Source organism: Streptomyces sp. TRM68367, from assembly GCF_014495685.1.
Lineage (GTDB): Bacteria > Actinomycetota > Actinomycetes > Streptomycetales > Streptomycetaceae > Streptomyces.
Map to the genome: position 1 here is coordinate 1 of NZ_JACTVI010000069.1, position 44,621 is coordinate 44,621.

General features: G+C 69.5%; 52 protein-coding genes and 3 pseudogenes. 6 read left to right on the top strand and 49 right to left on the bottom strand.

Annotated elements, in window-relative coordinates:
* The 6 genes and pseudogenes from H8R17_RS49455 to H8R17_RS31955 all read right to left on the bottom strand — a co-directional run.
* A pseudogene (locus H8R17_RS49455) lies at positions 1 to 201 on the bottom strand (hypothetical protein); the annotation flags it as partial.
* Between the two features lie 27 nt (positions 202 to 228).
* The gene (locus H8R17_RS31935) at positions 229 to 801 is read right to left on the bottom strand and encodes an IS3 family transposase (RefSeq protein ID WP_187826705.1); all 573 of its coding nucleotides are present in this window, start codon (positions 799 to 801) and stop codon (positions 229 to 231) included.
* Complete coding sequence (locus H8R17_RS31940) at positions 747 to 1,151, bottom strand: IS3 family transposase (protein WP_187826706.1); 405 nt, start codon at positions 1,149 to 1,151, stop codon at positions 747 to 749. The genes H8R17_RS31935 and H8R17_RS31940 overlap by 55 nt, the downstream gene beginning before the upstream one ends.
* The gene (locus H8R17_RS31945) at positions 1,148 to 1,456 is read right to left on the bottom strand and encodes a transposase (protein ID WP_187826707.1); all 309 of its coding nucleotides are present in this window, start codon (positions 1,454 to 1,456) and stop codon (positions 1,148 to 1,150) included. Before H8R17_RS31945 ends, H8R17_RS31940 begins: the two co-directional genes overlap by 4 nt.
* Before the next feature lie 65 nt (positions 1,457 to 1,521).
* A pseudogene (locus tag H8R17_RS31950) lies at positions 1,522 to 1,908 on the bottom strand (transposase); the annotation flags it as partial.
* A 140-nt stretch (positions 1,909 to 2,048) separates the two neighbouring features.
* Positions 2,049 to 2,453, bottom strand: coding sequence for a VOC family protein (locus H8R17_RS31955; protein WP_187826708.1), 405 nt, complete (start codon positions 2,451 to 2,453; stop codon positions 2,049 to 2,051).
* 222 nt (positions 2,454 to 2,675) lie between these two features.
* Between H8R17_RS31955 and H8R17_RS31960 the strand changes: the two genes are divergently transcribed.
* From H8R17_RS31960 to H8R17_RS31975, 4 genes and pseudogenes are all read left to right on the top strand, one after another.
* A complete protein-coding gene (locus tag H8R17_RS31960; protein ID WP_187826709.1) occupies positions 2,676 to 3,068 on the top strand; it encodes a DUF4440 domain-containing protein in 393 nt (130 codons plus the stop codon).
* Between the two features lie 473 nt (positions 3,069 to 3,541).
* Positions 3,542 to 3,703: a hypothetical protein gene (locus tag H8R17_RS45900; protein WP_223125730.1), complete on the top strand. Its 162-nt coding sequence runs from the start codon at positions 3,542 to 3,544 to the stop codon at positions 3,701 to 3,703.
* Positions 3,704 to 4,362: 659 nt separating this feature from the next.
* Positions 4,363 to 4,638: a hypothetical protein gene (locus H8R17_RS31970; protein WP_262505655.1), complete on the top strand. Its 276-nt coding sequence runs from the start codon at positions 4,363 to 4,365 to the stop codon at positions 4,636 to 4,638.
* Positions 4,639 to 4,866: 228 nt separating this feature from the next.
* A pseudogene (locus H8R17_RS31975) lies at positions 4,867 to 6,294 on the top strand (IS1182 family transposase); the annotation flags it as partial.
* 214 nt (positions 6,295 to 6,508) lie between these two features.
* Here the strand turns inward: H8R17_RS31975 and H8R17_RS31980 are convergent.
* Positions 6,509 to 7,525: an NAD-dependent epimerase/dehydratase family protein gene (locus H8R17_RS31980; protein WP_187826710.1), complete on the bottom strand. Its 1,017-nt coding sequence runs from the start codon at positions 7,523 to 7,525 to the stop codon at positions 6,509 to 6,511.
* 97 nt (positions 7,526 to 7,622) lie between these two features.
* On the opposite strand from H8R17_RS31980, the gene H8R17_RS31985 reads away from it, so the two are divergent.
* The gene (locus H8R17_RS31985; protein ID WP_187826711.1) at positions 7,623 to 7,796 is read left to right on the top strand and encodes a hypothetical protein; all 174 of its coding nucleotides are present in this window, start codon (positions 7,623 to 7,625) and stop codon (positions 7,794 to 7,796) included.
* A gap of 165 nt (positions 7,797 to 7,961) precedes the next feature.
* On the opposite strand, the gene H8R17_RS31990 is transcribed toward H8R17_RS31985, so the two are convergent.
* From H8R17_RS31990 to H8R17_RS32185, 40 genes are all read right to left on the bottom strand, one after another.
* Positions 7,962 to 8,306, bottom strand: a complete 345-nt coding sequence (locus H8R17_RS31990; RefSeq protein ID WP_187826712.1) for a hypothetical protein — start codon at positions 8,304 to 8,306, stop codon at positions 7,962 to 7,964.
* Positions 8,307 to 8,396: 90 nt separating this feature from the next.
* Complete coding sequence (locus H8R17_RS31995; protein WP_187826713.1) at positions 8,397 to 8,684, bottom strand: hypothetical protein; 288 nt, start codon at positions 8,682 to 8,684, stop codon at positions 8,397 to 8,399.
* On the bottom strand, positions 8,681 to 8,911 hold the full coding sequence (locus H8R17_RS32000) for a holin (protein WP_187826714.1): 231 nt from the start codon (positions 8,909 to 8,911) through the stop codon (positions 8,681 to 8,683). Before H8R17_RS32000 ends, H8R17_RS31995 begins: the two co-directional genes overlap by 4 nt.
* A gap of 17 nt (positions 8,912 to 8,928) precedes the next feature.
* Positions 8,929 to 9,219: a hypothetical protein gene (locus tag H8R17_RS32005; RefSeq protein ID WP_187826715.1), complete on the bottom strand. Its 291-nt coding sequence runs from the start codon at positions 9,217 to 9,219 to the stop codon at positions 8,929 to 8,931.
* A 2-nt stretch (positions 9,220 to 9,221) separates the two neighbouring features.
* Positions 9,222 to 10,184, bottom strand: coding sequence for an N-acetylmuramoyl-L-alanine amidase (locus H8R17_RS32010; protein WP_187826716.1), 963 nt, complete (start codon positions 10,182 to 10,184; stop codon positions 9,222 to 9,224).
* Positions 10,185 to 10,187: 3 nt separating this feature from the next.
* A complete protein-coding gene (locus H8R17_RS32015; RefSeq protein ID WP_187826717.1) occupies positions 10,188 to 10,994 on the bottom strand; it encodes a hypothetical protein in 807 nt (268 codons plus the stop codon).
* Positions 10,995 to 11,017: 23 nt separating this feature from the next.
* Positions 11,018 to 11,299: a hypothetical protein gene (locus H8R17_RS32020; protein WP_187826718.1), complete on the bottom strand. Its 282-nt coding sequence runs from the start codon at positions 11,297 to 11,299 to the stop codon at positions 11,018 to 11,020.
* 12 nt (positions 11,300 to 11,311) lie between these two features.
* The gene (locus tag H8R17_RS32025) at positions 11,312 to 12,004 is read right to left on the bottom strand and encodes a hypothetical protein (RefSeq protein WP_187826719.1); all 693 of its coding nucleotides are present in this window, start codon (positions 12,002 to 12,004) and stop codon (positions 11,312 to 11,314) included.
* 162 nt (positions 12,005 to 12,166) lie between these two features.
* Complete coding sequence (locus tag H8R17_RS32030) at positions 12,167 to 12,484, bottom strand: hypothetical protein (protein ID WP_187826720.1); 318 nt, start codon at positions 12,482 to 12,484, stop codon at positions 12,167 to 12,169.
* A gap of 10 nt (positions 12,485 to 12,494) precedes the next feature.
* Positions 12,495 to 13,118, bottom strand: coding sequence for a hypothetical protein (locus tag H8R17_RS32035; RefSeq protein WP_187826721.1), 624 nt, complete (start codon positions 13,116 to 13,118; stop codon positions 12,495 to 12,497).
* Positions 13,119 to 13,243: 125 nt separating this feature from the next.
* Positions 13,244 to 13,579 (bottom strand): hypothetical protein, encoded by a 336-nt coding sequence (locus H8R17_RS32040; RefSeq protein ID WP_187826722.1) that lies wholly within the window; start codon positions 13,577 to 13,579, stop codon positions 13,244 to 13,246.
* A gap of 9 nt (positions 13,580 to 13,588) precedes the next feature.
* On the bottom strand, positions 13,589 to 14,320 hold the full coding sequence (locus H8R17_RS32045) for a hypothetical protein (protein ID WP_187826723.1): 732 nt from the start codon (positions 14,318 to 14,320) through the stop codon (positions 13,589 to 13,591).
* A 177-nt stretch (positions 14,321 to 14,497) separates the two neighbouring features.
* Complete coding sequence (locus H8R17_RS32050) at positions 14,498 to 15,223, bottom strand: hypothetical protein (protein ID WP_187826724.1); 726 nt, start codon at positions 15,221 to 15,223, stop codon at positions 14,498 to 14,500.
* Positions 15,224 to 15,281: 58 nt separating this feature from the next.
* On the bottom strand, positions 15,282 to 15,752 hold the full coding sequence (locus tag H8R17_RS45905) for a hypothetical protein (protein WP_223125731.1): 471 nt from the start codon (positions 15,750 to 15,752) through the stop codon (positions 15,282 to 15,284).
* Entirely contained in the window at positions 15,752 to 16,741 is a 990-nt protein-coding gene (locus H8R17_RS32060; RefSeq protein WP_316959586.1) for a hypothetical protein, read from the bottom strand. The genes H8R17_RS45905 and H8R17_RS32060 overlap by 1 nt, the downstream gene beginning before the upstream one ends.
* 108 nt (positions 16,742 to 16,849) lie before the next feature.
* A complete protein-coding gene (locus tag H8R17_RS32065) occupies positions 16,850 to 18,190 on the bottom strand; it encodes a hypothetical protein (protein ID WP_187826726.1) in 1,341 nt (446 codons plus the stop codon).
* 75 nt (positions 18,191 to 18,265) lie between these two features.
* The gene (locus H8R17_RS32070) at positions 18,266 to 21,211 is read right to left on the bottom strand and encodes a hypothetical protein (protein ID WP_187826727.1); all 2,946 of its coding nucleotides are present in this window, start codon (positions 21,209 to 21,211) and stop codon (positions 18,266 to 18,268) included.
* A 317-nt stretch (positions 21,212 to 21,528) separates the two neighbouring features.
* A complete protein-coding gene (locus tag H8R17_RS32075; protein ID WP_187826728.1) occupies positions 21,529 to 22,068 on the bottom strand; it encodes a hypothetical protein in 540 nt (179 codons plus the stop codon).
* Positions 22,069 to 22,189: 121 nt separating this feature from the next.
* Positions 22,190 to 22,861: a hypothetical protein gene (locus tag H8R17_RS32080; RefSeq protein ID WP_187826729.1), complete on the bottom strand. Its 672-nt coding sequence runs from the start codon at positions 22,859 to 22,861 to the stop codon at positions 22,190 to 22,192.
* A gap of 86 nt (positions 22,862 to 22,947) precedes the next feature.
* Positions 22,948 to 23,325, bottom strand: a complete 378-nt coding sequence (locus tag H8R17_RS32085; protein WP_187826730.1) for a hypothetical protein — start codon at positions 23,323 to 23,325, stop codon at positions 22,948 to 22,950.
* Positions 23,322 to 23,921: a hypothetical protein gene (locus tag H8R17_RS32090; RefSeq protein WP_187826731.1), complete on the bottom strand. Its 600-nt coding sequence runs from the start codon at positions 23,919 to 23,921 to the stop codon at positions 23,322 to 23,324. Before H8R17_RS32090 ends, H8R17_RS32085 begins: the two co-directional genes overlap by 4 nt.
* A gap of 15 nt (positions 23,922 to 23,936) precedes the next feature.
* On the bottom strand, positions 23,937 to 24,746 hold the full coding sequence (locus H8R17_RS32095; RefSeq protein ID WP_187826732.1) for a hypothetical protein: 810 nt from the start codon (positions 24,744 to 24,746) through the stop codon (positions 23,937 to 23,939).
* On the bottom strand, positions 24,746 to 25,450 hold the full coding sequence (locus H8R17_RS32100; RefSeq protein WP_187826733.1) for a hypothetical protein: 705 nt from the start codon (positions 25,448 to 25,450) through the stop codon (positions 24,746 to 24,748). The genes H8R17_RS32095 and H8R17_RS32100 overlap by 1 nt, the downstream gene beginning before the upstream one ends.
* Positions 25,450 to 26,148 (bottom strand): hypothetical protein, encoded by a 699-nt coding sequence (locus H8R17_RS32105; protein WP_187826734.1) that lies wholly within the window; start codon positions 26,146 to 26,148, stop codon positions 25,450 to 25,452. Before H8R17_RS32105 ends, H8R17_RS32100 begins: the two co-directional genes overlap by 1 nt.
* Before the next feature lie 76 nt (positions 26,149 to 26,224).
* The gene (locus tag H8R17_RS32110; protein ID WP_187826735.1) at positions 26,225 to 28,222 is read right to left on the bottom strand and encodes a glycosyltransferase family 4 protein; all 1,998 of its coding nucleotides are present in this window, start codon (positions 28,220 to 28,222) and stop codon (positions 26,225 to 26,227) included.
* 54 nt (positions 28,223 to 28,276) lie between these two features.
* Complete coding sequence (locus H8R17_RS32115; RefSeq protein WP_187826736.1) at positions 28,277 to 29,212, bottom strand: hypothetical protein; 936 nt, start codon at positions 29,210 to 29,212, stop codon at positions 28,277 to 28,279.
* A 68-nt stretch (positions 29,213 to 29,280) separates the two neighbouring features.
* Positions 29,281 to 29,754, bottom strand: coding sequence for a hypothetical protein (locus H8R17_RS32120; protein ID WP_187826737.1), 474 nt, complete (start codon positions 29,752 to 29,754; stop codon positions 29,281 to 29,283).
* A gap of 75 nt (positions 29,755 to 29,829) precedes the next feature.
* Positions 29,830 to 30,480, bottom strand: a complete 651-nt coding sequence (locus tag H8R17_RS32125) for a hypothetical protein (RefSeq protein WP_187826738.1) — start codon at positions 30,478 to 30,480, stop codon at positions 29,830 to 29,832.
* Positions 30,481 to 30,522: 42 nt separating this feature from the next.
* Positions 30,523 to 31,071: a hypothetical protein gene (locus H8R17_RS32130; protein ID WP_187826739.1), complete on the bottom strand. Its 549-nt coding sequence runs from the start codon at positions 31,069 to 31,071 to the stop codon at positions 30,523 to 30,525.
* A complete protein-coding gene (locus tag H8R17_RS32135; protein WP_187826740.1) occupies positions 31,068 to 32,336 on the bottom strand; it encodes a hypothetical protein in 1,269 nt (422 codons plus the stop codon). The genes H8R17_RS32130 and H8R17_RS32135 overlap by 4 nt, the downstream gene beginning before the upstream one ends.
* Positions 32,337 to 32,339: 3 nt before the next feature.
* On the bottom strand, positions 32,340 to 32,846 hold the full coding sequence (locus H8R17_RS32140; RefSeq protein WP_223125738.1) for a hypothetical protein: 507 nt from the start codon (positions 32,844 to 32,846) through the stop codon (positions 32,340 to 32,342).
* Positions 32,847 to 32,848: 2 nt separating this feature from the next.
* A complete protein-coding gene (locus H8R17_RS32145) occupies positions 32,849 to 33,676 on the bottom strand; it encodes a cupin (RefSeq protein WP_187826742.1) in 828 nt (275 codons plus the stop codon).
* Positions 33,677 to 33,746: 70 nt separating this feature from the next.
* Positions 33,747 to 35,387, bottom strand: a complete 1,641-nt coding sequence (locus H8R17_RS32150) for a major capsid protein (RefSeq protein WP_187826743.1) — start codon at positions 35,385 to 35,387, stop codon at positions 33,747 to 33,749.
* Positions 35,388 to 35,501: 114 nt separating this feature from the next.
* On the bottom strand, positions 35,502 to 35,660 hold the full coding sequence (locus tag H8R17_RS32155) for a hypothetical protein (protein WP_187826744.1): 159 nt from the start codon (positions 35,658 to 35,660) through the stop codon (positions 35,502 to 35,504).
* A gap of 96 nt (positions 35,661 to 35,756) precedes the next feature.
* The gene (locus tag H8R17_RS32160; protein WP_187826745.1) at positions 35,757 to 35,909 is read right to left on the bottom strand and encodes a hypothetical protein; all 153 of its coding nucleotides are present in this window, start codon (positions 35,907 to 35,909) and stop codon (positions 35,757 to 35,759) included.
* Between the two features lie 3 nt (positions 35,910 to 35,912).
* On the bottom strand, positions 35,913 to 39,434 hold the full coding sequence (locus H8R17_RS47590) for a phage minor head protein (RefSeq protein WP_316959587.1): 3,522 nt from the start codon (positions 39,432 to 39,434) through the stop codon (positions 35,913 to 35,915).
* The gene (locus H8R17_RS32170) at positions 39,424 to 39,906 is read right to left on the bottom strand and encodes a hypothetical protein (protein WP_187826746.1); all 483 of its coding nucleotides are present in this window, start codon (positions 39,904 to 39,906) and stop codon (positions 39,424 to 39,426) included. Before H8R17_RS32170 ends, H8R17_RS47590 begins: the two co-directional genes overlap by 11 nt.
* Positions 39,903 to 40,103, bottom strand: coding sequence for a hypothetical protein (locus H8R17_RS32175; RefSeq protein WP_187826747.1), 201 nt, complete (start codon positions 40,101 to 40,103; stop codon positions 39,903 to 39,905). Before H8R17_RS32175 ends, H8R17_RS32170 begins: the two co-directional genes overlap by 4 nt.
* Positions 40,100 to 41,824, bottom strand: coding sequence for a hypothetical protein (locus tag H8R17_RS32180; protein ID WP_187826748.1), 1,725 nt, complete (start codon positions 41,822 to 41,824; stop codon positions 40,100 to 40,102). The genes H8R17_RS32175 and H8R17_RS32180 overlap by 4 nt, the downstream gene beginning before the upstream one ends.
* 3 nt (positions 41,825 to 41,827) lie before the next feature.
* Positions 41,828 to 42,160 carry a DUF1360 domain-containing protein gene (locus H8R17_RS32185; RefSeq protein WP_187826749.1) on the bottom strand — a complete coding sequence of 111 codons (333 nt, stop codon included), beginning with the start codon at positions 42,158 to 42,160 and terminating at the stop codon, positions 41,828 to 41,830.
* A gap of 189 nt (positions 42,161 to 42,349) precedes the next feature.
* On the opposite strand from H8R17_RS32185, the gene H8R17_RS32190 reads away from it, so the two are divergent.
* Complete coding sequence (locus H8R17_RS32190; protein ID WP_187826750.1) at positions 42,350 to 42,613, top strand: hypothetical protein; 264 nt, start codon at positions 42,350 to 42,352, stop codon at positions 42,611 to 42,613.
* A 73-nt stretch (positions 42,614 to 42,686) separates the two neighbouring features.
* On the opposite strand, the gene H8R17_RS32195 is transcribed toward H8R17_RS32190, so the two are convergent.
* Positions 42,687 to 43,271: a hypothetical protein gene (locus H8R17_RS32195; RefSeq protein ID WP_187826753.1), complete on the bottom strand. Its 585-nt coding sequence runs from the start codon at positions 43,269 to 43,271 to the stop codon at positions 42,687 to 42,689.
* A gap of 128 nt (positions 43,272 to 43,399) precedes the next feature.
* Positions 43,400 to 44,362 carry a hypothetical protein gene (locus H8R17_RS32200; RefSeq protein ID WP_187826751.1) on the bottom strand — a complete coding sequence of 321 codons (963 nt, stop codon included), beginning with the start codon at positions 44,360 to 44,362 and terminating at the stop codon, positions 43,400 to 43,402.
* Positions 44,363 to 44,621 lie beyond the last annotated feature (259 nt).

Here is a 44,621-nt window from a genome sequence, read left to right on the forward strand (position 1 = left end):
CAAGAATCCGACGCCTCCCTGATCCTCGGAACCGAACAACGAATCGCTCTTGACCTTCACTGGGCAGGAGCCGTGCGACAGCCTCGCCATCTTCGCGTGGAGGTTCCGAAACCCCCGGCGGACTCGGGCTGGGGTGAGCTTGTTCGGCTCGGTCTTCCTCTCCCACGGTCTGCGCAGGTCAGCGGCGAGTGGACGGGTGAGGTTCCCCCGCTGCGCGGGAGGGGCTGACTAGCTGGTCAGGGCGGGTTGACGTGGTTTCAGGTTCACTGGTTCGGCCGCTGCCTGGTCGGCGTAGTGCTTTTCCTCGAACTCGATGGGGCTGAGGTAGCCGAGCCGCTTCTGGATGCGGCGGGGGTTGTAGAAGCCGTCGATGTACTCGAAGAGCGCGAGATTCGCCTCGGCCCTGGTCGTGAAGACGCGGCCACGGATGCACTCGGTCTTGATCAGCATCCACAGGTTCTCCGCCAGGGCATTGTCGAAGGAGTCGCCGACCGAGCCCATGGACGCCTGAACTCCTGCTCTGAGCAGGCGTGTTGTGAGCTTGATGGACGTGTATTGCGTGCCGTGGTCGGCATGGTGGACGAGTTCGCCGGGGGCGACCTCGCGGCTGGCCAGCGCGTACTCGAGGGAGGTGAGGACCAGGTCGGCGTCCGCGCGGGCGGAGGTCTCCCAGGCCACGACTCTGCGGGAGAAGGCATCACGGATCGCCGACAGCCACAGTGGCCCCTCCAGGGTGGGGATCATGGTCAGGTCGGTGACCCACAGCCGGTTCGGCGCGGGTGCCGTGAAGTCGCGTTGCACCAGGTCAGGGGCGAGGTCGGCGTCCGGATCGCGGCGGGTGAAGCCCTTGCTCCTGCGGGGTGGCTGATCCCGGCCAGGCCGGCCTGGCGCATGAGCCGCTCGACCCGCTTGCGGCCGACGTGGACGCCCTCGCGCTTCAGGACGGCATGGACCCTGGGCGATCCGTAGATCCCGCCGGAGTCCTGGTGGATCTGCCGGATCTGCCCGGTCAGCTCGGTGTCCTGGCGGCGCCGTTCACAGGGTTGCTCCTCGGACCGGCGCCAGCGGTAGTAGGTGGAGGAAGGGATGTGCAGTTCCCGGAGTACGGGCTCGACCCCCAGGTGCGGGTGCTCGTCGAGGAGCGCTCTCACCTGGGCCGGGTCGGGTCGAGCTGCGCGGCGAAAAAAGCCGAGGCCGTCCGCAGGACCTCATTGGCACGGCGCAGTTCGCGCACCTCCCGCCGCAGCTGGACGAGCTCTTCCTTCTCCTCGGTGGTGAGCAGGTCGTCCCGCTCGCCGGCGTCCGCCTCGGCCTGCCGGATCCAGCCCCGCAGGGCCTCGTGATGCACGCCGAGTTCCTCGGCCATGCGACGGATCACGGGCTTCGGCTCGGCGGTCCGGTACATCCGCACCGCACGCTCACGCAACTCCAGCGGGTATTTCCTCGGGGCAGGCATCGTCAGGGCTCCTCTCATGAAACCCATCTGACCTGCTGTCACCTCTCCTCGCATCTCGGGGGAACCTCATCGCCCCGGCCATAGGTGTGGCAGAACGAGCGCTCCGGGCAGGTCGCGGCGTCCGGACGCAGCCACGGCGAGACGTCGACCGCCAGGACCAAGCGGCCGTCGGCCGCCTTCGGCAGCGACAGCCCCGCAATCGCCCGCCTGAGCCGGGCGACGTCCACACGGCCCCTGTTCAAGCCTCCGTACAAAGCGCCGTGGCCACGGCGGTGTTCCGGCGCGAGTGCCAGGTCCACCAGCGTCTTGACCGGGCCGTCCGTGCAAAGCAGCGCATCCACCAGCTCGAACAAGGCATCCCCGCGCCCGTTCAGGCACTCGTAGAACTCCGCCCGGAAGCGTGACAGCGTCGCGAACGCCTCCCGCTTCTCCGGCTGTTGCAACACACTCATCTCCACGGCCCCGGTCTGGTCAGGTGCATCCTTGGTCGGAGCACAGGATCAAACCGGGGCCGTCGCTGGCTCCGGCGGATGCCCATGTGAGCGACCAAGTTCGAGTTACATTTCGACCTGGCGCGCCGACAGCAGCAAGCTCAAGAGGCGCTGCGATCGCCGAGGTAGTTCGCGTACCCGTCGTCGTCGACCTCGAAAGGCCCTGGCGGAATGACGCAGAACTCGTTCCCCTCGGGATCGGCCATGACCAGGAAACCTCCAGCCGCATACTGGTCGAGCAGCCGACCGCCCAATTTCTCCACTCGCACCTGCTCGGAAGCAGGGTCCGGCGAGGCAACATCGAAATGGACACGGTTCTTGCCGACCTTAGCTTCGGCGACCTTCTGGAAGCCGACCCCCGGACCATCGCCACGCGCGAGCCAGACATACGGGCCTGTCCTGGCCGCGATCGGTCTTCCCAGGAGCTCGGCCCAGAACGATGCCAACCGTTCCGGGTCAACGCAGTCGATGATGAGGTCCTTGATCTCCATCTGAGTGCCTGCCATGGATCGATCTTCGCAGGACGCGGGACTCACCCCGGCCGGAGTCAGCAAGCCCAGACACCGTCGGCTGACAGGCACAGACGTTAAACGACAAGCTAAATGCTTGTTGCTGAACTGACGGCGGTTGAACGCCTGGCAGCGGTTGGGTGCCCGCTGGCGTGTACAGCCGCGTGGGTCTCCCGCAAACTCAGATGCCTGGCGGCTCTGGTGTGTTAGTTGTTGAGGATGGAACCTGATCTCGTTACCGACGAGCGACTGCACGGTGTTCTCGACGAGCTCGTTCGTAGGGAACCGCTCTTCCACAGGCCAGAGTTCGGAACGACACGCGCCGATTTCGAAGCCATGACGGTGCCCGATTTCTGGGAGACGGGTGCGTCGGGGCGGCGCTACAGCCGCGCGTACGTGCTGGACGTCCTTGAGGAGCGCTACAAGGAACCACCGGTCGAGGAGTGGGAGACAGCCGATTTCCATTGCCGGGAGTTGGCCGCTGACCTGTATCTCCTGACGTACACCCTGGATTTCAAGGGCCGGAAAACACGGTGGGCGACGATCTGGCAGCACTACACCGGCGACTGGAAGATCGTCTACCACCAGGGCACCGTCGTTCAGGATTCGTGAACAGTGAGCGCGTGACACGGGTACGAGCGGCTTGGCCAGGCCGACGACGCTGACGATTGTGGTGGCGGTACAGCAGCGATATACAGCAACCACAGCGACCGCCCCCGTCCGGCAGCGTCCTTGTAGAGGCGTAGCACGACCGTTATGCCCCTCACCGACCGATCCACATAGAGCTACGGATCAGAAGGTGCGGCCATGGTGTGCGCACCACAAGCGCACCAGATCGAGCGGGGAACCGCGGGGAACCACGGTGAAGGCGGCCCATCCTCGCGAGGCCTCACCGTGACCGTTCGCGCAGGTCAGCGTCCAAAGGAACCACAAATGATCGCAGCTTCTGGCGGCTGAACGAAAGCGCCGTCGTCGCCGCCGAGGAGGCCAACGCCTGCGGTGCGCGGGTCTTCGCCATCACCGATGCCGCCAGCCCCGCCCTGGCAGCCGCCGCCGAACAGGTCTTGCTCGTACCCGCTGAGGGCGTGGCGTTCTTTCCGTCACTGACCGCGGCCACATCCCTGGCACTGGCAGTCGTCACCGAACTGGCGGGCATCGACCCGGTCAGGACGAAGGCCGCCATTGAGCGTGCCGAGGCCCAGTGGCTCCGCTTCGGCCTGCTCCACCGCCAGCCGCGCACCCGCTGAGGACGGTGCTGCGGGCACGTAGCTCTGGGCGGTGTGGTGGGCCGCGGACACACGGCCGCGAGCCCACCGTCCACGGACGGCAAGACCGTACCCAGCGCCAGCAACACCGTCCGGCTGTGGAAGCTCTCTTGAGGGGGCACCAGGGCTGCGTAGCCCCAACACTCGGTCGGTAGTAGGGCTCAGCGCCTTCGCGGGCGCGTTCCAGGACCTGGTAGGCCGTTGCCTGGCTACCGAAGAGGATCTCGGTGAAACCAGCGACGCTGTGCTCGCCGACGCTGCTTTCCTGACGAAGTGGGCCTGCTGGCGGACCACCATACCTGCCTTTCAGCTCCCTTACGGCCTGGCCACCGCCATCCCCTCGCGCGTCCTCAAGCGCAGGAGCCCCCCTCGACTTCGGTGAAGCGGCAGCGCGCACGGAGCTCGATCACCGACCGGGCGACGTCCTCGGATACCGATGGACGAACGTGCCTGACGAACCCGTGAGTACCATGCAGGCGAGCAGCAAACGGTCCACTGGCTTTATCGGTGAGTCCTGACACCGGGTGTCGATCGGCGGCGACGCCGCTCGGTGTCGGTGGAGAGTGATATCGCCGAGCCTACGAGTCGGAGCCCAGCTGACTGGGATCCCCCTGCAGATCACCAAACTGTCGCGGGTCGAGATGACGGACCCCGGAGATGACCAGCCACGGCACTGGACACTCCTGGAATTTTCCGCCGAGGAGTCCGCTGCCCAGCGGCTCGCGGATCAGCTCTCTTCCTGCCTCGCCTCATCGGGAGGTTGGTACACGGACTTCCACACCGCTGACGAAACGTTCGTGATCTTTGCCAACAAGGTCTTCCGCTACCCCCGCGGGCAAGCCGAAGGCCGCAGCGAGGCTCAGCAATATGGACGCTCTGTCGGCGTCCCCGAGCCGCAACTGGACTGGCAGGTCTGACCTCGGGCTCCGCGAGAGCGGAGCCCGACCTCAGCTTGACTCTGTCGGGGATCTTGGCGTTTCCCGGTGCCTGAGCGTGATCAACGGGCATGCTCGGGGCTGTTCCGAAGGCCGATGTAGTTGTTGGGGTGTCCGTTGTCCCTCCGTCCCCGTTCCGGTGAGCAAGTCCCTTCTCTGACCGCGCAGATCGCGCGAGCGAGCAACCCGGACGGCACGGCGGCGATATGGGTGCGGGACCGGTTGGACGGGCTGTGGCACGACGAGGACTTCGCCGACTGGTACCCGCGCGACGGCCGTCCCGGTCTTTCGCCCGCCCAGCTGGCCACCGTCTGCGTGCTGCAATTCCTGCTTGGTCTGTCGGACCGGCAAGCAGCAGAATCGGTCCGCTGCCGTATCGATTTCAAATACGCCCTGGCCATGGAGCTGGACGATCCCGGCTTCCACCACAGTGTGCTGGCCGACTTCCGCGAGCGCGTCGCCCAGGACGACCGTGCCGACCGTCTCCTCGACCTGGCGCTCGCCCGTCTGAAGGAGGCCGGACTCGTACGCGAGCGCACCACGCAGAGCACCGATTCCACCCATGTCCTGGCCGCGGTGCGCGACCTGACCCGGATGGAACTGGTCACCGAGGCGGTCCGCGCCGCGCTGGAAGAAACGGCCCGTACGGCCGGGCACCTGCTGGTCGGCTTGGTGGATGAGGAGTGGGGGCGCCGCTACGGCCGTCCGGTCCGCCTGGGCAAGAACCCCGCCTGGCCCAAGACCAGGATCCTCGCCGCCGGCGACGACGCCTGCCGACTGCTGGAGCGCCTCCACCAGCACGGACCGGGCTACCGTCCTGGCCCGCAGGCCGAGGCCCTGCGGCAGATCGTCATGCAGAACTACTACCGCGACGCGGCAGGCCGCCTGCGCTGGCGCACCGCCGACGACGGCGGCCTGCCGCCCTCGTCCTCGGCGATCGTCTTCCCCTACGACACCACAGCGCGCTACGTCCGCCACGGGCACATCATCCGCTGGAAGGGGTTCGCCGCGCATGTCACCGAGACGTGTGCCTCCGACAGCGTCAACGTGATCACGGACGTGGCCACCACCACGGCCGCCACCAACGACGCCCAGGCCCTGCCCGGCATCCACACCCGCCTGGCGCGCCGCGGGCTGCTGCCCGCCGAGCACCTGGTCGACGGCGGCTACACGTCCCTGGTCCACCTGGAGCGGGCCGAGCGCGAACACCAGGTCACCGTCAGCGGGCCGTTGCCGGGCAACCCCACCCGCCAGCACCGCAGGAACGAGGGCTTCGACCGGGACGACTTCCACATCGACTTCGACCGCCGGCAGGTCACGTGTCCCCGGGGCCAGGTCAGCCAGGGCTGGCACGGCCCCTACCCGACATCCTCGCCCACTGCCGCCCCGCTGATCGTGGCGCGGTTCACCAAGGGCCAGTGCCAGCCGTGTCCGGACCGCCCTCGGTGCACCAACTCCCGCGAAAGCGCCCGGAACGTGGGCTTTCCCCCGCGAGAACTCAGCGATCTGCAAGTCCGCGTCCGCGCCGAGCAGCAGAAACCCGACTGGAAGGCCCGCTACGCGGTCCGCTCCGGAGTGGAAGGCACCATCAACGAGTTCGCCCACGGACACGGCATGCGCCACTGCCGCTTCCGAGGACACCCGAAAGCCCACCTGCAACATGTGCTCACGGCGATCGCAGTGAACATCGAGCGCCTCAGCGGCCTGTCACCGACGGAGGAAACCCCTCACCACGGCCACCGACCGCCTTCCAAACCTTCCTGGACGAGCACGAGATCCCTCGGTCGAAATCCTGGCGCACCCTGGGTAGTTGACCTGGCTACCCCAAGATCCCCGACAGACTCAAGCTGCGTCACGACAGGGAGGCCAGGATCTTGGCCTCCTTCTCCGGGGCGATCCCGTGCTCTGCCCACCTCGGGTGGTCCACGGGTCGCTCATCCCGGGCGAGCCATGCCCACGTGTCCCGGACCGTCTCAGCGATCGGCCGGCACCGCAGACCCGCCGCGACCGCCCGCCCGGAGTCCACCGACCACACCCCAGCGTGCGTGCGCCACAGCGGCAGCTCCGTCCACTGCGTGACGCCCTGCTCGATCAGGAGCTCCGGCGCCACCCACACCGGACGGCCGGTGCTGTCCGTCACCTCCAAGCATGCGGCGAGGAAGTCCGCGAAGGTGATCCCCTCCGGATGGGTGAGGTTGTAGCCGCCGCTCGTGGAGGCCGCGGCCTGGTCCACCGCGAACGCGGCAACGTCCCGCACGTCCACCGGCTGGATGCGCTGCTTGGCCGGGGCCGGGGCCACGATGCGCGCGCCCCGCTGGACACGGTGCAGCCACCAGGGCAGGCGGCCGACGTACTCCCCCGGCCCGAGGATCACGCCCGGCCGCAGGAACACCGCGGCCTCCCCGAAAGCCTCCGTCACCGCACGTTCGCCGCCAGCCTTCTGGAAGCCGTACGTCGTGGGGCTGCCGTCCTCGCCCGTATACCCATACGTCTCATCCGCGTCCGGCGGGCACTGAAGCAGCGGGGAAGCATCCGTCAACGACTGGTGCGGCCAACCCTCGTACACGGACACCGTGGAGATGTGGACCCACCGCTGCGCCACGGGCCGGAGCGCAGTGGTGGACAGCAGGACGTCACGGGGCGGGAAGTCGGAGCTGGACGTGTCGATCACCGCATCCCACGGGCCATGCCCGGCGAGGCGGTCCAGGTCCTCCGGGACCGTACGGTCACCGTGAACCGGCTGGACTCCTGCAACGTCCCGACTGGAGCGCCCACGGTTGAAGGTGGTGACCTCCCACCCCCTCGCAAGGGCCTGCTCTGCAATGGACTTGCCCAGGAACCAGGTTCCGCCGATCACCAAAATGCGCATGGTTCCGATCCTGCCGTCCCGACGGCATCAGGGGGAAGTGCACCCCCTGCCAGCGGCCCCACGGCCCGATGTCAGTGCCGCGCCGTACGGTGTTCCTATGTCCCCTCTTCCTCGGCCTGACGGCCAGGTGACGCCTGCCCTCAGCGACATCAACGACCTGATCCGCAGCCTCATGGACCAGCCCACCAGCGAGGAGCGCACCGCGGCCTACGCCGAACTCCTCACCCAGTGGGCGAACGTCAGCCAGGACGACGTGGAGCCTGCCGCGTAATGGGTTGCGCCCCCTGCTCGGCTCATCGAGCGAGGGGGCGCACCAAGGCCCTACCGGCCGCAGCAGCCAGAAGCGAACGGATAGGAATACCGCCACCGTACGGCGCGGCACTGACAACGATCAGCGGCCGGGGTGCGCCTGCTCGAAGTGCTCGGCGATCGCACCCTACACACGCGCCCGGAACGCCTCGGCCCGCGCCTCCGCTCGCGCGACGAGCGCCGCCTCCCACAGCTCCGGATCGAGCGGCACGACGAGCGGCTCCGCCGCCTCATCGCGCCCAGGATTCTCGTCGTGGTGCCAGCCGCAGCCGAGCGGACACGAGAAGCGCACCATGCCGGCGAGCGGATGCCCTGGCATGTACGGGAAGTCAGGCATGGGGATCGTCGTAGGCTCGGGCAACCGCGCCGCAGCATCGGCCCGGCGCGCCGCCTCCAGCTCCGCGAGCTGCTCGCGCGGCGAGCGCTTCGGCAGCCGGGCGAGCCACTCGTCGAGGTCGTCTACGTCGTCCATGCGGCCCAGCATGACACCCCGGACACAGCACAGCGCCCACCTGGTGCCGGTGCCCAGGTGGGCGCTGCAAGGGAGGTCACCGGGGTCGCCTCACTTGAGGACGAACGCCAGGATGCCGGAGATGGCACCCACCACGCCGGTCAGCGCACCGATGGCCGGGATGGGCCACCGGTTGCGCTTGAGTTCCTCCACCTCGTTGCGCATCCTCTCCAACTCACCCTCGAAGTCGGCGCGCAGCTGCCGGACGTCTTGATCGGTGCGGTTCGTCCGCTCGACGAGGACCGCGAGGGAACCCTTGATGTCGGCGAGGCCCGTACGGATCTCCCCTCGTAGTTCGGAGAGCTCAACCGCAAGCGCGGTCTGCTCCGGAGCGCTCACCCCTTCCTGCCCTTGACGTCCTCCGTTAGCCCGGGGCCGTCGGCGTTGCCGACCGCGAGCGCGATGAGCACGGTCATGACCGCGGAACCCGCCGCAAGCGACAGCCCGTCGGCCCACGGCGCGTCCACGATGCCAACCTTGTCCAGCCCCAACGACGCGACCAGCACGCCCGCGGCAGTGCGGACGGCTCGCTCGCCGGTGGCCTTCCAAAAAGCACGGGTGAACATCGGGGTACCCCCTCCTTCTAGACCTTCCGGACCCTCAGCCGGTCCCAGGACGTGCGGCCCGGAGGCCACTTGGACGGCAGCCCGGTGACGCCGAGCTGCCGCAGGTATTCCTCATACGACTCCACGTGTGCCGGCGTGAGCACCGGCCCCGGGGTCTCCTCCTGGAACTGGCCGCAGCCCACCGCCACGAGGCGCTCCCCCATGGCGGTGAACACCCGCGACCGCTTCCCGATGGCCGGCCGCGTGCCGTTCATGAAGAACGAGGCGCCCGGGTACGGCTGCCGCCCGGGCATCCCGCTGGAGGCCACGGTCAGCCTTCCTTCCACACCAGCGCAGTCAGCACAGCACTGGTGACCGTGACCGGCTGATCGGACTGGTTCAGCAGCCGCACACGTATACCCCGCCCCTTGGCCAGCCGCTTCGTCAGCGGCACGACACCGAAGGATCCGCCGGCCGTGCCCGTGATCTCGTCGATCGGGTGGTCCTGCTTGTGCTCGTCACCCTCGTACTCCGACATGCGGACCTGGACGACCTCGCCGACCGGCAGGCCCTCAATCGTCAGGCTGATGCTGCCGGTGAAACGCGCCGCCCCGCGCACGAACACGCTGCCGCCCGTGGCGTGGTCGCTCGCAGTGTCGGCCCACTCCTGCGTGTACTCGATCGAGTCCCACGCGCCGGGCTTGAGCGTGTACGGCTTAGCGAGGCCGAGGTTCACGTAATCGGGCATGTCGTCCTCCTGTGTCTTGCCGGTGGCCCGGGCGACGATCCCCGGGAACACGCGCTCCCTGAACTGCTTCACGCGGGCATCGCCCGGGCAGCTGTGCGCGCTCGGGTTCCACTGGCTGAACTGGCGGTGATAGCCGAACCCGGAGTCATCCCAGGTGCAGCAGATACGCAGCGGGATGCCGTGCTCCTGGTGCAGCCACACCCCGAGCCGGATGAGCGTCTCCACCTGCTCATCCGTCCACGGGTCGCTCGCTTGCAGGTTGGATGCCGACTCCAGCGACACGGCCCCGCTGCCGTCCGAGCGGAGGTTCGCCGCCGCGTTCGCATCCGCCCGCGTCTGCGTCCCGATGTACTGGGCGAGGGAGCCGTCATACCCAAGGCCGAAGTGCGATTCGAGGTTGGTGGAGTCGTGCCAGTACTCATACGTCCGCTCAGGCGTCCACGGCGCGACGATGCTATGCACGATGAACTGCGTCGGCCGGATCGCGGGCTGATCGTCGCTCTCCGGCTGGAGCTCCATCTTCTTCGCGAAAGGGCACCAGGCCATGGGTCACACTCCCTTCGCAGCGAGAAGTTCCCGGATGTCCGCGGCCAGCTCGGCCGACGACACCGGGCCCGACACCGGAGCCGGGTCCGGCGTGGGAGTGCCGACGAGGGCGGGCACGGTCACGTCTCCCTGCTGGTTCAGCAGCCATGCCATGTCAGCCTCCGTGATGTAGCCGGAGCCGCCGTCACCCCACGCTGCCCCCCAGGAGTTGTCCAGCCGGAACTGGCCACCGTCCCACCCGGCGACGATGAGTTCGTGGCCGCCCGCCACCGGGGAGGACGGATCGACGGTGACCGTCCCGTCGGCCGAGGGCTGGAACATGCTGTTCAGCCACAGCACGCCGAGCATGACGGGCCCGTCCTGAAGGGCGGACTTGAGCGCGCCCACGCCGAAACCGTGCGTGTAGCCCGTGGCGAGCCCGAGCTGCTGGAGCGCCTTCGCGGCGGCCAGACTGGAGCTGCCGGTGTCGTCCGGCGGATACGTGCCCGGGATGCTGTCCAGGGTCGTGGCGAGCCCGTACAGGGCCATCGCGAGACCCTCATTCACCTCGCGCACCCCCTGGGTGGTCTGCACGCTGGTGAGGCCCTGCCGTACCGCGCTGTCCGTGCCGAGCAGCCCGGCAGCCGCCTGCCCGGTGCAACTGCCCGTGTCGCCCTGATCGAAGACAGGCACGCGCCGCGTCCACTGCACGGGCTGGATCGCCGACGACGGCAGCACGCCGTGCGCGAACCGCAGCGACCGTGCATCGTGCTCTACGTGCCGCCCGAGACGGTACGGCCCTGCCCCTTCCGGGATGTGAGTTACCTGCATGCTCAACTCCGTCTCAGTTCTCGTCACACGGGTGAATAGCCGGACAGGCGCCGCGCCGTCGCGTCCGGGATGCCGGCCGCGAGGAGCGCCTGGTAGTCGTCCTGGCTCTCCGCGGCCTCCTGGGCCTGGATGTCGGCCCTGTGCTGGGCCTGGGCCTGCTCAATGGCGGCCCGCTTCGCGTTGTACTCCTCCTCGGTCAGCAGCGTGGCGTCCGCCGGGTGCTGCGGGTCAGCGTCGGTGGTGACGAGTTCCTGCACCGTGCCGTCGGGGAACTCGTAGTAGAACGTCTGCTGTGTTCCTGCCATCGATCCCGCTCCTTAGGCCTCAGCGATGCTGTTGAGGAACACGCGCAGGGTGGCCTGAATGCGGGTGATCTCCGCCCCGCCAGACCCCCGGCCTGCCTGAATGTTCATGGTGATAGTCCGCGTCTCGCCCGGAGCAAGCCGCACCTCGTTGATCTTGTTTTCCTGCACGTGCGTGCCGAAGATCGTCGAGCTGCCTGTGTTGCCCAGGTACGACAGGTCGTCGTTGTCCAGGCCAGTAGCGCCGCCGCTGTCCGGCGGAAGGGTCAGGTCCAGGTCAACCTCCCTGAACAGCAGCCCGAGCGCAGGACGACACGGGTCCGGATTGGTGACCGTGATACTGAGGGTGTCGATCGTCGTCTGATCGCTCGCCGGCACGGCGATCGGAGTTGCCAACGTGCCGTTCTTCGACGCGTTGAAATAGCTCTGCATCAGGGGAGGTTCGCCCTTGAGTTCGCCCGTGGCCGGGTCGCAGTAGACGCCTGTCGCGTTCGTGTCGATCGGGCACGCGTACGGCCACGCCGCGGTCTTCGCGGTCAGGGGCTCTGCCTGGGTACCAGCACCGGTGATACCGCAACCGGCGGTCACAGACGCCAAGCCTGCGGGCACGTACAGACCGCCGGAATCGATCGTGAGCGCGTTGCCGGGCGTCGGGGACACGTCCGCGCCGACCACGTACGGACTGGACGTGCTGCCGTTGCCGTCCACCGTGGTGCCAGAACCTGCAATGACCGTGCACTTGCACCCACGTGCACCACTGCAACAGGCCAAGGGGACCACTCCTGTCGGAGAGCTACGCCCGGCCCAGAACCAGCGGCAATCTCAGTTTATGGGCCCCGCCCATCAGGCACGGGGCACCAGTCGGCGACGCTACCCCGCGGTTTGGGTGTACCCGGTCAGCCGCTGCGCGGTGGCGGCCGGGATCCCCGCGCCGATCAGCGCGTCATAGTCGGCTCTCGCCTCATGCTGCCGCGCTGCTTCGGCGTCGACGACGCGCTGCCCGTTCGCCGCGTTGATCTCGTCCAGCCGCGCCTGATACTCGTCCTGCGTGACGATGCGGCCCGGCGACGGCAGTGCTTGTGAGCCGGGCTGTCCCTGCTCCCACGACGTGGCGTACACGCCGCCGTTGTCGAGGAGCGCGTACAGGGTCTCCATCGGCGTGGTGCTGGGCTCGGCCGGGAAGGTCATCGAGGTTCTCCTAGCGCGTGAAGAAGAAGGCACGCAGGATCCCCTGCACGCTCGTGATGTTCGTGGTGCCCTCGGAACGCCCGGCGGTGGCGTCGAAACACACGTCGACGCTGGCGCCAGGGGCTACGAAGCCTTGCCCGAGCACCTTCGTGTTCTGGTCGTGCCAGCCCTGATACGTCTGGTTCGACAGGTTGCGGACGCGGGTCATGTTGTCGCCGGTCTGCCCGGTCTCGATGGCACTGTTAGGGCCGAGATCCACGGTGATGTCGACCTCGCGGGACACGATCAACGTTGCCGGACGACAAGGGTCCGGGTTGACGAACGTGGCACAGAACGTCGCGATGGTCTCGTTGATGCCCGTCGGCCCTGGAAGTGGTGGGCTGAACGTCTGGCTGAAGAACTGCGACGACGAAGATGAGTACGGCTTCGGCTCACCCCGCAGTTGCCCGGTGGCCGGGTCGCAGTAGACCCCCGTGGAGCTGGCGGCGATGTCGCACGCGTACGGCCACGCGCCCACCGCGACGGTGAGCGGCGCCTCATCGGAGCCATCACCGGTCAGCCCGCACCCCGTTGTGGGCAAGGCGCCGGTGGCGCTGATGACGACAGGGTTGGACGTGCTGCCGCTGCCGTCCACCGTGACACCGGGACCCGCGACAATCGTGCACTTGCACCCGCGGGCGCCATTGCAGCAGGCCAAGGGGACCACTCCCAACCGGAAGAGCTCTCGCCCGGCCCACAACCAGCAGCTACAGCAGGAGTCTAGCTTTCGCCTACGTCAAGCATGCTGGCGTCCGGCCCGGTGTAACCGGACAGGCGGCGAGCCGTCTCCTCCGCAAGACCGAGCAGGCTGAGGGCGAGGAAGTCCGCGCGTGAGCGCCCCAGCTCGGCGGCCTCCACCTCGGCGATCCGCGCGGCCTGCACCTCTTCCAGGGCCTTCACCCGCTCCTGATACCGCTCCTCGGACACGAAGCTGCCCGGCCGGCTGAGTTCGGGCACGGCACCAGCCGTCACCTCGATCCGGCCGACAGAGCCGTCTTCGTAGATGACGTGATGGACGGCCCCCGTGTCCTCGGTCGGCTCGAATCCTTCAAGCATGGTTATCCCTCACAGACTGATCATCAGGGCACGGATGATGCCGATGATCCGGTAGTAGTAGGCGCCGCCCGAGCCCCTGCCGACCGTCGCGCCGAAGCTGACCGTCATCGACGCCCCCGGGGCGAGCGTGCCACCCGCCAACACCTTCGTCGCCTGCGAGTGGGCGCCGTTGATCTGCGAGGTGCCGCTGTTGCGGGTGTAGTACATCTCGTCACCGTCGAAGCCCGTAGCTGCTCCGGCTCCCGTCGGCAGAACGAGGAACGTGTCTACCTCGCGCTCGACGACGACGAACGCAGGACGGCACGTGTCGGGGTTGGTGATCGACGTGGAGAACGTATCGGCGATCTGGATTGCCCCGGACGGGACTTCCACATCGTTGTACGTGCGTGTCTCCGCGTACCGGGTCATCGACACCTGCCCGCGTGGCTCCGACCGCAGGACTCCGTTGCTGTCGCAGACGACGACGCCGCCGAAGTCGTCCACGCTGCACTCGTAGGGCCACGTGCCGGTGGCGGCCGTGAGCGGTGCACTGCCGGAACCGTCACCGGTCAGGCCGCAGCCGGTGGAGACTGTGGCCGCGCCGGTCGGCACGAAAAGCCCGCCGTCAGGGCCGAACGCGATGTTGTTCCCGGCCTGGTCAGACAGGTCCGCCGAGACGACGCCGGTCGACGAGTCGTACGCGATGCCGTCCCCGGCGGAGATGCACGGCCGGACGTCCTCACAGCCGATCACAGCGGACACGACGTACGGATTCAGCGTGCTGCCAGCGCCCGCCACCTCGGCGTTCTCGCCAGCGATGACGACGCAGTTACAGCCGTCTCCGCCACACTGACACCTGGCCAAGATGCCCACCCCTTCGAGGCGATCCCGGCCCGGCCCACAACCAGCAGCTCACGGCCAGTCTAGAACCCGCACCGGTCAGCCGTAGAGCTCCAGGAACACCGCGCCGTGCATGCCGGGCGTGCCCTGCACGCTCGCCCCGTCGCGCGCGAACCCGCCTGCCGCGCCGCCGCCGTAGCCGCGGCCTGCACCGCCGCCGCCGTTAGATGACCGCGGGAACCCACCGTGCCCCATGTGCGACTCGCCGCCCTCGCCGGACTGGCCCTGAAAGCCGGTCAGCCGAAACGCTCCTCCTCCGTGTCCGCCGCCCATGGCGATCTGGCCCTCACCCGCGAGCGGGCCGGGGGTCCCGGAGAAGCAGACGAAACCGTTACCGGAGTCCATCACGGCCGCGCCGCCCGACCCTCCGTTCGCGGTCACGAGGCCGCCGAACGAGGAGTTACCGCCGTCCCCTCCGTCGGAGTTCGAGCCGCCCGCCGTGCCTCTTTCACCGACGATGATCGTCTCGACCGTGCCGAGCGCGGACGCCTCGATCAACGACTCCGAATAACCGCCGCCGGCACCGCCGGGCTGCGTCACGGTCTCACTCCTCCCAGCCGAGGCGCCTGCCGCTCCGCCGCCAGCACCCTGCACCTTCACACGCACACGCGCCAGCCAGGCAAAGTCAGACTTGCGGAACTGGTAGTTCCCAGGTTCGTTGAACACGAGGACCTGCCGCAGCCCCATCGTGCCCGGCTTCAGGCACAGCTCCCCGGTGGTCTCATCCACGGTGAAGTAGGTGTCACACACGCAGGCACGCGCCATGGGGACTCTCCCAAGCGTTCAAACGGTGCCCGGCCCACAACCAGCGGCTACCAGCAGATTATCCGGCCGCCTCTCCGGTCGCGGTCACGTGTACCTGCACCCCAGCCCCCGCGGGGGCCGTCGGCAGCAGGCCGAGCCCGAGGAGCGGCTGAGTCCGCCACACCCGCACAGTGGCGTGCTCGGCCGTGACCTCCTCCAGCGTCGCCATCACCATCCGGTCGTCACCCGGTGAAGGGTCCACGGGGAGCGCGCTGAGAACCGGGAGCCCTGTGAATGGCTGCGCGTACGTCCAGGTCGCGCGGCCGTCGGCGGCCGTGGAAATGACTGCGGCGGCGGGCGCCGCACCGGGCGGCCCCTGCTCGCCGGGCGGCCCTTGCAGGCCACGCTCGCCCCGGGGCCCCTGCTCGCCCTGCGGCCCCTTCCGGCCCGGCGTCCGGGACAGCGTCCGCGTCTTACGGTTCAGGTCGCGCAGGACGCCGCCCATGGGGTTGTCCAGCGTGCGTCGCGCCGCCGATCCTCGTACCGCCATCAGTCCTCCAGATCGCTGCTCAGCGGCGCGAGCGTGACCTGCACGCTCTCACCATCACCATCCTCGGACACCTTCAACCCGGCGATCTTCAACCGCTGCGTGATCGGCCGGCACGTCACCGCGGTGGCGACGTCTATGCACCAGCCGGGCACCAGCTTGGCCACGTTCACCGCGGCCTCCGGCGACAACGTCACCCGGTCGGAACTGAGGAACACCGGCACCGGATAGTTCGCCGCACGCCGAGACCGGGCCGCCGCCTCCGCCGACGCGCTCGTCGTCACGGACGTCTCCTCCACACTGCGCTCCAGCAGCCCGTAATACGGGTCCACGCCGCCTGACACGCCCTTGATGCCGCTGTCCTCATCCCCATGCACGATGTACCGCGTCGCAAGCGCGGAGCCGTCCTCCGCGACGATCAGCCCCTCCGGCAGGTCGGCGTCCGTGAGCGTGCCGACGTTCGCGCTCCAGTCCTCCGGCATGAGGACGATGGTGGAGCCCACGGCCGTGTAGTCCAGACCGGTATCCGCCAGGTCCCGCAGGTGATCGCCGGTCTGCCCGATGTCCTCGGTGTACTGCCGTCCGCCCTCCACGCCAGAGCGCCCCAGGATCTGCACCGTATGACCCGGATCATCCGGCGCGAAACCATCCTGGATCAGCCAGTTCGCAATGTCGGTGAGGTCCGAGCCGCCGAACACGATGGAGCGGTGAGGCACACGCCTGTCCAGCCACGCCAGCACATCGGAGGCGAACAACTCCACCTGGCCGAACGACCACTCCGCCTGAATAATCGGCCCCTCCCACACGGTCACGCCGTCCCGGGCGATAACCAGCTTGTGGCGCCAGGTGCGGACGTTGCCGAGCTGGGCGCAGCAGTCCGCGTCCGGGTTGATCACGACGTGCGCCGTCGATACCTCGTCCAGAACTCGCGTCCATTCCACGGACGTCAACACGTTCACCGGCGTCACAACCGCCCCGTCGCGGTCGACCACGAAGGCCGTATGAGTGCCGCACCCTGCTGAAGACAACGGGCCCCCTGGGAGAGAACCAGGGCCCGGCCCAAAACCAGCGGCGTGAACTCAGGCTAGCTGCCCGCCGGGTCAGTAGCCTCGCCCGGTGACGCTGACCGTCAGCCGCGCATCATCGGCCGGCGGCATCATCGCGTCGGTCTCCACGCAAAAGCAGATGCTCGCGCAGTCAATCGTGGGCCACGTGGGAGGGGCGCCGTCCACTCCCCACACGCTCGTGCTGGTCTCGCACGAGCCGCCGCACTCCACGGTGGCGCGGCCGATCTGCCCGTCCAGGACGAGCGTCCCCCCGGCGGGAACGAACCCGACCTCGAACACTCCGAGCGGATCACACCGCTTCCGGTCGGCGATCTCCGCGCACGACAGGTCCCCGTCTTGCTCCGCGCGCTCATAGAAGGAGACCGTCAGCCGCCGCAGGTCCTCACTCCCCGCGAACACCGAGATGACCGGCACGTCCGTGCCCCACGCCGGACGGTCGGACAGGTCCAGCTCGTAGCACTCCCGGTTCGTGGCCAATGCCTCACAGAAGCAAGAGGACGGCGACGCCGGTTGCGGAGGTGAGGGCGGGGTGCACGCCGGGTCCGCGCACGCCGCGGTGGCGTCCGGGCAGCCCGCGAGCCTGCACCCGCCGTCCGCGCAATCCCCGGGGGCGCCGTCCCCGGTGTGCAGGCACCATGTGATGCACTCGCTTTCATCGTCGGTGGGCAGGTTGACGTCCAGCAGCGGCACCTCGTCCGTCCACGCCCATGGGGTGGCAGCGACCAGAACGAACTCCACGGTGATGATGTCGGCCCCGATGGAGCACTGCCCGGAGTTACACGACCCGTCACCGTTGCGGGCCGTCACCGTCGGCCCCTCCACCAGGGCCACCCGCCGATACGTGCGGCGGTGCCGCCGGTTGAACTCCTCCAGCGTCTCTTCCTCCCCCGGGCAGCAGTTGAACATGGTCACGCAGTCCCCGCCGCAGGCGCTCCCCGTGCAGCCCTGCAACGCCTCCCCCAGGAAGTGAAGCCCGTACTCCACCGCGCAGCACGTCGCGCCGAGGAGGAGCCCGGTCACGGTGATGGTGCGTGGCTGCACCCGGGCCGGGCCGAGCGCGCCACCACCGACGACGGCGTTCGTCACCGTCCGCTTCACCGGGTAGTCGTCAATCCCCTCGAACGACAGCGGCAAGAACCCCGCGAAGTCGGCGCTCTCGGGCACGTCCGGGTCGTACCAAGGCGCAGGGCTGTCCGGGTCATCCGGGGTCGTGTACTGCCGACCGTCCGGGTCGATGACATCCGCGGTGAGCGTCTCGCACCCGCAGATGGCCGACCCGGAGTCAAGTGGTGAGCCGACGGTCTCAAGGTAGGCACGCAGGCGGGCAGTGTTGATGACCTCGACACCGCCTACCGACAGGAAGTCGGTCAGCACGGGGCGCACTCCCAGTTCGGAGAGTGCCCGGCCCACAACCAGCGGCGCCCATCAGCTTACGGCCGCCCCATCAGTTCACATGCTGTACGTCAGCGCCATGCGGTGCATGACCCGCGCGGCAGTCGCCTCCGCGTCGCCCACCTGAGAGATGTTGAACACCGGCGCGATGTTGACCATGCCGTCCCCGCCCGACGAGGGGGCGCCGTCCGCGCCGAGCATCTCCGTGAGCCCGGACTGCGCGGCAAGCTGCTTCGCGCGCCGAGGCTTGCTCAGCGGGATGATGACCTCCGGCCCGGCCTCGCCCACAAGGGCGTGCGTCGGCCCAAGCACGATGCCACCTTCCGCAAACGGGAGGTACTTGCGGACGGCGGACGGCAGCCCGGACTTGATCGAAGACATGATGCGTGACCCGATATTGCCCAGGGCGCCAACGATGCGGCCGGGCAGGCCGCTGAACAGGCTCACGATGCCGGAGATGAGGCTGGACACGGCACTGCGTGCGGCACCCCCCGCGCTGCGGAACACCCCGGCGATGCGGCCAGCGAGCCCGGATATCGCGCCGAGGACGCGGCCAGGCAGTCCTCGGAAGAACCCCACGACGCGGCTGATGAGGCCGGACACAGCACCAGTGACGGAGCTGTTGACGCGGTTGAACACGCCGAGAACCAGCCCGACGAGAGAGCTGATCGCCCCGAGGGCACGGCCGGGCAGGCTGCGGAAAAACCCGACGACGGCGTTGATCATCCCGGACACGGCTCCTCGTACTGAGGATCCCAGGGAGGAGAAGAACGACACGACGGATGGCACGAACGAGGACACCGCGCTGATGACCGAGGTGAGGATGCTGATGATCCTGGACAGGACGCTGACGACGGCCTGAATGATCGGCACGACGACGTTGATGGCCACCCACGAGGCGACGGCCGCCCCGAACTGCAAGACAGGCGCCAGGAGCTGCACCATCTGTACCACCAGCGGGGCGATGGCCTGGACGAGCCCCACGATGGGCGGGATGAGCGGCATGATCGCCTGGAGGATGGCGTTGAACGCGCCCACCAGAGGCGGCAGGATCGGCAGCAGCGCGCTCGTGAAGGCCGTGATGAGCGGTGTTACGGCGGCCACCACCTGCACGACGACGCCAGCGAGCTGGGCCAGGACGGGCGCCAGGAGCGCGAAGACCTGCGCGACGGCCTGACCGATACCGGCCGCGAGCGGCGTGAGCGCGGTCACGAGGGTCGTGAACGCAGAGGCCAGGGGCGGCAGAATCGGCATCAGGGCACTGGAGAGCGCCGCGATGATGGGGGCGAAGGCTGCGGCCAGTGTGGACAGGACGGGGGCAAGGGCCGTCGCAAGGACGTTCACGAGTTGACCGGCGAGCGGCAGCAGGGGAACCAGGGCCGACACGACAGCCGAGATCGCAGACCCGAGCGGGCCCAGGGACGGGCCGATCGCCGTGAACGCCTGAGAAAGCCCGGTCGCTACCTGCTGGACGGCCGGCAGGATCGCCGCAATGGCAGGGCCGAGCGCGTTGATGACGCCGACGATCGCCGGACCGAGCGCCGTGAAGATCGGGGCAAGGGCGGGAGCGATCTGCCCAACCTGCGCGACGAGCGCGGACAGGATCGGCCCGAGCTGCGCGGCCACCGTGGCGAGCGTCCCGAAGATGTTGCCGATTGCCTGCTGACCGGCAGCGCTCTGAACGAAGTCCCGCATCGCTGCGGTGATCGTCTGGAGGTTGTTGAGCAACCCCCCGCCAGCGCCGGACGCCGCGGAGAAGACGCCGGACAGGATCTGCCCCACGTTGGAGGCAATCGCGCCGAGCTGCTGGAAGACGCCGACCGCACCCCGCACCGCCTCCACCGCCCGGCCAGACGCGGCCAGCTCCGACAGGTACGTGCCGAACTGGGCGCCGGTCTGGGCGATGGCCGCGCCCACCTGCGCCCCGAACGCCTGAGACACCGCCGCGGCGACGTCGAGGAACCCCTTCGCCAGGGGGGCCACAACAGCCTGCAAGCCGGACGCGGCCTGCGTGGTGCCCTGGATGATGGCGCGCAGCGGCGCCACGGCCTGCTGTGAGGCAGCGAACTTCAGGCCCTCGTCCGCGGCCCTGCCGAACTCCGTGGCGAGCCCCGCGAGCTGCGTACGCAGGGGCAGCAGGTTGGTGATCGCCGCCTTGACGTCACCCGCGAACTGGGCGAAGAACGCCTGTTGTATGGACTGCTGGACCCGGTTCAGCTCCGGCGCCAGATCCCGGACAGCGGTGACGGCCTGCTGCGCGGCCGGGGCCAGCTTCTCCAGCGCCTTCTGAAACGCTGCCGCGTTCCCGGACAGTGCCGCCGACAGAGCGTCGGAGACACCGAGCACGGCAAGCCGCAGCGTGCCCATGGCCACCTGAGCCCCGGCAATCGCGGCCGGGAACGCCGCGATGATGCCGGCCGCCGGGGCGAGAGCCGCCGTGAACGCGGCGATGCCTGACGCTGCCCCCGCCGCAGCGATACCGATAGCGCCGAGGCCGAGCAGGCTGCTCAGCGATGAGCTGATACGGCCGGCGACCCCGCCGAGCCCGGCGAGGGAGCGGCCGAGCCGGTCCGTGTCGACGTCAGTGTTGACCGTGACATCGGGCGGCCGGTGCGCACGTATCCGCGCGTCCAAGCCGTCCAGGTCGGGGACGACCCGAACCGTGATCTCTTCACCGGCGAGCGCCGCGCGGAGCCGCTCAACGAACCCCGTCAGGTCCGGGGCCACCGGAATGTTGATCGAGTCGAGCGAGCGGAGCCCGGTAAGGAGCTGCGCGTCGAAGCGGCTCAGGTCCGGGGCAACCCGGACGGTGACCGCGGCAGCGTTGAGGCCTCGCTGAATGTTGCGCCGGATCTGGTCCCCGGCGTTGCGCGTCGCGCGGTCAAGGGCCCGCTGGATCCGTATGCCGAGGTCGCGCGCATCGGCCACCACCCCGCTGTCGTCCAGCGTGATGGTTATCCGGGCGCTGCCGTAATCCTCATCGTCGCCTGCTGGCGTGGACACCGGGCAACCTCCGCTTGCGCGATTGGTTGCCCGGCCCAGAACCAGCGGCTACAGCAGCACCTACAGCCCTGCCGTGATCTCCAGATTATCCGCCTACCTGCGGCCCTGTAGGCGTGCGTCCTCGGCCGCGGCCTGCGACATGAGAGCCCGGGCCTGGCTCGCATCCACGCCGGCCGCACCGCGCGGCCGTCCTCCCCCGGCCGGCCGCCGACGCATCCCCTTGGGCGGGGCGTACAACTGGGCACGGTTGCGCGCCCGGGCCGCGTCGTCCTCGGCCGCCATGTCCATAGCGGCCTCAGCGGCGTTCAGGAGCCGTCTCAGCGGCCACGTGTGGGGGTCGATGCCCTGGAGGGCGAGACTCCCGTCCCACGCTTCCCAGCCTGCCGCGACGGAGTCGAGGATGCGACAGACGACGTAGTAGGGCGGCTACCACCACCGAACAGCTCGACCACCCATTCCAGGAGTTCCACGATCACGCGGGTAGGCAGGCGGAACGCATCCACCACCCGGGCGCCCTGGTGCTGGGCCGCGTACTCCTCGGCGTCGTCCAGGTCGCGGAACGTCTCCAGCGTCTTACCGTCCTTGACGACGTTCAGACGCAGGATGAGCTCCGCGGAGTCCTCCAGCATCTGCCGGGCCAGGAACAGGCGCAGCGCACGGACGGTTCGGCGCACGTCTGCCGGGTCGGCGTCGACGAGGTTGTCCATGTCGACACCCTTCGCCTTCTGCGCTTCCCGCAGCTCGACATAGGCGTCCATGAACTCGTCCCCGAAGACCTCGGGTTGGAACTCCAGCTTGGTCCCGCCGATGTCGGCAACGTGCGGCTCAGTGTTGAGCGCGAATGTGCGAGTGGCCACGGATCTGCCCTTGTCTCCCGCTCCTCGCCCGGCCCAAAACCAGCGGCGTACCGCGAAGCGTAGTCGCCCCACGGTTGCCGCCTTTTCACACCACAGGCATCCCCCGCAGTCGTGCCGGGATTCAGTCGAGACCGAGGCTGCTCAGGGCCGTGGTCCAGTCGGTGACGATGGCATGCTGAGCGGCGGCGAGGGTGACCTTGCCGGAGCAGACCGCGGTGTGCAGCTTCGTCTCCACCGGGTCCTTCCGGTTGTTGACCCCAGCACCGGACTTGTGGCCGGGGTCGGCGGGTTCGACCCAGAGATTGCGGGGGTCGTTGGGGTCGCCCCCGAGCTGGAGGCTAATGAGGTGGTCGTATTCGGCGTCGCCCATGCGGCCCCTGTAGCCATACGAGAGGGCGTTCAGCCTCTTCTCCTTGCCGGTGACGTACGTGGACGGGCGGATGCCGGAGGTGTAGCCGCCCTTGCGGCAGATCGTGGACTTCACGTTCGCCTGGGTGACGGCCGGGGAGATCGCGCCGGGCGTGCACGCCGGATCCTCCAGCGGCTCACCTTTCTCGTACCGGTAGTGACAGCTGCCCGCCGGGGGCTGCTGCTGCACGGTGTATTTGGTCTGTGGGCCCGCACCGACCGGGATCGCCCGCCCGGACGACCCACTTGCCCCTGTATTCGATGAACTTGGGGCTGGCGTCTGGCCCACCGCTCCGGCTGAGCCAGTGCCCAGCTTGGGCGTGCAGCCCGCCAGGAACAGCGCGGCGAGCAGCGCCGAGGACGCGGTGCGGACAACGGATCTCATGTCGTGGACCCCTTACAGGTGGGCAGTTGCTGAGCAGATGCTGCCCCATCGCGTTGCTGCCCCACCGCGCGGGGTTCGGCGCGAAGTTACCGACCCAACCGCAACGCTCTGGCCATGAAGTTGTTGGGGCGGGTCCCGGGATGCCGTACGAACGCGGAGAACACGACCCGGCCGTCAACCTCGAAGCGCAGCGCCCTCGCGCGGCGCGGGCGGATGATGTGGGGCCTGGTGCCGTCGAGTACGAAACGGACCGCGGGGTGGTCGCACACGATGACGCCCTTTAGGCCGCGCGGCCCGTCCTGGACCTTCCAGGTGATGTACTCACCCATGGAGCCGGGCGCCTCCCGCTCAGCGATCCGGGCCACGCGCTCCGTCCGCTCCCGGAGCTTGCGCTCCACTCGGCCGCCCCGTCGGCGCAGCAACCGGGCGATGCGCCCGGGCTCGATACGAACCTCAACGCTCACGCCGCACTCCCCTCGAACACGGGGCACGGGTCACAGCCCGGCAGCGCCACGGTGACGCGCTGCTCGATACCGACACAGCCGCCCTGCGGGCCCACGACCCGCGAGGCACCGAGTACGAACTTCCGGCCGCGGCGCCCACCGCCGGTGCGGGGCACGCAGCACAGCAGCGCGTTGTACACGGTGAAGGCGTCCACGTGGAGGACCCGCGCGGCGGCCTCCTGCTCCTCACAGGAGGGCGGGCAGCCTTCCTCGGTGGGACCCGGCGCGCACCGCAGCAGCGTGACCACCAGCTCCACCGCCGTCACCGGCAGCGGCGCGCACTCCCGCAAGTCCCGCACCGTACGGTCCTCCGACGGGAACGTGCTGGTGGTCGACGGGTAGATGCGCGCCACGGACACCGACAACTGGCCCCCGGCCTCACCCGTGCACGGGTCCTCACACCCATCCCAGGCAACGGCGCCCGGCACGACGCAGGTCCGGCAGTCCGGGCACGGCGGCTGCCCCTCCACCTTCGTCGCGGTCTCCTCCAGCGCGGCACACACGCAGCCGAGGACAGCGTCCGCGAGGTCATGGATAGCGAGCGGCTGCAACGCCATACGTCCCCCCCTCCCTTACGGCCAGACCTGGAAGCGCGGGCGCTTGAAGTCCGGTGAGTAGACACGGCTCGGGCTCGTCTGCCGGTAGGGGTTGACGGACACGAGCCAGGCGTCGACCAGCGGCAGCCCGGTACGCATCTCGGAGTAGAGGAGCGTCGGGTCAGCGAACTCCAGCTCCACGCCCTGCCGCTGCACCCGGGTGAGGTTCTTGTTGCTGCTCGCCTTGCAGCCGCAGCCGCCACCGCACCCCTTGAGGTAGTGGCACACCAGCTCAGAGAACGCGGCGATGGCCGCCTCGTCGAGCGGCATCCCTATTCGGTACGTAACGCAGAACGTGCCCGGCTCCCCGCACGGTGCGGCCATGTCCTGGCAGTCCGGCCAACAGCCGCCGTCGGTACGGACGAGCAGCCCACCGGCGTCCACCCGGTACGCGTCTGCCGGCAGCGTCTGCCCGTCGAGCTCCACGGCCATGATGTCGTGCACCGGGCCTTCCAGGCGCACCTCGCACAACTCCCCGCAGGAGCAATCGGACTTGCAGCCGCACACCGACGCGTTGCGCCATGCCCCGTCCGTGCCTATGTACGGAATCCACCCACCGGTGCTCGCCCCGGCCTGAAAGGAGACCGGCGAGGACTCCAGACAGGAGCGGCGGCACGGGCGCACGGTGTACGGGCAGGACGGCCCCCACCGGCGACCGGACAGGTTGAACAGGATGGTGGTGGCGACGCTCCGCCACCGGTCTATCTCCGCCTGGTCGGCATCGTCGGCGGACGAGCAGCACGACGGTTCGAACGGCCACGGCCCGCACGGTCCCGGGTGAAGCATCAGCGCCTCCCGCGCTTCTCGTACGGACTGGGGTCGGGGAACGCGGCGCGGATGTGCCGGCCGACGGCCCCGTTGTGGAAGGAGTCGGGCATGGTCGACAGGAACGGGGAGGCGGCGTCGAACTGGGGGCCACGGCGGGCGATCTTGACGTCCCGCATCTGGATGCCGGTGACGCCATTGAGGACCCCGTACACGGTCCGCTTGTGGACGTCGTGACCCTGCCCGACCTCCAGGGCGCGCAGCATGCCCGCCTTGTGGACTGGCAGCGGCACGTGCAGCTCGAACGACGCCGGGTCCTCATACCCAAGGCCGACGAGGAAGGCGTGCGTCTCCCGCATCGCTGCCACATATGCGCTGGAGCGTGCCCCGTACTGGCCGAACACCTCCCGTACCGGGCCGCGGTGGAACACCGGGAACGGCGACGGCTGCGGGCTCATGATGAAGAAGTCATCGTTCGCCCACAGGAACGGGTCGGAGATCGCCGGGTGCTCGCACGCGGCCCGCATCGCCGTGGTGGTGTTGACGTACGCGGGGGTAGTCCGCTGGTCGGTAGGGATATGGCGGGTGTCGGCCCACCATGGCCGGTATCCGACGATCCACACCTGCCGGTGCGGGATGTGGGCCGCCCACGAGCGCAGCGCGTACCGCAGCTGCTCGTTGTTGGCCCCCTCCCGCACCGGAACGACGATGTCCGGCAGCTCCATTACGAGGCGAGGGACATGGAGTCGCAGGTCACCGGCACGTAGTCACAGGACGGCTCTGGCGGCGCCACGGTCGTGATGAACGTACGGCGGTGGCAGGACGCGTCCAGCGGGGTGAGCATCGGCCCCGGCGTGCCGGCCGCGTCGATCGGCTGCACGTCGTACGGGCCCACACCCCAGGATCCGCCCGCGCGGGTGGAGCCGGTGATCTGGAGGGTGACCGCCTCGGACCCGATCTCCAAGTCGCCGATGATTCCGTTGGTGACCCACGGCATCACCCAGTACAGCCACTGTCCTTGGGCGCCCTCGGCGCACTCCTCGCCCAGCACCTCCGCCCAGAGCTCAAGGGCAAAGCCCGTGTTGCACTGGATGGAGCAGGTGTCGAAGCCGATCGGCTGGCCGTCGTAGCCGAGGTACACCGGGTTGCCGGTGAGGATCTCGATCATCTCCGGGGACACGGAGAACACGTTGAGTTCCAGGTCCAGCCCGTTGAACGTGGGGCAGCCCCTCTTGAACCCGCAGATCTTGCCGTTGGCGGCCTTGTACTGGATGTCGTCGCCGTCGTCGGAGTTGACGTTCATGGCGAGGCTGCTGAAGCACTCGAACACGTAGCCGTTGTCGTCGCCGCAGACGGGGTTACCGCACTGGTCGACGCGCGTGATCCGCATCACGTCGGCGTTTGCGATCAGGGGACAGGACATGGGCCGTAGCTCCCTTTGTTGCAAAGGAGCCAGGCCCTAAACCATCGGCGTTATCGAACAGGATAGCTGCGGTGGATCACGCGGCCGATGCTTCAACCACCCGTGACAGCAGCGCCTGCACGGCTTCCACCCACTGCTTGGTCTCCGCGCTCATCTGGTCCGTGAGGAACGCGCTCCGGGACAGCGAGGAGGCGACAGCCGCGGCCCGGCGCTCCCCGTCCGGGTACAGCTCCCTGATCGCCTCCACCCACGAGCGGACGTCGGCCCGGTCGATGAACGTGCCCGCGTCCCCGAGGGCCTCCCGCAGGCCCGGGGTGGGGTGGGCGATGACGGGGATACCGGAGGCGAGGGCCTCCACCGCGGCCATGCCGTAGCTCTCGTACACGCTGGGCATCATCAGCACCCGCGTGTGTGCCCACACGTCGGTGCGCATGTCGGAGGTCTGGGGGATGATCCGCATGTTCCGCAGCACCGGCCGCAGGATCTGTTTGCCGTGGCCGCCGGTGACGCCGAGGAAGGGAAGGGTGCGGAGATTGGCCGCCGCGCCCCTCCACGTGTCCACGCCCTTGTGCCTGTTGAGGTTGACCAGCGTGACCCGGTCCCCCGTCGTCGGGGCGCGGTGTTCCTCCGGGATCACCGGCGGGTGGACCACAAGGTGCGGGATGTGCTCCACCTCGAGGTAGCGGGGGGCCAGGGAGCGGCGTACCCACTCCGTGTTGTAGACCACCAGGTCCGGCCACAACGCGAGGGGGCGTGCCGCGATGTCGAAGTCGGAGTGCACGACGAGCACGGATTTCGTCCTGAGCTCCTTGGACAGGGCGACGGAGCTCTCGGCGAAGTCGTGGTGTGACAGGAGGATGCGCGGCCTCATGGCCCGGATCGCCGCACCTGCGGCGCCGGGGTCCAGCGCGGCGTAGGGGACGCCGTCCACGTCCCACAGCGGGGGCGCCTCGGGCATTGCGGAGCACACCACCAGCACGTCAAGGCCCGCGTCGCGCAGGGCCCGCATCATCGTGTGGAGCATCGTCTCCGACCCAGCACGCCGGTACGGCACACCGAAGTGGATCCAGGCCACAACGTCCGGTGACCGCTCATGCAGGGCGCCCACAGCAGCGGCCGGGGCCGGAGCGAGCGGTTCAACGGCGCCTGGCCGTACCAGGCTGGCGCACGCGGCCTCGAACTCCCGCAGGATGCCTGCACAGTCCAGGCCCGCAGCGTGCTCCCGGGCCTTGGCCGAGGCCTCGGCGTAGACGCCCGGGTCCGTCAGGCGGCGCAGCTCCTCAACCCACCGGTCGATGTCCTCACGCGGAATGTACGTAGCGGCATCCCCGAGCGCCTCGCGCAGGCCCGGCAGCGGGGAGGCCAGGACGGGGATGCCGGACAGCATGGCCTCAACACCGGCCCGCCCGTAGGACTCAACCGTGGACGGCATCAGCAGCACACGGCTACGGGCGTACACCTGGCGCGGGTCGGTGCGGTCGATCAGCTCCACGTTCCGCGGCATCCTCGCCGGGACGCGGCCCACGGTCTTCACCACCAGGAACCGCGTGTCGGGCATGCGGGCGGCCACTTGGGCGAGCACGTCCGCTCCCTTGGCGACCGTGGCCCCGTTCAGGGTGACCATGTCCCCCGGCGTCGTGCCGTACCGGCTCGGGTCGATGGGTGGCGGCAGGACGATGGCCGGACCCGCGAACTGCGGGTAGTGGTCCCGGCATGCCTGTGACGGGAACCAGGCCAGAGCCGGGCTGCCGAGGTCCCGGTTCCCGGACATGCCGTGCACCATCAGCAGGTGCGGCACCCTCCAGAGGTGGCGCACGATCAGCGTGGCCCGCCGGTCCCCATGGTGGGTGATGACGAGGTGCGGCCGGCCTGCGTGGATGGCGTTGCGCCAGTTGCCCAGCGGCCACACCTGCACCCCGTCCTCCATGCGCGGCCTGCCGGACTGGCGGCCCGTGGTGACCACCTGCACCGTGTGCCCGGCCTTGACGAGGCCCCGCAGGTACTCGCGGGTGGTGATGACCGCACCCGTGGGAGGCACCTGCCCGTACGTCGGCAGGACGGCCAGGATGCGCATACGGTGGTCTCCGTTCTGGTGGTGCCGTGTTCTCCCTCGGGGCGGTGAGGGGCGTCAGTCGGTGTCCGCGTAGAGGTGCTCGGTCCAATGGACGATGAAGTCCGCGTCAGCAGCGACGCCGCTGAAGATGAGGGAGCCGTCGAGCTGCAAGTCGTACGTGTCGCCGTCCACGCCCCATGTGAGGGTGACTCCGGCCGGAACGGTTACGTCATCGCTCCATGCCGTCGGGCCCGAGGTGCTCGTCGCGCCGGCACCGACAGCGCGGACACGTACCTCGCCGGCGAGCACGGTCAGCGTGACCGACTGCACGTCCAACTGGTCGTCGAAGTCGGGGCTGGCCTGGGTGCCGGTGTAGCGCTTGATACGGGGCCTTACGCGGTTGTGCGGCACGGCCTGGGCAACCGGGGTGATGTCCGAAGCGCAGGGGATGAGCCGAGCCGGATCGGGCGCCGGGACGACGGCACCGGACGCGTCGGTCCACCGTTCCGAGACCGAGCCGTCGCAGTCGATCGTCACAATGCGCCGGTAATACTCGTCCGGCACGACGGTCTGAGCGGGCTCGAAGGTCAGCGTCTCGCCCGTGCCGACGTCGACAGCGGTCAGGGTCCCGTACTCGATCCCGGACGCCGGAAGCGCGCGGGAACGCACGTAGTAGGCGCACGTCTCGTTCGAGGTGACGATCCAGTTCCCGGCGAACGGGTCGGCGGTGTTGAGGGTGGCCGCGAGGTCGGACAGGAACGGCACAGCGCAGTTGTCCCAGCCGTCGGCCACGGGCGCCGGGAGCACATTCAAGCCGTTGATCAGCCAGGACGTGACGCGTACGTTCGGCCTCTCGCAGATGCCGGTGACCGTTCCGTTGATCGAGGACGTACCGCACGGGGTGCCCGCAGAGTTGTCGTACGAGGCATATCGGTAGCCGGGGATCTTGAAGCATTCGACGGCGATGTCCGTCGGGCAGTCGGCGCTGACCGTGCCGGCGGTTCCGCTCATAAGGTTCTCCGTCTCATGACGTGTTGGTGGGCTGCTTCCGCGACGGGGATGCTCTGGCCGCTCGGCTGCTACTGGTCGAGCGAGGAGATCCAGAACGCGACGGGCATGGCGGCCTGGAGGGCCAGCGGGCCGTTGGAGGTCTGAGCGACCCGGATAGCGAACAGGTCGCCGGGCTGCGCCTCGTACTCGGTGGCCACGGTCTGCTCGACGCCCAGGCCACCGTCGACGCCCATCTCCGTCTGAGAGACGATCACGGTGGTCGTCGCCCCGCGGATGTGAACGATCTGCAAGCCCCGCCAGCCCGCGCCACCCGCAGTCGGCTGCCCTGCCCAGCGGATTGCGGCGCCGATGCTGTAGACACCGGCCTTCCGGATCGTGAACCGGCCGGGCAGGGCCGGGTCCCAGAACTGGCCGTTGTCGTACTGCGCCTCTTGGAAAGGCACACCGGAGCCCGGCCAGCCGGTGAACTGGATCGGGTAGTCCGTTGTGCGCCGTACGCGGGCTCGTCGCGTGACTGGCCTGATTCCTGCCGTGGTCCCCACGGGGCAACCTCCCTTGTTGCAGACGGGGCCTGTGCCGGCCTCCCACCAGAGCGGCGGGAGGCCGACGGGCGGCGCTTACGCGTGCGTGGTCCACAGGACTTGCCACGTGGCCGCGGCCGGGTCGCCGTCGATGGTGAGCGTGCCGGTGAGCTCTGAATCGACCGTGTCCCCGTCGACGCCCCACGTGAGCGAGGTGCCGGCCGGGACAGTGAGGGGGCCCTCGGCGGTCGTCACGGTGACGGAGCCGCTGTAGACGAGCAGGGTCACGGACTGCGTCCCGGCGTTGGCCGCCAGGTCCCAATCCGTGTTCTGCGTGCCGTGCGGGACCACGGCCTTCTGTGGGGCGGTGACCGGGCACAGGCCGACCGTGCCCGTCGGGGCGTAGGCGGTGACGCCGTCGAGGGCGGTGTCCGCGGTGGTGACCGTGCCGGCCTCGTCGATAGCCAGGCGCCGCAGGAACGGGGTCACGGTGCCGTCTGCGGCGACGTCGCACAGCTCGATCACCTCGTAGTCGGTCACCTCGGCGGGGCACACGCCGACGGTGCCGGTCGGGGTGTACGCCGTGGTGCCGTCGAGCGTGGTGTCCGTGACGGTCGTGTTGCCCGTGCTGTCGACGGACACGCGGCGCATGAATGGCGTCGCGGTCCCGTCGGCCGCGGTGTCGCACAGGATCTCGTACTCGCGATCCGGCGCGCTGCTGGAGATGGATCCACCGGTTCCAGACATGGGGCTCCTCACAAGGGGCGTTGAAAGGGGGCGGGCGGGGGGTCAGGGGCGTTCGGTCCAGGAGACGGCGACGGTGTCCCCGTCCGTGGTCGTCACAGAGAGCGGCCCGGTGAGCTCGTCCGAGCCCGCGGCCACGTCTGGGAGAGCGGACCAGGTCACGGACTCCCCGCCGTACACGCGGGAAGTGCCCGAGGCGGTGGTCACCGAGGGGCCCGCGGTGCCGGCGGCGATGACGGTCACGGTGACCGACTCCACGGTCCCCGTGGCCGCCGCGAACACGTCGAACGTCGTGGGGTCGGTGAGGACCTGGCGGTGGGTGGACGCCGTCTGCGTCGTGACGGGCGGCGTGGTCGTGTCGCCGGTGCAGACCGTCACCGTGCCCGTCGGCGTGTAGGCGGTGGCGCCGTCGAGGGCGAGGTCTGCCGTGCTGGACAGCGTGCCGTCCTGCGCGTGGACGAAGCGGCGCAGGAACGCGGTGCTCGTGCCGTCGGCGGCGACGTCGCACAGCGTGACGTACTCGACGTCCGTGATCGGGTCGGTGGTGGTCCCGGTGCCGTTGCTGACGAGGATCGGCCCGCAGCATCCACTCATAGCGTGACTCCCGTTGTGTAGGCGACCGTCGTGGTGCCGGTGTTCGCGGTGATGGTGAGCGGCCCCATGAGCCGCGCGTCCTCGTCCTTGTCGATCGCCCACGTGACGGACTCGCCCTGGAAGAGGGTTGACGCGCCGTCGACCGTGCTAATGGTCCCGGTGCCGGTGTGGGCGGTCGCCGTCACCGACCTGAGCGTCGGGTGCGCGGCGGCATCCCACGTCTCGCCAGCGGCGAGCTGCACGCGGCGGGCCTGCACGGCGGTCGCGGGCTCGGCGCCGAGGTCGCCGGCGTCGCAGTCGACCGGGGCAACCGGCGTGTACGTGGCGGACAGGTCCGCGGTGTAGGTGCCGAGGCTGGTGACGGCGCCGGTGCAGTCGACGCCGAGGAGCTCCACATAGTCGACGTCACCCACGCCGTCGCCGTCGGTGTCGTCACACCGGCAGGCATGGAGCACCGACTGCGCCGAGCAGGGCTCAGCAGGACCGCACACGCCGACCGTGCCGGACGGGGTGTACGGCTGCCCGTCGAGGGTGTAGTCCGTGTGGCCGGTGATCTGGCCGCTCGTGTCGCGCTGGTAGTCCCGGACGAACTCCGTCACGGTGCCATCGGTGGCGGTGTCGCACAGGATCGTGACGTCCTGCTCCGGCAGCGTGGTCCCGGTGCCGGAGCCGCCGCATGCGCCGACCGTCCCCGTCACGGTGTGCGGAGTGAGACCGTCCAGCTCCAGGTCTTCCACGATGTGCTGGCCCGCGCCGATCGTGATTCTCCGGAGGAACGCCCCGGAGGCGTCGCACAGCATGTACGTCTGCGTCTCGACGCACCCGTACTCGCAGTCCACGGGCGACACGGGCCCGTACGGCTGCGAGGGATCGCCCTGATAGGTGAGGACGAGTTCGGTGGAGCCGTCGGCGCGCACGCACCACAGCTCGTTGTACGTCTGGTCTGCTGTGCCGTCCCCGTCGGTGTCGTCGCAGCGCTGCACACAGATCGTGTCCACACAGCCGGTGTCACACGGGCCCGCATCGGCCGGGGCCGGGCCGGGCGTGAACGTGCCGGTGGCCGGGTCGATCCAGCCGACGACTTCCGGATCGGGTGCCGTCTCGCCGCACTCCACGCAGCCGGACCGTACGACGAGGAGGACCGTGGTCCCGTCCTGGCGGCACAGCGGCGTGGAGGCGATCGACGGAGCGCAGCACGTGGTGACGTTGACCTCGACCGGCTCACCGCCTGGGCCGGGCGCGCAAGGAACAGGCTCGATCGCCATCGCTCATCCCTCCCGGTGTGCCATGCGGTGGTGCATGTCCCGGCCGCGTCGGGTGTCGAAGTCGCGGGAGCACACGTCACACGGCCAGGGGCCAGCGCCGAACGGCTCGGCGTCCAACGGCGGCGCGCTGCTGTCCCCTCCGGCAGCAGCGTCCGGGACCGGCTGCGCGGCGGCGTCCTCGGCGGCCTGGACGGTCGCCGGGTCGGTGGCCGCCGCATGCTCCGGCTCGGGCAGCGGGACCGCGTCCGGCCCGTACGCGGAGTCCGGCACGGGCGGCAGCGGCTCCCCGGGCACGGCCGTCAGCCACGGAGCGGCCTCGTCCTCCGTCGGCGACACGTACCGGTGGCCGTCCACGAGGGAGCCGATCAGCAGCTCTTCGGGGATATGGACGAACAGGTGCGGGGGCACCGCGAACTCGGTGATCGAGCACGTGCGCACCTTGGGGGTCTGGGCGACCGCCCACCGGGCGAAGTCCACGCGCAGTGCCCGGGTGGGCTGAACCTTGATCATGTTCACGGGCACAGCACCACCCGGATCGCTGCCGCTTCACAGCAAGCGACCTCGACCACGAACGAGCGTTCGGCGAGCACGAACCGGTCGTTGGTCTGGATGCGGAAGCTCTCGGCGTCCGTGTCCGGGATGACCGCTGGGGCCTCGCGACGGACCCGGATCGGGCCGGTGATGAACAGCCAGGCCTCGCCGGCCGGGGCCTGCGTGCAGTCCGGAGGGCCCACGTTCACCGAGTAGCCGCTGCCCATGACCACGCAGTTGCCCATGAGGGTGCGCGGGATGCCGCCCTCCATGTGCACGACGTTGCAGCAGCCGAGCAGCGCGGCGGCTCCGGCCGGCACGTGCAGGACGCCCTGCCCGCCGTACGTCTCAGTGAGCCAGCCCTCCAGGGCGGCCACGCCCTGCGCGATGGACACAGCCCCGGCGGTGGGGGTGAGGTCCGCGGCCATGGTGCACAGCACGTCCCGCGCGAACCACTCCTCAAGGGCGCGCTGCTCCCCCATGCGCAGGGTTTCGCGGGCGTGCTGGACTGCCTCCTCGTACGGCCATCCGACGGTGGAGCAGGTGGCCCCGGCGTAGATGGTGATGGGCGAGGCGGTACACACCCCGGGCCGCTCGAAGGTCTTCGTGGCCGGGCCCGGGGTGGTGCTGTCCTCCGGGCACCACTCCCAGTCATGGGCGGCAGCGCACGAGAGCGGCATCCACTCCGTGCCGAGGAGATCGTGCACGTCCTCCACGTCGATGATGTCGACGCAGCCGCCGAGGATGCCGTGCGGCAGCGGTGTGCCGGGGATGGCATCAACGCGCTTACGGAGTCCGGCTGCTGGCATCTGCCTCACCTCCTCTCATCCGGGCAGCCCCGGCCGGGCAGAGGGCCGGGGCTGCTGTCGGTGAAGGGGGTCAGCTGCTGCCAGCGGCGCAGACGAGTTCCAGCTGAGCGCCGGTGGCACCGTCCGGGCAGACCGGCACGGTGACGAGGCGGGTGTCCACCGACCTGTCGACGAGGGCGACGCACTCCTCCGCGAAGAGCGCGGTGTAGTCGTTGGTCTGGAACTTCGTGCTGTCGTGCACGACGCCCAGGTTGACCTCCTCGCCGCGGCCGATCTGGATGCTGCCGGAGGGGTACATGAGGAACTGGACGGTGGCGGGCCACTCGGTGGCCGCGGTGGCGCCGCCGATGTCGGCCGGGACAGCCGGGGTCAGGCCGCGGGCGAACTGCACGCGCACGCCCAGGGTGCTGAACACGTCCTGGATGCAGGTCGGGGACAGGTCGCAGATGTTGACGCCGTTCTGCCGGGCCAGGTCGCCGAGGAAGAGGTTGCGGCTCCACCAGGGGAACACGACCTCCAGCGCGATGCTCTCGCACAGGCTGTGACGCTCGATCATGTCCGCGGCCTGGAGCGCGACGGCGTTGTAGATGGCGGACAGGGCACCGAAGGTCGGGGCGAGGATGACCGGCGTGGCGGTGTTGAGGGCCGCCTGGAACAGCTGCTGCTTGATGCGGATCTCGTGCGCGACCATCGCGTTGCGCAGGTACCAGGCCACCAGCTCCGGGAAGTGCCGCTGAGTCAGGATTCCCGCCTCCAAGCAGACACCGACGGCGTCACAGCGCACCTCGACCGGGTCCGGGCAGGGGATCGTGTAACACGGTTTGGTGGCGCCGGATATGTCATCGCTCTCCGTGTGCAACCACGTCAGCGACGACACGTCCAGGGACAACGGCTTGTAGTAGCGCAGGCCACCGCGCGAGAGCTGGATTTCCGGGGCGTCCCACAGCATCTCCGGGCAGGCCACGCCGGTGATGTCGTACAACGTCTCGCTGGGCGCGCACCAGCCGCCGGAGGCGACGAGGTCACCCTGCGGGAGCCGCGCCTGGTCCTGCGCGGCGATGGCAACCGTGGTGCCCTCCGGCGCGCTGCTGGAGTCGGTGACGACCAGGTTGGAGGAGAACGGGTGCCGGTAGGAGATGACCTGGCCCGTGCCGCCGCCCGCGGTCTTGAGGGCGTTGGCGCGGCTGATGATGCCGGTCACGACCTGCCCGAAGTCCAGCGGGGCGCCCGGGGTGTAGCCGGGAACGTCCACGGCCGCGGTGATGGTGGTGCCCGGGGCCGGCGGCTCGGGGAGCACGCGCGGCTGCTGGGCGCGCACGGAGGCGAGGTTGAGGGCCGGGCGGCGCACCAGGGAGGAGGACGCGGTCACGACCGGCTCCGGCTCCGGGGCGGGCTCCGGCTCGGTCGGGGTCTCCTCGGCGACGGGCTCCGGCTCGGCCGGGACGGCGTTCGGGTCGTCGCCACGAACCTGCGCGGCGAGCTGCTCGATCTCCGCAGCGGCTGCCTTGGCGGCGGTGACGCGGTCATTCTGCTCCGTGCGCATGGCCTCCACACCGGAGGCGAGGGCGCGGAGTTCGTCGATGTCCTTCTGCGTGACGAGGCTGGACGTTGCCTTGGCGTCGAAGGCCTGGACGGCACCCTCAAGGGCCGCAGCAAGCTGCTCGTCGTCCAGGGAGGTGAGGTCGTCGGGGAGCTCGAACGGCTCGGGCATCTGTAGGACTCCTGATGCTTCGCAGGAGTCAGGCCCTAAACCATCGACTGCCAGGCATATTAGCCGAAGAGGCGGCCAGCTCTGTGTGTCAAGCCGACCGCCTATGCGGTGTTCTCACGCCTCGGTGGGCGCGGCTTCGGTCGGGGCGGCTTCGGTCGGGGCGGCGCCGCGGGGAAGCACGACGCTGCCGGGGTAGCTACGGGAAACGCTGTCCGCGAGGGGCTTATTGCTGCTGGTGAAAGCGACGCGGCCGTTTCCGTCGTTGAGGATCACCTGATATGTGGTCCTGGATGGGCGGGCGGCGGAGCCTGCGCCCGGGGACCGTTTGCGGTTGCCGCCGCAGCCACATCCCATGATGAGCCCTCCCTTTTACTTCTTGGCGGCTTCGCGGACGGTGCGGCCGTCGCCGCGTGCGGCCATGGCGTCCGCGGTGGTCTTGTACGGGGTGGGCCCGAACACCCGCTTCCCGGAGGCGTCGATGACCTCGTACTGCGTCTTGTTCTTGTTACAGGCGCACGGCATGGGTCAGTTCCTTTCTGGCTGCGGGGCAGCACTGGCGGCGAGCTCGGCGCGGACGGGTGCGAGCCGGGCTGTGAGTTCCGCGAGTTCGGCGCGGGCGGCTGCGGCTCGCTCCTGTTCGCGGGTCCTGAGGGCGTCGGAGAACTGGTCGAGGAACGCGGGCTCCAGCAGCGCGGCGGTGACCTCCCCGACGGCGCTCACGGCTGGGGCCTCGTCGCTGGTGCGGGTGTGCTCGGGTTCGGGTTCGTCGGCCGGTGCCGGGTGCTCTGCTACGGCGGGGCTGTTCTCGTGGATGGCGGCTGCGGCGGCGGTCAGTGCGAGGTTGGACCGGTCGACGACGGCGGCAGCGGTGAGCGGGGAGGAGTGGCCGGGCACCGGCACGGAAAGCACGGCCTTGAGCTGCCAGCGGCCGTCATTGCCCTGCGTCATGTGATAGCTCGGCTGGCAGGCCTGGAACACGGTTCGGTCCCACTGGGACAGCCAAGGGGCGGCGGCGCCGGAGAACCACATGCCTCCCTCGTTCATGCCGACGGTGACGACTGCCCCCACGGTGCGGGAGTCGTCGAACTGGCAGACGGCGGTCTCGCACTCGAAGCCGTCGCGGTGGTGCCCCACGTTCATCGTCATCGCACCCGCGCGAACCTCCGACCCGTCGTCCAGGAGGAACTGCGTGCGCAGGAAGTGACTCAGGTCCAGGCCGCGCGCGGCGAGCTTCTCGATGGTGACCTTCTTGCCGTGCACGGCGTGCGGCACGCCGCGTTGTGCCACCCACCCGTACGCGCGGCCGTCAACGATGTGGACACCGCCACTCCCCGGGGGCAGCTCCTCGGGGGTGGGCTCGGCGAACCATGCGGCCGGCATCGGCTTCTCGGTCTGCATCACCTGCCACGCGGAGGCGAGGATCTCGGCGGCCCGCTGGTCGTACAGGGCGTCAGCGTCTGCGTCCGCTGCTGCGGTGGCTTCCCCCTCCGGGATCGTGGAGGGCCCGACGTAGAGTCCGCGGGTGAGGCGCACCACGTGCCCGTCGTCCAGGGCGCGCGCCAGATGGCTGCGCACGGCGTCCACGCTGAGAGCGAGCGCGTTCGCGACGTGCGGGGCACTGACCGGCGTGGGGGAGCTGCACACGTAGGTGATGACCCGCTGGTGGTCATCCCCGGAGGCGGCCACGATGGGCGCGGCGGCGGCCTGCTGCTCCTCGGGCGGGTCGAGCACGATGCGGGCCTTGTCGTAGGCGGGCATCGCTACGAGGGTCGCGCCCCGCACGCGGGCGCGGGTGATGCGCACCAGGAAGTCACCGGCGTGCTCTTCATGGAAGACGACACCGGCCTCCGGGTCGTCGGTGTCCCCGGCGGCGGCGGTGAGTTCCTCGGGGAACACGCGGCGCGCGGTCGCCGCGGATATGCGTCCGCCGGGGCTGGTGAACAGCAGGGTGGAGCGGGCGCTGTGGGCCATCTCGATGCCGGAGGCCGTCCACTCCGCGCGGCTGCGGCCGGTGATCATCCATGAGCCGTCGTCCAGGCGCATGACGGAGGCGGACGCGAACGATGCCGCGAGCGCTATCGGCTCCTCATCGCCCTCGCCGGGTGTGGTGGTCGTGTCCACGAGCTGCACGCTCACGTCGTCCAGGTCCACGGACACCCCGAGCGGGGCATTCTGGTCCAGGAGCAGCGCGGCGTCGTATCCGGCGGGCTGCGTCAGGTAGAGGACGCCGTTGCCGGTGAGTCGGTCCCCGTCCCGGCCAAGGGTCTGGAAGGAGCCAGCGAGTTCGGCGCCGTTGTGGCCCTCGCCCATGGCTTCCGCGTACTGGAGGGGCCAGGGCCCGGCACCGTCCCAGTACAGGGCGCCGGAGGCGAAGACCCGGTTGTCGCCGGTCTCCTCGTTTTCGAACGCGAGCGCGGCACCGTCGGGGGTGGACCAGGTGCGCACCGGGGGCGGTGGCATCTCAGCCTCGGCAGGGGTAGCCATGGCGGCCTCCAAGTCTGGGCGTAGGGGTATGTCGGTGTGCTCGCCTGCGAAGGCCAGCCGTATGCGGTCGAAGGTGATCGGGCCCAGCCGGTCGAGCATGACCTTCAGGGGCCACCGGTCGCCCGTATACGCCCCGGTCACGTGCGCTGCCCAGGGGGAATGCTGGGCGGGCACTTCGGGGCGTTCGTGGGTGGACTCCAGCGCGTCATAGACGAGGTTATGCACGGTGGCCAGGCCGGGCCCGTCCTGGTCGCGGTCGTCGCCGACGGCCCACACCCATACGCCGTCCTCGCCGGGGTTCCAGTGGTTCACGCCGAACGCGCGGGCGGCCACCGGGGCGCCGAGGCCTTCCGCGCGGGCACGGATCAGGCCGGCGAGTTCGTTGCGCTGGTCGTCGGTCCAGTCGGCGCCCTCCCCCAGGTAGCACAGGGTCAGGTGCAGTTCCTCCGGTGGCTCGCCGTCCTCGAACGCGAGCCGCTCCACGTCTTCCTCGGAGGGCATGAGCGCGACCATGGCGCCCGTGTGTACCTCGGCGGCGGCCGTTACCTCGTCCATGACGTCCTTCCGGAGGATCGGGAGCGGGCTGGTGTCGAACGCGACGTGGAACCGCTCGGGGTCCTTCACGCCTGCTGCCTCCAGCGCGGGGCGCAGCACGCCGTTCGTCATGAGGACTGCGACCTTGTCGGCGGCCTTGATCAGCTGCCGTAGCGTGTCATCGTCCCGTGGATTCGAAAGTTCGCGCCCGACGGGCGCCTGAGTTTCGAAGGACGCGGTGCGCTCCGCGGTCGCCAGTACCAGCACGCACCGGCAGTTGCACGTGAGCTCCGGCGGCGCGGTCGGGTCTCCTGGGGCCTGCATGTCCACCCCGCCGACCTGGAACGCGTCACCAAGGAGGCGTACCTGTCCGTCGGCGTCACGGTGCGGGTCGCGTACCCGGCTGTCGCCCTGCGGGCTGTTGTGGATACGCCACTGCTTGACGAGCGGCCGGTCCGGGCCGGTCATCGCCTGAGCCGCCGCGAGCGTCGCGGAGTTCCAGGCGCGCGAGGACTCCGTCCGGGCAATGAGTTCCTCACGGGACGCGCCGAGCTGTACCCCCTCACGGTCGAACGCGGCACGCAGCCGGGCACGGAGCTGTTCCACGTCCTCGCCCGCGTTGAGGCCCTCGGCGAGTTCGCGGGTGGCGACCGTGGCCAGGCGTTCCCCTACGGCGTTCAGGAGGTGTTCGGTGCTGGTGACGTAGTCCCCGAGCTGCGCCGGAAGGGTGTCGTCGTCGTACCGGCCGGGCAGGTCGTCCCAGCCGTCCGGCAGGGTGTCCCCAACCTGCGTGGCGGCCGTCTCCGCGGCGGTCTCCGCGACGCCGAGGAGGCGCCGCATGAGCCGGGGAACACGCCGCGTCCACATGGAGGCGATACGGGAGACGCTGAACCGGGCCGCGACAAGCTCTGTGGCCGCGTCCAGGGCGGTGGCGTACTCCTCGGCGACCTCGGCCAGGATGGCGCGGACCTCGCGCGCTACGTCCTCCTCTGCGGCCTCCAGGGCGGCCTCCAGCTCGTCATCGTTCACGGCTGGTCTCCTGCTCGTTGGATAGGCGCAGCGTCAGTTCGGGCCACGGACTCGCTTCGGCCCGCAGGAGCGTGACGGACGCCACCGCCCAGTCGGACAGCGTGGTTTGGGTCCCCCGCGTGTTCATGGCGCCTTGGACGATGTCGGGTACGCCGACGAGCCGTCCGGCCGCGATGAGTTCGGCTGCGCTCGGTTCGGGAAACGGGACCTTGATCGGGTCTGCGGGCTCATCGGCCCACTGGATCTGCTGCTGGTCCAGGCGCCCGGTCCAGTGGACGTGCTGCCCCCGTAGCCGCAGGGAGGTGACACGGCCGACGCGCTGCCCGTGCAGCAAGACCGGGGAGTCGGCGAGCAGTGGCAGAGGGCTTGGAGTGCCGAAGACGATCCGCTTGCTCCTCATCGGAGTGTGCAGGACGGCAAGGATGCCCTCGATGGTGTGGCCCGCCGGGCTACTCAGCTCATCCTCATTCACGGCCGGCTCCCCCCTCGGTCGTCGGGGTCCTCGCAGATCGGGCACATGGCGTACGTGTGACTGCGGGTGACGCCCTGCGGCGTGAGGATGTGCAGGGTCGCGCAGACCAGGCTCATGGCCTTGCAACGCGGACAGAACTCCTCGCGGGCATCGCCCATGACCGGCGTGACGACCGGCTGTACGCGCGCTTCGCTCATGCGGCCATCGCCATACAGGAGTCGCGCAGCACGCGGGCGGTGTCCTCGTACGTGTGGGGGTGGCGGGCGGCGATGAGAGCGCGGGCGTAGTCATCCAGGAGCGCGGTGAGGCACTCCGGGTCCAGCCCGTACCGGGCGGCAATCTCCGGGACGCGGGCCCATGCGCCGTCCAAAAGGTGCCAGCTATCGACCTGGCTTTCGTCTACGGGGAAGACGGTGTGCAACTCGGCCGGCACGATCTCCCGGGCACGGGCCCGTTCGCTGCGCGGGCAGGCGGGCTTGTTCCGCAGGCGCTCCCCGGCGGCCTGGAGTGCGGCCCAGATCACGCCGTCCACGGCGGCTAGCACGCCGGGGCTCGGGATGGCGGCGGCGGCGAGGGTGTCCGGGATGCTGGTGGTCTCGCTTACGGGCAGGTTGGTCACGTTGCTCGGTGCCTCCTCGTCGTCGCCGCTCTGGCGGTCGCGTTCGCGGGTTTCGCTGGGGGTGGGCGCGTCCGCCTCGTCGAATCCGGTCTCCCGGCGCGCGGCGGCGGCGGAGATCAGGCCCTCCTTGAACGCCTCCAGGGCGGTGGCCGCGCGGTTGGCCTGGGCACGGAGCTGGCTGGTGTCGTACCAGACCAGCCACTCCCCGGCGTCCTCCACGTTCTGGTCTTCCAGCAGGGGGCGCAGCCACTGCGTGGTGAGGGCGTGCGCGATGAGGGCCAGGCGTGGCTCTACGCCGAGGCGAACTGCCTCGGCGGAGATAGCCCAGGCCGACCAATGGTTCGCGTCCGAGAGACCGAGCAAGATTTCTGCGGGGATTTCCAGGCCGTTGGCGAAGCGGCGGATGGCCTCCTCACGGAGCTTGATGGCGATCTCGTCAAAGTCGCTGTCGAACGTGACGAGGCGGATATCGCCGATGGCCTCCGCGGGCACTTCCAGGATGATCGGCACCGTGGCGGCGGCGGAGGTGGGTTCACGGATGGCCGTCTCGGCCACCTGCATGAACACCTCGATCAGGTCGTCCTGGGCGTCGGACTGGCCCGGCTGTGTGGGGAAGCGCACGCCCTTGGGAACCAGGAGCACGCCACGCCCGGTCAGTCGGCTGCGGGCGATGGCGGCGACGGCGGCGTTGAGGAGCTGGAGTTCCTCCAGCAGCACCAGGGAGGAGCGGATGGGGCTGTCTGCCTCGATGTGACGCCGGGGGTGGGGCTGCCACACCCGGATGGCCACGGGGGCGGTGTCGTCGGGGTTGTCCGGGTCGTACTCCGGGATCTTGATCTGCTCGCCATCGATCTCGGCGGTCATCTCCCCGTTGCCGCTGCGCACTTCTGAGGTGGACAGCACGCGCCACTCCTCGCCGGTGACGAGACCGGCGGCGTCCAGGGTGGGGCGGATGACGATCCAGCCCTCACCGGGCACGACGAGGTGGGGGCCGAAGTCCCCGAGGATCTGTGACTGGCCGTCCGGGCCGGTGGCGATGCGCTGGACGAGTTCCGCGGCGAGGTGGTCATCCGGGGCGCGCTCGATCGTGCCGTCCTCGGCGCGGCGGCCGGCGAATAGGGTCGCGCCGCTCATGGCGTTGCCGATCCAGGTGGCGGCGAACCGTACCTCGGGGGTGGCGTCGAAGAAGCGCCACGCTTCCTCTTGCCAGCCCTGGCCGCTGACACTGGCCGGGGTGACGGTGTTGCGGGTGGGCTTGCGGGTGTAGCGCGCGGCGGCGGCGGTGAGCTGTGCGGCCACGGGTCACCCGCCGAACGTGTCGTCGCGGCGGTTGAGGAGGGCCTGGACGCCCGCGACGGCGAACCACTCGATGCCGTGGATGAGGAGCGGGGCGTCGTGCCATGTGCCGGTTGCCAGCAGGTAGGTGGCGAGGACGGCGCCGGATATCCACCAGCCGAGGCAGTAGATGCAGCTGATGAGCTGTATGAGGAAGGCGCGCGGCTTGCTGTCCAGGTTGCGGGAGTGCCAGGCCGCGAGGCGCTCGCGGGCGGGGTCAAGGATCGAGTCGTGGACGCCGAGCTGCGTGGCTCGGTAGGCGGCGAATCCCAGTAGGGCGAGCACGGGCAGTGAGATCAACGGAACGCCCCCATGGTGAAAGGTCTCCTGGTACGGCGCACATGATAGGCCCGGTTCCGGAAATCTTGCGGCGTAGGCGCCTTTGTACAGAAATTATTCCTGTCGCTGCCGGTGCAGGTCTCGCCCACCCACGGGGCGTCTCGTGGGTAATTGGCCCCTGCTGTCGGCCCCGCGCCCTACCGTGGGGACATGGCTGATCGCATTGAGGACACCGGGGACGAGGAGCAGCCGACCGAGCGGTGCACCTGCGGCGCCGCCGGGGGTGCGCTGCGGCAGTTTCAGGAAGACCTCGGGAACGCCATGCGACAGCCGGAGGACTCCGGCCCGCCCATGCAGCGTGTGGAGCTCAAGACCGACCAGGGCACGGAGCTGCTGCTGTACGGCCCGGGCCCGGAGTTCCAGGACGCCGGTGTGCTGGTCATCCCGGCGGAACTGGACGAGCCGGGCAGCTGAGCCCGGACACGAACGGGCCCGCCGCAGCATGGAGTGCCGGGCGGGCTCGTGGTGGTGCAGGCGGTCCCTCTGGTCAGTTCTCGCGGCGGGCTGAGATGGTCTCGGCTGCGCGCCGCAGGGACGGCAGGCCGGGGGTGACGCCTTCGCTCGGGTGGTTGATGACGCACTCCGCACCGTCGACTCGGCTCACGGTCCAAGGCAGCAGTTCATCCGTCTCGCGGTCCACGACGTCGAACCATTCGACCTTGCCGAAGTAGTAGGGGGTGCCGTACGCCTGGGGGCGAGTGAACGTGTGGACGTGGTTCGGGGTGAGCATGACGTTCCCCTTCCACGGCCCGGGAGCGGCCTCCGTGGTCGACTCAAGGGCGGGCTCGGGGGCGGGCTCGGGGGCGGGCTCGGCGGCCGGCTCCGGGGCGGGCTCGGGGTGGGAGTCCTCCACGATGGTCAGCACGCTCGTCCAGTTCTTGCCCGTGGTCGCGAAGTCGGCCGCGTAGTGGTCGAACCGGACGAGCTGCACGCGGGTGTGGGGGTTGTCTCTCGTCAGGCTCTCGTACATGCCGCGGGAGTAGTCCTCGGTGTAGACGCCCATGACCCTGCCGTTGACCTTGTAGGTCCAGACGCTGCGGATGGGGTCCGGGGTCTCGGCGTTGCTGGTCATGGTGCGCTCCTTGTGGTCGGTGTCTTGCTGACACCCCCACTGTATGCACCATGATATTGCAACGTTAAGGTGCAATTATGGGTAGCTCCACATACATGCACACGCATCCTTGTGGATCTGCCGCACCCTCACCGTCGGCCACCCATCCGACCGCCACCGCCCCCGAGCCCACCCGCCACGGTGCGCCCGTACCTCGCGGCCGCGGTCGTCTGCCGAGCGGGCGCAGAGCGTGCCGGCGAAGCAACTGTGGCGGCAGCCAGGTACTCCGCGAACAGCGACATGGCCACCGCGTCCCCACGGTCCGGCGAGCGGCCGAGGCGCGCGGCCACGTCCTCCTTGGGCTCCACCTTGATCTTCGGCGGAATGCCGGTGGTCACGTCCCACGTGGGCGTCGTCAAGTCGGCCACCATGAGATCGTCCGGCGGCAGCATCAGCTCCGGCTCGAACGCGGGGTCCAGCAGCTCCCGCACGTTCCAGTAAGCGGCCCCCCTCGTGTTGGTGAAGCCCCACTCCCCATCACGAGTGCGCCGCTTGCTCTTAGCGGCACCGGTGTACGCCAGGACAGGCGCGCCCAGCTCCCGCAGGCGGTCCACCACACCACCACCGACCCCCATGGAGTCCACCACCGGCACGGACACCGTGCGCCCCTCCTCGTCCGGGTCGCCAGTCGCGGCGAGCACGCGGGCGGTGGTCTGCATGGTGTCCTCCCTGTCGTGCACCTCCAGCCTGGTGATGCACGGCCCCCACTGATGGGCGAACACCGTGGAGTCCCCGCCGGAGCGGGCCACGTCCACGCCGGTGATCCGGCGGCCGTCCAGGGCCGGGCGGCCGGCGTCGTTCCAGGCGTGCCACCGCTCGATCGCTGCCTCCACCCACGCGAGCGGGATCACGCTGTCCTCATCGCTCGCGTGGAACTCCCCGAGCACGCGGTTCGCGTACATGGCACTGTCGCGGCCCCACTGCTTCGCACGCTGCTCGGCCCACTGGGAGGAGATACGGCCGGCGGCGATGGCCTCCGCGAGGGTGACGTGCCGCACCCACCAGTCCTCCAGGCCCGGGGCGCGCTTGTGGATCTCATAGAAGCGGCCCACCGGCGGGCCGGGGGTGGAGATGGCCAGCGCGAACGCCTCCGGCAGCTTTCCAGGTGGCCCGTCGGTGCGCCCGCCGGAGAAAGCACCCTCAATGGCATCCCAGGTGCCATCCGGGACGATCTTGGCCTCATCGATGAGGTACAGCAGGGAGTCCGCGTGCGCGCCCTCGATCAGCTACGGCAGCTGTAGATAGCCGCTGCTGAGCTTTCTGATCACGGTGTGGTGTCGGCGTACGCGTGCCAACGGCAGTGGCAGAGGC

Excerpts from the sequence above, each read along its gene's own strand:
- H8R17_RS32015 (WP_187826717.1), bottom strand. The coding sequence starts at position 10,994 with ATGCAGGTAACTCACATCCCGGAAGGGGCAGGGCCGTACCGTCTCGGG.
- H8R17_RS32000 (WP_187826714.1), bottom strand. The coding sequence starts at position 8,911 with ATGTTCACCCGTGCTTTTTGGAAGGCCACCGGCGAGCGAGCCGTCCGC.
- H8R17_RS31990 (WP_187826712.1), bottom strand. The coding sequence starts at position 8,306 with ATGGACGACGTAGACGACCTCGACGAGTGGCTCGCCCGGCTGCCGAAG.
- H8R17_RS32160 (WP_187826745.1), bottom strand. The coding sequence starts at position 35,909 with ATGCCGTGCGCCTGTAACAAGAACAAGACGCAGTACGAGGTCATCGAC.
- H8R17_RS32080 (WP_187826729.1), bottom strand. The coding sequence starts at position 22,861 with ATGAGATCCGTTGTCCGCACCGCGTCCTCGGCGCTGCTCGCCGCGCTG.
- H8R17_RS32125 (WP_187826738.1), bottom strand. The coding sequence starts at position 30,480 with ATGTCTGGAACCGGTGGATCCATCTCCAGCAGCGCGCCGGATCGCGAG.
- H8R17_RS32195 (WP_187826753.1), bottom strand. The coding sequence starts at position 43,271 with ATGACCAGCAACGCCGAGACCCCGGACCCCATCCGCAGCGTCTGGACC.
- H8R17_RS32010 (WP_187826716.1), bottom strand. The coding sequence starts at position 10,184 with ATGGCCTGGTGCCCTTTCGCGAAGAAGATGGAGCTCCAGCCGGAGAGC.
- H8R17_RS32130 (WP_187826739.1), bottom strand. The coding sequence starts at position 31,071 with ATGAGTGGATGCTGCGGGCCGATCCTCGTCAGCAACGGCACCGGGACC.
- H8R17_RS32115 (WP_187826736.1), bottom strand. The coding sequence starts at position 29,212 with ATGAGCGGAACCGCCGGCACGGTCAGCGCCGACTGCCCGACGGACATC.
- H8R17_RS31960 (WP_187826709.1), top strand. The coding sequence starts at position 2,676 with ATGGAACCTGATCTCGTTACCGACGAGCGACTGCACGGTGTTCTCGAC.
- H8R17_RS32140 (WP_223125738.1), bottom strand. The coding sequence starts at position 32,846 with ATGATCAAGGTTCAGCCCACCCGGGCACTGCGCGTGGACTTCGCCCGG.
- H8R17_RS31980 (WP_187826710.1), bottom strand. The coding sequence starts at position 7,525 with ATGCGCATTTTGGTGATCGGCGGAACCTGGTTCCTGGGCAAGTCCATT.
- H8R17_RS32110 (WP_187826735.1), bottom strand. The coding sequence starts at position 28,222 with ATGCGCATCCTGGCCGTCCTGCCGACGTACGGGCAGGTGCCTCCCACG.
- H8R17_RS32190 (WP_187826750.1), top strand. The coding sequence starts at position 42,350 with ATGGCTGATCGCATTGAGGACACCGGGGACGAGGAGCAGCCGACCGAG.
- H8R17_RS32030 (WP_187826720.1), bottom strand. The coding sequence starts at position 12,484 with ATGACCTTCCCGGCCGAGCCCAGCACCACGCCGATGGAGACCCTGTAC.
- H8R17_RS32100 (WP_187826733.1), bottom strand. The coding sequence starts at position 25,450 with ATGGAGCTGCCGGACATCGTCGTTCCGGTGCGGGAGGGGGCCAACAAC.
- H8R17_RS31970 (WP_262505655.1), top strand. The coding sequence starts at position 4,363 with ATGACGGACCCCGGAGATGACCAGCCACGGCACTGGACACTCCTGGAA.
- H8R17_RS32090 (WP_187826731.1), bottom strand. The coding sequence starts at position 23,921 with ATGGCGTTGCAGCCGCTCGCTATCCATGACCTCGCGGACGCTGTCCTC.
- H8R17_RS32020 (WP_187826718.1), bottom strand. The coding sequence starts at position 11,299 with ATGGCAGGAACACAGCAGACGTTCTACTACGAGTTCCCCGACGGCACG.
- H8R17_RS32150 (WP_187826743.1), bottom strand. The coding sequence starts at position 35,387 with ATGCCCGAGCCGTTCGAGCTCCCCGACGACCTCACCTCCCTGGACGAC.
- H8R17_RS32175 (WP_187826747.1), bottom strand. The coding sequence starts at position 40,103 with ATGAGCGAAGCGCGCGTACAGCCGGTCGTCACGCCGGTCATGGGCGAT.
- H8R17_RS31945 (WP_187826707.1), bottom strand. The coding sequence starts at position 1,456 with ATGCCTGCCCCGAGGAAATACCCGCTGGAGTTGCGTGAGCGTGCGGTG.
- H8R17_RS32145 (WP_187826742.1), bottom strand. The coding sequence starts at position 33,676 with ATGCCAGCAGCCGGACTCCGTAAGCGCGTTGATGCCATCCCCGGCACA.
- H8R17_RS32040 (WP_187826722.1), bottom strand. The coding sequence starts at position 13,579 with ATGCTTGAAGGATTCGAGCCGACCGAGGACACGGGGGCCGTCCATCAC.
- H8R17_RS31955 (WP_187826708.1), bottom strand. The coding sequence starts at position 2,453 with ATGGCAGGCACTCAGATGGAGATCAAGGACCTCATCATCGACTGCGTT.
- H8R17_RS32095 (WP_187826732.1), bottom strand. The coding sequence starts at position 24,746 with ATGCTTCACCCGGGACCGTGCGGGCCGTGGCCGTTCGAACCGTCGTGC.
- H8R17_RS31985 (WP_187826711.1), top strand. The coding sequence starts at position 7,623 with ATGTCCCCTCTTCCTCGGCCTGACGGCCAGGTGACGCCTGCCCTCAGC.
- H8R17_RS32105 (WP_187826734.1), bottom strand. The coding sequence starts at position 26,148 with ATGTCCTGTCCCCTGATCGCAAACGCCGACGTGATGCGGATCACGCGC.
- H8R17_RS45905 (WP_223125731.1), bottom strand. The coding sequence starts at position 15,752 with ATGGCGGTACGAGGATCGGCGGCGCGACGCACGCTGGACAACCCCATG.
- H8R17_RS32050 (WP_187826724.1), bottom strand. The coding sequence starts at position 15,223 with ATGGCGCGTGCCTGCGTGTGTGACACCTACTTCACCGTGGATGAGACC.
- H8R17_RS32135 (WP_187826740.1), bottom strand. The coding sequence starts at position 32,336 with ATGGCGATCGAGCCTGTTCCTTGCGCGCCCGGCCCAGGCGGTGAGCCG.